Origin of the sequence: Bacillus sp. GB_SG_008 (assembly GCF_052038115.1) — a bacterium.
Lineage (GTDB): Bacteria > Bacillota > Bacilli > Bacillales > Bacillaceae_G > Bacillus_A > Bacillus_A rhizoplanae.
In genome coordinates, this window is sequence record NZ_JBPZSK010000015.1 from 1 (window position 1) to 50,307 (window position 50,307).

The 50,307-nt window shown below is 36.7% G+C and carries 51 protein-coding genes and 2 tRNA genes; 1 reads left to right on the plus strand and 52 read right to left on the minus strand.

All coding sequences use genetic code 11. The features are described 5' to 3' along the window. Positions 1-295 precede the first annotated feature (295 nt). The 43 genes from lysS to metG form a co-directional block, all read right to left on the minus strand. Positions 296-1,795 (minus strand): lysine--tRNA ligase, encoded by a 1,500-nt coding sequence (lysS, locus tag ACTDJC_RS21620; protein ID WP_440604658.1) that lies wholly within the window; start codon positions 1,793-1,795, stop codon positions 296-298. A gap of 165 nt (positions 1,796-1,960) precedes the next feature. Beyond that, positions 1,961-2,959: a tRNA dihydrouridine synthase DusB gene (gene dusB / locus ACTDJC_RS21625; RefSeq protein ID WP_440604659.1), complete on the minus strand. Its 999-nt coding sequence runs from the start codon at positions 2,957-2,959 to the stop codon at positions 1,961-1,963. A 23-nt stretch (positions 2,960-2,982) separates the two neighbouring features. Next, positions 2,983-3,186 carry a helix-turn-helix domain-containing protein gene (locus ACTDJC_RS21630; protein WP_098304942.1) on the minus strand — a complete coding sequence of 68 codons (204 nt, stop codon included), beginning with the start codon at positions 3,184-3,186 and terminating at the stop codon, positions 2,983-2,985. Continuing rightward, positions 3,138-3,653 (minus strand): 2-amino-4-hydroxy-6-hydroxymethyldihydropteridine diphosphokinase, encoded by a 516-nt coding sequence (gene folK / locus ACTDJC_RS21635; protein ID WP_440604660.1) that lies wholly within the window; start codon positions 3,651-3,653, stop codon positions 3,138-3,140. The genes ACTDJC_RS21630 and folK overlap by 49 nt, the downstream gene beginning before the upstream one ends. Further along, on the minus strand, positions 3,650-4,012 hold the full coding sequence (folB, locus tag ACTDJC_RS21640) for a dihydroneopterin aldolase (protein ID WP_098304946.1): 363 nt from the start codon (positions 4,010-4,012) through the stop codon (positions 3,650-3,652). The genes folK and folB overlap by 4 nt, the downstream gene beginning before the upstream one ends. Positions 4,013-4,017: 5 nt before the next feature. Then, positions 4,018-4,842 (minus strand): dihydropteroate synthase, encoded by an 825-nt coding sequence (gene folP, locus ACTDJC_RS21645; protein ID WP_253628348.1) that lies wholly within the window; start codon positions 4,840-4,842, stop codon positions 4,018-4,020. Position 4,843: 1 nt separating this feature from the next. Continuing rightward, positions 4,844-5,716 carry an aminodeoxychorismate lyase gene (gene pabC, locus ACTDJC_RS21650; RefSeq protein ID WP_440604661.1) on the minus strand — a complete coding sequence of 291 codons (873 nt, stop codon included), beginning with the start codon at positions 5,714-5,716 and terminating at the stop codon, positions 4,844-4,846. Beyond that, entirely contained in the window at positions 5,710-6,297 is a 588-nt protein-coding gene (gene pabA, locus ACTDJC_RS21655; protein WP_098304952.1) for an aminodeoxychorismate/anthranilate synthase component II, read from the minus strand. The genes pabC and pabA overlap by 7 nt, the downstream gene beginning before the upstream one ends. A gap of 5 nt (positions 6,298-6,302) precedes the next feature. Beyond that, the gene (trpE, locus tag ACTDJC_RS21660) at positions 6,303-7,700 is read right to left on the minus strand and encodes an anthranilate synthase component I (RefSeq protein ID WP_098305030.1); all 1,398 of its coding nucleotides are present in this window, start codon (positions 7,698-7,700) and stop codon (positions 6,303-6,305) included. A gap of 228 nt (positions 7,701-7,928) precedes the next feature. Further along, complete coding sequence (gene cysK, locus ACTDJC_RS21665; protein WP_253628345.1) at positions 7,929-8,852, minus strand: cysteine synthase A; 924 nt, start codon at positions 8,850-8,852, stop codon at positions 7,929-7,931. Positions 8,853-8,968: 116 nt separating this feature from the next. Continuing rightward, positions 8,969-9,844, minus strand: coding sequence for an Hsp33 family molecular chaperone HslO (hslO, locus tag ACTDJC_RS21670; RefSeq protein ID WP_253628344.1), 876 nt, complete (start codon positions 9,842-9,844; stop codon positions 8,969-8,971). A gap of 6 nt (positions 9,845-9,850) precedes the next feature. Next, positions 9,851-10,639 (minus strand): type III pantothenate kinase, encoded by a 789-nt coding sequence (locus ACTDJC_RS21675; protein WP_098304956.1) that lies wholly within the window; start codon positions 10,637-10,639, stop codon positions 9,851-9,853. 330 nt (positions 10,640-10,969) lie between these two features. Further along, a complete protein-coding gene (gene ftsH / locus ACTDJC_RS21680; RefSeq protein ID WP_440604662.1) occupies positions 10,970-12,889 on the minus strand; it encodes an ATP-dependent zinc metalloprotease FtsH in 1,920 nt (639 codons plus the stop codon). An 86-nt stretch (positions 12,890-12,975) separates the two neighbouring features. Continuing rightward, positions 12,976-13,518 carry a hypoxanthine phosphoribosyltransferase gene (gene hpt, locus ACTDJC_RS21685; RefSeq protein WP_098304960.1) on the minus strand — a complete coding sequence of 181 codons (543 nt, stop codon included), beginning with the start codon at positions 13,516-13,518 and terminating at the stop codon, positions 12,976-12,978. Then, complete coding sequence (tilS, locus tag ACTDJC_RS21690) at positions 13,515-14,945, minus strand: tRNA lysidine(34) synthetase TilS (protein WP_440604663.1); 1,431 nt, start codon at positions 14,943-14,945, stop codon at positions 13,515-13,517. Before tilS ends, hpt begins: the two co-directional genes overlap by 4 nt. 329 nt (positions 14,946-15,274) lie before the next feature. Then, entirely contained in the window at positions 15,275-17,752 is a 2,478-nt protein-coding gene (gene spoIIE, locus ACTDJC_RS21695; protein WP_141524937.1) for a stage II sporulation protein E, read from the minus strand. Between the two features lie 267 nt (positions 17,753-18,019). Next, positions 18,020-18,091: transfer RNA gene (locus ACTDJC_RS21700), tRNA-Glu, on the minus strand. 11 nt (positions 18,092-18,102) lie between these two features. Further along, positions 18,103-18,176 (minus strand) — tRNA-Met (locus ACTDJC_RS21705). A 166-nt stretch (positions 18,177-18,342) separates the two neighbouring features. Continuing rightward, a complete protein-coding gene (locus ACTDJC_RS21710) occupies positions 18,343-18,825 on the minus strand; it encodes a S1 domain-containing RNA-binding protein (RefSeq protein WP_098304964.1) in 483 nt (160 codons plus the stop codon). 87 nt (positions 18,826-18,912) lie between these two features. Beyond that, a complete protein-coding gene (gene divIC / locus ACTDJC_RS21715; protein WP_098304966.1) occupies positions 18,913-19,272 on the minus strand; it encodes a cell division protein DivIC in 360 nt (119 codons plus the stop codon). Next, positions 19,269-19,922, minus strand: coding sequence for a spore cortex biosynthesis protein YabQ (yabQ, locus tag ACTDJC_RS21720; protein ID WP_098304968.1), 654 nt, complete (start codon positions 19,920-19,922; stop codon positions 19,269-19,271). Before yabQ ends, divIC begins: the two co-directional genes overlap by 4 nt. Further along, positions 19,919-20,227: a sporulation protein YabP gene (gene yabP / locus ACTDJC_RS21725; RefSeq protein WP_098304970.1), complete on the minus strand. Its 309-nt coding sequence runs from the start codon at positions 20,225-20,227 to the stop codon at positions 19,919-19,921. The genes yabQ and yabP overlap by 4 nt, the downstream gene beginning before the upstream one ends. A 54-nt stretch (positions 20,228-20,281) precedes the next feature. Continuing rightward, a complete protein-coding gene (locus ACTDJC_RS21730) occupies positions 20,282-20,563 on the minus strand; it encodes an RNA-binding S4 domain-containing protein (RefSeq protein ID WP_098304972.1) in 282 nt (93 codons plus the stop codon). Between the two features lie 12 nt (positions 20,564-20,575). After that, on the minus strand, positions 20,576-22,039 hold the full coding sequence (gene mazG, locus ACTDJC_RS21735; protein ID WP_440604664.1) for a nucleoside triphosphate pyrophosphohydrolase: 1,464 nt from the start codon (positions 22,037-22,039) through the stop codon (positions 20,576-20,578). 11 nt (positions 22,040-22,050) lie between these two features. Next, entirely contained in the window at positions 22,051-23,652 is a 1,602-nt protein-coding gene (locus ACTDJC_RS21740) for a putative polysaccharide biosynthesis protein (RefSeq protein WP_098304976.1), read from the minus strand. Between the two features lie 377 nt (positions 23,653-24,029). Beyond that, positions 24,030-24,566: a stage V sporulation protein T gene (spoVT, locus tag ACTDJC_RS21745; RefSeq protein ID WP_098304978.1), complete on the minus strand. Its 537-nt coding sequence runs from the start codon at positions 24,564-24,566 to the stop codon at positions 24,030-24,032. A 135-nt stretch (positions 24,567-24,701) separates the two neighbouring features. Further along, positions 24,702-28,232 (minus strand): transcription-repair coupling factor, encoded by a 3,531-nt coding sequence (mfd, locus tag ACTDJC_RS21750; RefSeq protein WP_440604665.1) that lies wholly within the window; start codon positions 28,230-28,232, stop codon positions 24,702-24,704. 233 nt (positions 28,233-28,465) lie between these two features. Continuing rightward, the gene (locus ACTDJC_RS21755) at positions 28,466-28,690 is read right to left on the minus strand and encodes an anti-sigma-F factor Fin family protein (RefSeq protein WP_098304982.1); all 225 of its coding nucleotides are present in this window, start codon (positions 28,688-28,690) and stop codon (positions 28,466-28,468) included. 71 nt (positions 28,691-28,761) lie between these two features. Continuing rightward, on the minus strand, positions 28,762-29,322 hold the full coding sequence (gene pth, locus ACTDJC_RS21760) for an aminoacyl-tRNA hydrolase (protein ID WP_098304984.1): 561 nt from the start codon (positions 29,320-29,322) through the stop codon (positions 28,762-28,764). A 69-nt stretch (positions 29,323-29,391) separates the two neighbouring features. Next, positions 29,392-30,345: a ribose-phosphate diphosphokinase gene (locus tag ACTDJC_RS21765; protein ID WP_098304986.1), complete on the minus strand. Its 954-nt coding sequence runs from the start codon at positions 30,343-30,345 to the stop codon at positions 29,392-29,394. Positions 30,346-30,363: 18 nt separating this feature from the next. Next, positions 30,364-31,743 carry a bifunctional UDP-N-acetylglucosamine diphosphorylase/glucosamine-1-phosphate N-acetyltransferase GlmU gene (glmU, locus tag ACTDJC_RS21770; RefSeq protein WP_440604666.1) on the minus strand — a complete coding sequence of 460 codons (1,380 nt, stop codon included), beginning with the start codon at positions 31,741-31,743 and terminating at the stop codon, positions 30,364-30,366. Positions 31,744-32,066: 323 nt separating this feature from the next. Further along, positions 32,067-32,360 (minus strand): septation regulator SpoVG, encoded by a 294-nt coding sequence (gene spoVG, locus ACTDJC_RS21775; RefSeq protein WP_000454042.1) that lies wholly within the window; start codon positions 32,358-32,360, stop codon positions 32,067-32,069. Positions 32,361-32,513: 153 nt separating this feature from the next. Next, positions 32,514-32,888 carry a RidA family protein gene (locus tag ACTDJC_RS21780; RefSeq protein WP_098304990.1) on the minus strand — a complete coding sequence of 125 codons (375 nt, stop codon included), beginning with the start codon at positions 32,886-32,888 and terminating at the stop codon, positions 32,514-32,516. Positions 32,889-33,277: 389 nt separating this feature from the next. Further along, entirely contained in the window at positions 33,278-34,126 is an 849-nt protein-coding gene (purR, locus tag ACTDJC_RS21785) for a pur operon repressor (RefSeq protein ID WP_440604667.1), read from the minus strand. A gap of 54 nt (positions 34,127-34,180) precedes the next feature. Next, positions 34,181-35,050, minus strand: coding sequence for a 4-(cytidine 5'-diphospho)-2-C-methyl-D-erythritol kinase (gene ispE / locus ACTDJC_RS21790; protein ID WP_141524939.1), 870 nt, complete (start codon positions 35,048-35,050; stop codon positions 34,181-34,183). A gap of 185 nt (positions 35,051-35,235) precedes the next feature. Further along, entirely contained in the window at positions 35,236-35,415 is a 180-nt protein-coding gene (sspF, locus tag ACTDJC_RS21795) for an acid-soluble spore protein SspF (protein WP_001985066.1), read from the minus strand. Between the two features lie 95 nt (positions 35,416-35,510). After that, positions 35,511-35,786 (minus strand): biofilm formation stimulator Veg, encoded by a 276-nt coding sequence (gene veg / locus ACTDJC_RS21800; protein ID WP_098304996.1) that lies wholly within the window; start codon positions 35,784-35,786, stop codon positions 35,511-35,513. Between the two features lie 139 nt (positions 35,787-35,925). Then, positions 35,926-36,789 (minus strand): sporulation peptidase YabG, encoded by an 864-nt coding sequence (gene yabG, locus ACTDJC_RS21805; RefSeq protein ID WP_098304998.1) that lies wholly within the window; start codon positions 36,787-36,789, stop codon positions 35,926-35,928. Positions 36,790-36,898: 109 nt separating this feature from the next. After that, the gene (gene rsmA, locus ACTDJC_RS21810) at positions 36,899-37,774 is read right to left on the minus strand and encodes a 16S rRNA (adenine(1518)-N(6)/adenine(1519)-N(6))-dimethyltransferase RsmA (protein ID WP_098305000.1); all 876 of its coding nucleotides are present in this window, start codon (positions 37,772-37,774) and stop codon (positions 36,899-36,901) included. After that, on the minus strand, positions 37,771-38,328 hold the full coding sequence (rnmV, locus tag ACTDJC_RS21815; RefSeq protein WP_440604668.1) for a ribonuclease M5: 558 nt from the start codon (positions 38,326-38,328) through the stop codon (positions 37,771-37,773). Before rnmV ends, rsmA begins: the two co-directional genes overlap by 4 nt. 125 nt (positions 38,329-38,453) lie before the next feature. Continuing rightward, positions 38,454-39,650 carry a ubiquitin-like domain-containing protein gene (locus ACTDJC_RS21820; protein WP_440604669.1) on the minus strand — a complete coding sequence of 399 codons (1,197 nt, stop codon included), beginning with the start codon at positions 39,648-39,650 and terminating at the stop codon, positions 38,454-38,456. A gap of 142 nt (positions 39,651-39,792) precedes the next feature. Further along, positions 39,793-40,560 carry a TatD family hydrolase gene (locus ACTDJC_RS21825; protein ID WP_253628331.1) on the minus strand — a complete coding sequence of 256 codons (768 nt, stop codon included), beginning with the start codon at positions 40,558-40,560 and terminating at the stop codon, positions 39,793-39,795. Between the two features lie 178 nt (positions 40,561-40,738). Further along, positions 40,739-42,721: a methionine--tRNA ligase gene (gene metG / locus ACTDJC_RS21830; protein ID WP_253628330.1), complete on the minus strand. Its 1,983-nt coding sequence runs from the start codon at positions 42,719-42,721 to the stop codon at positions 40,739-40,741. 367 nt (positions 42,722-43,088) lie between these two features. On the opposite strand from metG, the gene ACTDJC_RS21835 reads away from it, so the two are divergent. Beyond that, on the plus strand, positions 43,089-43,373 hold the full coding sequence (locus ACTDJC_RS21835; RefSeq protein WP_098305010.1) for an AbrB/MazE/SpoVT family DNA-binding domain-containing protein: 285 nt from the start codon (positions 43,089-43,091) through the stop codon (positions 43,371-43,373). Positions 43,374-43,402: 29 nt separating this feature from the next. Here the strand turns inward: ACTDJC_RS21835 and rsmI are convergent, their stop codons facing one another. The 9 genes from rsmI to ACTDJC_RS21880 form a co-directional block, all read right to left on the minus strand. Continuing rightward, complete coding sequence (gene rsmI / locus ACTDJC_RS21840) at positions 43,403-44,269, minus strand: 16S rRNA (cytidine(1402)-2'-O)-methyltransferase (protein WP_098305012.1); 867 nt, start codon at positions 44,267-44,269, stop codon at positions 43,403-43,405. Further along, positions 44,238-44,528 (minus strand): GIY-YIG nuclease family protein, encoded by a 291-nt coding sequence (locus tag ACTDJC_RS21845; RefSeq protein ID WP_098305014.1) that lies wholly within the window; start codon positions 44,526-44,528, stop codon positions 44,238-44,240. The genes rsmI and ACTDJC_RS21845 overlap by 32 nt, the downstream gene beginning before the upstream one ends. Then, complete coding sequence (locus ACTDJC_RS21850; RefSeq protein WP_253628329.1) at positions 44,515-45,255, minus strand: tRNA1(Val) (adenine(37)-N6)-methyltransferase; 741 nt, start codon at positions 45,253-45,255, stop codon at positions 44,515-44,517. Before ACTDJC_RS21850 ends, ACTDJC_RS21845 begins: the two co-directional genes overlap by 14 nt. A 146-nt stretch (positions 45,256-45,401) precedes the next feature. After that, complete coding sequence (gene yabA / locus ACTDJC_RS21855; protein WP_141524940.1) at positions 45,402-45,752, minus strand: DNA replication initiation control protein YabA; 351 nt, start codon at positions 45,750-45,752, stop codon at positions 45,402-45,404. 14 nt (positions 45,753-45,766) lie between these two features. After that, entirely contained in the window at positions 45,767-46,594 is an 828-nt protein-coding gene (locus ACTDJC_RS21860; protein ID WP_098305020.1) for a PSP1 domain-containing protein, read from the minus strand. Positions 46,595-46,598: 4 nt separating this feature from the next. Next, complete coding sequence (gene holB / locus ACTDJC_RS21865) at positions 46,599-47,582, minus strand: DNA polymerase III subunit delta' (RefSeq protein WP_440604670.1); 984 nt, start codon at positions 47,580-47,582, stop codon at positions 46,599-46,601. Between the two features lie 32 nt (positions 47,583-47,614). Next, the gene (tmk, locus tag ACTDJC_RS21870) at positions 47,615-48,241 is read right to left on the minus strand and encodes a dTMP kinase (protein ID WP_253628327.1); all 627 of its coding nucleotides are present in this window, start codon (positions 48,239-48,241) and stop codon (positions 47,615-47,617) included. Positions 48,242-48,259: 18 nt separating this feature from the next. Continuing rightward, positions 48,260-49,669 carry an aminotransferase class I/II-fold pyridoxal phosphate-dependent enzyme gene (locus tag ACTDJC_RS21875; RefSeq protein WP_440604671.1) on the minus strand — a complete coding sequence of 470 codons (1,410 nt, stop codon included), beginning with the start codon at positions 49,667-49,669 and terminating at the stop codon, positions 48,260-48,262. 82 nt (positions 49,670-49,751) lie between these two features. Continuing rightward, positions 49,752-49,937, minus strand: a complete 186-nt coding sequence (locus tag ACTDJC_RS21880) for a sigma factor G inhibitor Gin (protein ID WP_098305028.1) — start codon at positions 49,935-49,937, stop codon at positions 49,752-49,754. Between the last annotated feature and the right edge of the window lie 370 nt (positions 49,938-50,307).

The following is a 50,307-nucleotide window of genomic DNA, read 5'->3' on the forward strand; positions in this document are numbered from 1 at the left end:
AAAGTGTTTGTCTAGCATCATAAATAAAAATTGACGTTTCACGTTGTTTGTTTCGTTCAGTTTTCAAAGAACTTATCTGCCGCTCGAAGCGACTTTAATAATATAACATTTCGTTTCTTTTCTGTCAACAACTTTTTTCTTTCGAAGTTGTTTTCCTCGTTGCCGTTCGTGACAACGAATATAAATATATCAGTTCACAAATTAAATTGCAATAGTTTTTTTAATAAAATTTTTCACCTTATAAAATAACATAAAAATACAATAAAAAGAAAAGCTTTGGAGAAAACTCCAAAGCTTAGTCTTGTTTATGTCTCATTGCCGGGAATAGTAATACATCACGAATAGAAGGTGAATTTGTTAATAACATAACAAGACGATCAATACCGATCCCTAACCCACCTGTAGGAGGCATACCATACTCAAGCGCTTCAATATAATCATCATCCATCATGTGCGCTTCATCATTACCTTGTTCACGCTCTTTTAACTGCGCTTCGAAGCGTTCTTTTTGATCAATTGGATCATTTAATTCTGTAAATGCATTCGCATGTTCACGAGCGACAATAAATAACTCGAAACGATCTGTAAAGCGCGGATCTTCTTCATTCTTTTTCGCAAGAGGAGAAATCTCCACTGGATGACCATAAATAAATGTAGGTTGAATTAAATGTTCTTCTACTTTTTGCTCGAAGAACTCATTAATAATATGACCAACTTCCATTGTATCCTTAATTTCTATACCATGCTCTTTCGCTAATGCACGAGCTTCTTCTACGCTCATTGGGCTCCAGAAATCTGCTCCAGAATATTGTTTGATTGCATCTACCATGTGTAGTCTTGTCCACTCTGGCTCTAAATTAATTTCATATTCACCATATTGAACTGTCGTTGTACCTAAAACTTCTTTCGCAATATGAGCAACCATGTTTTCTGTTAATTTCATGATATCCTTATAATCCGCATATGCTTCATATAATTCAATCATTGTAAATTCTGGATTATGACGAGTTGATACACCTTCGTTACGGAATACACGCCCAATTTCGTACACTTTCTCTAATCCACCCACAATTAGACGTTTTAAATGCAGCTCAATTGCAATACGCATATAGAATTCCATATCTAACGCATTGTGATGTGTAATAAACGGACGCGCAGATGCTCCGCCTGCAATAGCATGCAACATCGGTGTTTCTACTTCAAGATAACCATTGTTATCTAAATATCTTCTCATCTCACGAATAATTTTACTGCGAGTTACAAACGTTTCGCGACTTTCCATACTCGTAATTAAATCTAAATAACGTTGACGATAGCGCTGTTCAACATCTTTTAGGCCATGATATTTGTCAGGAAGCGGACGAAGAGATTTTGTTAATAATGTAAAGCTAGTCACTTTAATTGAAAGTTCTCCAACTTTTGTCTTAAATACTTTACCTTCAATCCCTACTAAGTCACCTAGATCTGCCGCATTAAATAGTTCGTACTGCTCATCACCAACCGCATCTTTACGAACGTAAATTTGAACTTGTCCATGTAAATCTTGAATATGTGCAAAACCAGCTTTTCCTTTACCGCGTTTTGTCATAATACGACCAGCTATAGAAACAGGAATTTCTTTCTCTTCTAATTCTTCTTTAGAAAGTTCTCCGTACAAGCTGAATAATTCTTTTGTTGAATGTGTACGTTCAAAACGTTTACCAAATGGGTCCATTCCTTGTTCTCGTAAGTTATGTAGCTTCTCGCGACGAACGAGCAATTGATCATTTAATTCTTCGTGGTTCATGTTATCCATGGTATTGATATCACTCCAGCTCTATTAAATTTTACAATATATATAGTATAGCATTTTCTATCCAACTAGAAAAACTGCCAGCAACGCGCTGGCAGTTCTTATTTCTTAGACGTAATTATAGGTAGTAAGAACAGGAATGTCAAACACCCCTTCTATTTCCTTCTATTATCCAACTTGAATAGATTTTTGTTTCGCTTCTACCTCTTCTACAAATGTTGTCAATAAAGAAGCAAGATCTGCACGTGTATTACAACTATTAATTTCATTACGCACTCTTGCATTACCGCGAACACTCTTTAAATACCATGCAGCATGTTTGCGCATTTCTCGAACTGCAATGTCTTCATTCTTTAGATCAATAAGACGATCTAAATGCAACATACATACATCAATCTTTTCACGCACAGATGGCTCCGGCATTAATTCACCAGTTTCTAAATATTTTACTGTACGGTAAATCATCCACGGATTACCAAGTGCTGCACGGCCAATCATTACACCATCTACGCCAACTTCATCTAACATGCGCTTTGCATCTTGCGGCGTTTCTACATCACCATTTCCGATAACCGGAATATTGACAGCTTGTTTTACTTGCTTAATGATATTCCAGTCTGCTTTCCCTTCATACATTTGAACACGAGTACGTCCGTGAACTGCAACCGCCTGACCTCCCGCACGTTCAACTGCCTGAGCATTTTCAATTGCAAAAATGTGGTCTTCGTCCCAACCGATACGCATTTTTACTGTAACTGGCTTCTCGACCGCATCTACCACCGCGGCCACCATTTCGTACACCTTGTTCGGATCAAGCAACCACTTTGCACCTGCATCACATTTTGTGATTTTCGGTACTGGGCATCCCATATTAATATCAATAATGTCTGCTGTTGTATTTTTATCTACATATTTTGCCGCTTCTACAAGCGTTTCTTTTTCCCCACCAAAAATTTGCAGACTTAATGGCTTCTCTCTCTCATCAATATATAACATGTCTAGCGTTTTTTTATTGTTAAATAAAATCGCCTTATCACTTACCATTTCCGCACATACTAATCCTGCACCAAATTCTTTTACCGTTAAACGGAATGCAGAGTTACATACTCCTGCCATTGGCGCTAGCACAACCGGATTTTTCATTTCAATGTTTGCAATCTTTAACACTCGATTACCTTCCTTCGTTATTCCTACTTCGGCATTAATTCTTCTATTGAAACTTTTAATGTCTTCGCAACTTCTATAACAAAATCGTGAGACGGAACTCGATTCCCTCTCTCCACTTCACCTAAAACAGATACAGATACCCCTAATTCTTTCGCAAACCCTTCTTGTGTATAGCCTTTTAATTTGCGAAAAGCGCGAATGCGTCTTCCCCATTTCTCTGCTTCCATACCGTTACTCCCTCTCGCCTTTTCATTTCTTCTACTTGTGAACGTGAAATGTTTCGGTTAATTTCTTGATTAATTTCCATCAACGGAACGATAACAAAAGCTCTTTCAAACATCCGCGGATGCGGAACAATAAGATTCTCTGCTTCAATATTTTCGTGATTATAGAGCAAAATGTCAAGGTCAATGGTACGAGGCCCCCATTTAATTTTCCTTTTTCTCCCTAGCTCATTCTCCACTTTTTGTGTCACCATCAATAATTCTTGAGGAAATAAATTGGTAGAAACTTTTATAACTAAGTTTAAAAATTGCTCTTGATCTGTATATCCAACTGGATCCGTTTCATAAACAGATGATACATCCTCAACCTCAATAGCCGGATGCTTACGCAACAACTCTATCGCTTGTGATAAATACGTATAGCGATCATCCATATTCGAACCCAAAGCAATATAAACTACATTATTCATGAGCGCCCTCTCTCAATCTCAACCGCCACCGCACGGTAATGTCCCGGAATTGGCGGATCTGGTTTAATAACTTTTACAATACAATTCATAATGCAATCGTACCGCCCTAATATATCCCTTGCAATATTTTCTGCGATACTTTCCAAAAGCTTATATGTTTTCTCTTCTACAACACTTCTACATAACTCGTATAATTCTCCATAATTTACAGAGTGCTCTAAGTTATCAGTTGTTCCCGCTCGCTTTAAATCTAACTCTACAGTTAAATCCACCTTAAATCGCTGCCCTAACTTATTTTCTTCAGGAAATACACCATGATAACCGTAGAACTCCATATCATGAACAAAAATTTTATCCAAATCTTTTACCCCCTTAACATAGCATCCATCATCTTCGCCATGCGGGACATCTCTTTCACATCATGCACGCGTACGATTTCACAACCTTTTTGAATACCAAGACAAACCGTCGCACCAGTCCCTTCTAAGCGTTCTTCTACCGGCAAATCTAATGCATGGCCAATAAACGATTTTCGAGAAGTTGCGAGAAGGAGCGGATACCCCAAAACTTTCAACTGTTCTAGATTTCGCATTACTTCTAAATTTTGCTCAAACGTTTTCGCAAACCCAATACCCGGATCTAAAATAATATTCTCATCGCGCACACCTGCATGTTTCGCAATTGTAATACTTTCATACAGATCAGCAATCATATCCGCCATGAGATTTCGGTAGTTTGTATTATCACGATTATGCATCAGAATAATTGGCACGTCGTAATGTGCTGCTACTTTTGCAATTTCCGGTTCTGCTTTCGCACCCCAAATATCATTAATAATATGCGCTCCGGCTTCAATAGCTTGTTTTGCAACCTCCGCTTTGTACGTATCAATAGATATAGGTATATCTACCGCTTCCGATACAGCTCGAATCATTGGTAAAACACGTCGCAATTCTTCTTCCTCTGACACTTTAGCAAAACCAGGACGAGTAGACTCTCCGCCAATATCAATAATATGCGCTCCGTCAATTACCATCTCTTTTGCATGACGGACAGCTGCTTCCACCTCATTGTAATTACCACCATCAGAGAAAGAGTCAGGCGTAACATTCAAAATCCCCATAATGAATGTCTTTTCATTTAAATTCAAGGCATATTCACCACACTGTATCTCATAACTCCATTGCATATTAGCCCTCTCCTCTTAACAATTCATTTCGACTCCATAGCTTTTCACGGCATGTTTCATATACACGTATAAGCTGATTTGTAACAAATCCTTCTTTACCTGGAAAATGCACTTCTCCGATGCAACAAAGCGGCACAATTTCCTGAATGGAATTCGTAACAAACACCTCATCAGCCGCAAACAGCTCTTCTTTTAAAAATAACCCTTCTCTCACCTCAAGCCCTAACATTTCAGCGGCTACCAATATAAAAGCACGAGTAATCCCATTTAAAATTCCAGCCTGTAATGACGGTGTATGCAATATGCCATTTTTCACGAAAAAAATGTTCGAAACAATCCCTTCCGCAACATACCCTTCTTTCGTAAGAAAAATTCCTTCTTTCGTAGTTGTATTCCCAATCTCACGTTTTCCTAAAATATTATTTAAATAATGATGTGACTTTAAACGAAACTCTCCCTCTGGCGTATTACGGGTTTGCCTTAAAACCACTCCTTCTTTTTCAATTACATCTCCAGGAGCTTGTAAAGGCTTTATAAAAATAATAATAGAAGGCTCTTCGTAAATCTCCGTCTGCAAACCGATTTCACCAACACCAGCAGACACATTCAAACGAACATACGCATTTTGCAAATGATTCCTTACCATTAACTCTTTTAAAATGCTTTTCACATCATCTTTTGTCATTTCCCATGCAATATGCAGCGACGAAAGAGCGGTAATAAGCCGCTCATAATGATCATCTAATAGGAACGGATGTCCGTTGTAAATACGAAACGTCTCAAACACACCAAGACCATATAAATATCCGTGATCATACGGAGATATTTTAGCTTCACTCGCCTCTACAAATGAACCATTCACATAAATTAGCATGTAGAGGCACTCCGGCTATAATGACGAATGAAATTTTGCAGCAATTCCTTACCATGGGAAGTCATAATGGATTCCGGATGGAACTGCACACCTTCAATTGGTAATGTTTTATGACGAAGTGCCATAATTTCTCCTTCCTCTGTCCAAGACGTTACTTCCAAGCACTCTGGTAATGTTTCTTTTTTGACAATTAGAGAATGGTAACGCGTCGCTGTAAACGGATTTGGAATATCAGTAAAAATCGTTTTCTCATTGTGATGCATCAAGGACGTTTTCCCATGCATTAAACGATCGGCACGAACAACATCTCCCCCAAATACTTGAGCAATCGATTGATGCCCTAAACAAACACCAAAAATCGGGATTTCTCCTGCGAAATGTCGAATCACATCCATACTCACCCCGGCTTCATTCGGGCTGCACGGCCCCGGAGAAATCATTAAGAAATCGGGCTGCATTTGTTCAATATCTTCAATTGTAATTTCATCATTACGCTTGACGATAAGTTCTTGTCCTAACTCTCCAAGAAATTGTACTAAATTAAACGTAAAGGAATCATAATTATCAATCATTAATATCATTTCGCTCACCTAACCGTTTCTTCGCTACTTTCTTTCGCACTCCATAAAGCTATTGCTTTCTTTAACGACTCTTTATACTCATTTTTCGGATTAGAATCAATAACAATTCCCGCACCTGCTTGTACATACGCTTGTCCATCTTTTGCAAGTAATGTGCGAATAACAATGTTTAATTCCATATCCCCCGAATAACCAATCCACCCAATCGAACCTGTATAAATACCACGGCGAACTGGTTCTAACTCTTCAATAATTTCCATCGTACGAATTTTCGGCGCCCCGGTAATCGTCCCACCTGGAAATACAGCCTTTACACCATCAAAAGCATCTTTTCCTTGCTGTAATTCTCCGCGTACATTTGAAACGATGTGCATAACATGGGAATATTTCTCAATCACCATGAATTCATCTACTTCTACCGTTCCATACTCACAAACACGCCCTAAATCATTTCGCTCTAAATCAACAAGCATAACGTGTTCTGCACGCTCTTTTTCATTTTCAATTAACTCTTTTGCAAGTTCTTGATCTTCTTGCTCATCTTTCCCACGAGAGCGCGTACCCGCAATTGGACGCGTACTCATTTCATTTCCTTGCTTTTTAATCAACAACTCTGGTGAAGCACTTACAATTTGGAAATCTCCAAGTTCTAAATACCCCATGTATGGTGATGGATTAATTTCACGAAGCTTCGTATAAACTTCCAGCGGATGCGTTTGCAATGTTTTTTCTTGTCTTGTAGACAAGTTCACTTGAAACACATCTCCCGCTCCAATATACTCTTGAATTCTTTGAACAGCTTCCATAAACTCTTTTTCTGTAAATGAAACTGCTTCTTTATTTGTTTCAGGACGAGTAAACGACATCGTCACTTCTGGCACTTCTTGTAACCAAAGCCCTTTTAATTCATTCAGATGTTGTTCAGCTTGTTTCTTATCATTTGTATAATGGGTAATAATCCATAACATTTGTTCTTTCTGATCATAAACAAACACATCATCAAACAATAAGAAAAATATATCCGGTACATTCACATCATCTTTTGCAAGAGAAGGAATTTTCTCAATATAGCGGATGCAATCATAACTAAAATAACCAATCGCACCACCTTGAAATGGCGGATACGCATCATTATGTTCCGTTTTCCATTGTTCCATATATCTTTGCATAAGGTGCAATGGATTCCCCTTTTCTATTGTTTCCTCTCCACTTTCCCATATATATAATGTGTCATCTTTCCCACGAACGATTGCTACAGGATCAAATCCAGCAATACTATAACGCCCTCCACGACCACTTTCTAAAATGATATGATGAGGTTTATTTTGTGAAAGAAATTTATATTGTTTAAAAAAGTCTAACCGATACGGAACTGAAATAGCTAAAGATTTTCGTCGCTGCATATAAACACCTCGTTTTATTTTATCCCGCATTAACAGGCAGTAAGACCCCCACCTCAAGATTCAGAGACAAGCGAAAAAGATAGGCGGGGGATAACTGTCCGTAAAAGCCCATTTAGTTTAACTAATACTTATTTTACATGAAGTTTTCTAGTCATTCACTCTTTTCCTATTTTCAAACGAAAAAAGAAAAGCATCCCTTTTTCGAGGAATGCTTTTCATACATTAAGCTTATGATTCAAATTGATAAAGCGGTGTACTTAAGTAACGCTCACCATTACTTGGAATGATAACAAGTACTTTCTTTCCTTTTCCAAGTTTTTTTGCAACTTCTGTCGCTGCATAAATAACCGCTCCAGAAGAGATACCTACTAAAATACCTTCTTCGCGAGCTACTCTTCTTGCATATTCAAATGCTTGTTCTGTTTTTACCTGAATCACTTCATCATACACATCTGTATCTAACGTTCCAGGAACAAATCCAGCACCGATACCTTGAATTTTATGAGGACCCGGTTTTCCACCTGATAGTACCGGAGAATCAGCAGGCTCTACTGCATAAATTTTGATATCTTTATACCTCTCTTTTAACACTTCACCAGCACCCGTAATCGTTCCGCCTGTACCAACTCCTGAAATGAATGCATCTAATTGATCACCCATTTGTTCAACAATTTCCGGACCTGTAGTTAAACGATGAATTTCTGGATTTGCATCGTTTTGAAACTGTTGAGGTATAAAGTAGCCATGTTCTTTTGATAACTCTGTTGCCTTGCGAATTGCACCGCCCATTCCTTCCGATCCTGGCGTTAACACTAATTCTGCTCCATAAGCACGCAATAAATTACGACGTTCAACACTCATCGTTTCCGGCATAACCAGAATTGCCTTATATCCTTTGGCCGCCGCTACCATCGCTAAACCAATCCCAGTGTTTCCACTTGTCGGTTCAATAATTGTATCGCCTTCTTTTAATAGCCCTTTTTTCTCAGCATCTTCAATCATCGCTAATGCAATTCGATCTTTTACACTGCTTCCAGGATTCATGAACTCTAGTTTTAAATAAATCTCTGCACTACCTTCTTCTACGATGCGGTTCAATTTAACAATTGGCGTTTTTCCGATTAAATCTGAAACTGATTGTGCCACTCGCATCTCCGTCACTCCCAACACCAAGTATTTTTATTGGATTTATATACATATTGTCAAAGAAAAGGTTATTTGTCAACCTATTTAGATGATTCGAAATAGACAAATAACCTTTTTCTTCCTTACAAACTTTCTATTAAGTTTGTTATGTCTTCTTTAGAGAACTTGTATCGTTCGTTACAAAAATGACAATGTACTTCTGTCTCTTCTTCCTCATCACGCACTTGCATTAATTCTGTTTTCCCTAAACTCATTAATACGCCTTCAATACGCTCACGAGAACATGTACAGTTAAATTGTACATCCATCGTCTCTAAAATCTTCACATTATCTTTCCCTAATAACTCATATAGCAACTCTTCTGGAGTTAGACCTTGTTCAACAAGTTTAGAAACAGGCGGAATTTTTTGTAGGCGCTCTTCAAGAATTGAAATTGTCTCTTCTTGCGCATCAGGCATGATTTGTAAAATAAATCCACCCGCAGCTAAAATACTATCATCACCATTAACAAGAACTCCAACACCAACAGAAGAAGGCGTTTGTTCAGAAGCAGCGAAATAGTATGTGAAATCTTCTCCTAATTCACCAGAAACAAGCGGAACTTGACCAATAAATGGTTCACGCATACCAATATCTTTAATAACTGTTAAAAAACCTTCTGTTCCTACAGCTTGGTATACACGTAGTTTCCCTTGCTCTGTCGCTTCAAAATCAACATGCGGATTCGTTACATAACCACGTACATCTCCATTTGCATGTGCGTCTACTAAAACCGGACCAAGAGGACCATTGCCTTCTACTTTAATTGTAAGTTTCTGATCACCTTTAAGCATTGCACCCATCATTGTACCTGCCGTTAAAGAACGACCGAGTGCCGCAGAAGCAGTTCTCCATGTATCGTGACGTCTTTGCGCTTCACTCACCGTATTTGTTGTGTGCACACTATAAGCACGAACTTCTCCATTAAACGCTAGCGCCTTTACTAAATAATCTTTCATTCGCATTTATTCACCTTTCTCGTGTTGTAAATTGGCATTACGCTCATATAACATATATAGACCTTTAAGCGTTAAAAATGGATCGACAATATCAATAACATTCGATTCCTCTGCAATTAATTTTGCTAATCCACCTGTCGCGATAACAGTCGGTTCTTGTTTAGCTTCCTCTTTCATTCGCTTTACAATACCTTCTACTTGTCCCACATAACCATATAAGATACCAGCTTGCATTGCACTTACTGTATTCTTTCCAATGATGCTACTTGGTCTTGTAATTTCAATACGCGGAAGTTTCGCTGCCCTATTATATAAAGCTTCAGCTGAAATCATAATACCTGGTGTAATGACACCACCCATATACTGTTTATGTTCGTCGATATAACAATATGTTGTCGCCGTTCCAAAATCGACTATAATAAGCGGGCTTCCATACATTTGAATACCAGCTACCGCATTTACAATGCGGTCAGCCCCTACTTCGCGCGGATTTTCATACTTAATATTTAAACCTGTTTTAATCCCAGGCCCCACCACAAGAGGCTTAATTTTAAAATACTTCTCACACATACGCTCTAAAGCAAACATAATAGGTGGTACAACAGAAGAAATAATAATTCCTTTTATATCATGAAAAGTAATTCCCTCGTGTTCAAGTAATTGTTTCACGAGCATTCCATATTCATCTTCTGTTTTATGACGATCTGTTTCCATACGCCAATGTTGAAGAAGTTTACCATTTTCAAACACACCAAGTACTGCATTTGTATTCCCTACATCCAATACGAAAATCATATTCTCACCACTTATCTTATTTAATGTATATTTGCGCAATATGTACAGAACTTATCCTTCTACTTTCAGGCAGTAAGATCCACACCTCAAAATTTAGAGAAAGCTAAGAGGATAGATGGGGGAACTGCCCGTAAGAGCCCGATTAGTTCCACTAACCATCAGCCAGACATGAAGAACCTTCCACTGATAGAAGTTTCACTTTATAACCTCATCATACCATATTTATACACATGTTCAGCTTTCCCATCCTCACCATTTTACAAAAATCCATTTCCCTTTTTCAATGTTTAAGTCCAGTTATATCGCAAAGAAAAAAAGGAGTGACAATTGTCACTCCTTCGGTTCTTCTTTATCCCCTGACGCTTCATCTTCTTTTTTCATTGTGATGTTTACCTTTACATCACTGTCAGAAGATGTTTTACGCTCTGGTAATGTACCGTGTTCATATAAATGGTTGATTTGCTCTGCATCTAACGTTTCCACTTCAAGTAACGTTTTTGCGATAATATCAAGCTTATCACGGTTTTCAGTAAGAATTTGTTTTGCACGAGCATAACATTCTTTCATAATGCTTTGCATTTCCGTATCAATGTCATGCGCGATTGCATCACTGTAGTTTTGTTCAGAATGGAAGTCTCTTCCTAAGAATACTTGACCACCCTGTGAGCTACCAAATTGCATTGGTCCAAGCTTATCACTCATACCGAACTCTGTTACCATGCGTCTAGCTATTCCTGTCGCACGTTGGAAGTCATTATGAGCGCCTGTACTTACTTCTCCAAATACAATTTCCTCAGCCACTCGTCCACCAAGTAGACCAGTAATTTTATCCAGCAATTCTGGTTTTGTCATGAAGTAACGATCTTCTTTCGGAAGCATTACTGCATATCCACCAGCTTGACCACGTGGCACAATTGTTACTTTATGAACGATATCTGCTTCGTCAAGTACTACACCAATTACAGTATGCCCTGCTTCATGGAATGCAACGATATTTCGTTCTTTCTCAGAGATAACACGACTTTTCTTAGCCGGACCTGCAATAACGCGGTCAGTTGCTTCATCAATGTCACTCATATCGATCTTCTTCTTATCTTGTCGTGCTGCTACAAGAGCTGCTTCATTTAATAAGTTTTCAAGATCAGCACCAGAGAAACCTGGTGTACGCGTTGCTATAGCACGTAGGTTAATATTTTCATCAAGCGGTTTGTTGCGGGCATGTACTTTAAGCACCGCTTCACGACCGTTTACATCTGGACGATCTACCGTAATTTGACGGTCAAAGCGTCCTGGACGTAATAACGCTGGGTCAAGAATATCAGGTCGGTTTGTTGCAGCAATGATAATAATACCTTCATTTGCTCCAAAACCATCCATCTCTACAAGCAATTGGTTTAATGTTTGCTCACGCTCATCGTGACCACCACCAAGACCTGCCCCACGTTGACGACCTACCGCATCAATTTCATCAATGAAAATGATACAAGGTGCGTTTTTCTTTGCATTTTCAAATAAGTCACGTACACGAGAAGCACCGACACCGACGAACATCTCTACGAAATCAGAACCACTAATAGAGAAGAATGGAACGCCAGCTTCACCTGCAACAGCACGTGCAAGCAATGTTTTACCTGTCCCTGGAGGTCCAACTAATAAAACACCCTTCGGAATACGAGCACCAACCTCCGCAAACTTACGAGGGTCTTTTAAGAACTCTACAACCTCAACAAGCTCTTGCTTCTCTTCATCCGCTCCAGCTACATCTCTAAAACGGACTTTTTTCTTATCATCATTGTATAACTTCGCCTTACTTTTACCAAAGTTCATAACACGGCTACCGCCGCCTTGCGCTTGGTTAAGTAGGAAGAAGAATAGGATGAAGATAATTACAAAAGGAATGATGGAAGTGAAGAACGTTACCCAAGCACTTGTTTCTTCTGCTGGTTGATATTTCACTTCTGTACCTGGTGCTTTGTCATTAATTTTCTTTTGTAATTCTTCAGTGTTAGGTGCATAAGTTATAAATTGTTGTTCTTGACTATCTGTACTGAATTGTCCTTTTACTTCAAATACACCATTTTTCGGTTGAAGTTGCACATTACGAACTTCACCCTTTTCAAGTTTGGTAATGAATTTATCGTAGCTAATTGGTTTCGTTTTTTGTGTTGAACCATTAAAGTAACTTACAATACCAATTACCACTAAAAATATTAGTAAATAAAAGATGGTATTACGGAAGATCCGATTCATCCCTAACCTCCTCTCACAGCATACAAACTATAATAGTAAATAGTACCATAGAAAAACTTTCCTATCCAATTGTAATGCTTATATTATTAATTTGAATATACGCTCGGTTTTAATACACCAACATAAGGAAGGTTACGATATTGTTCCTTATAGTCTAATCCATATCCCACAACAAATTCATGTGGAACAGTAAATCCAACATAATCTGCTTGAAGATCAACTTTTCGACCAGACGGCTTATCCAATAATGTTACAATCTTCACAGATTTTGCTTTACGATATTTAAACAAATCTACTAAGTAGCTTAATGTAAGACCGCTGTCGATAATATCTTCTACGATTAAAATGTCGCGTCCTTCTACAGAAGTATCTAGATCTTTTAAAATTTTCACTTCACCAGTTGAAACAGTAGAATGACCGTAGCTAGATACAGCCATAAAATCCATTTCAAGATATGTATCTGTTCGCTTTAATAAATCTGCCATAAATGGCATTGCACCTTTTAATACACCGATTGCAAGAGGTACTGTATTTTTATAATCCTCTGCAAGAATTGCACCTAATTCCCTTACCTTGTCTTGTATTTGCTCTTCAGAAATTAATACTTTTTCAATATCTTGATTCATCATTTGACTATCCTCCTGGAAGACTCCTTGCTTTTGTAATGAATAATAATATATGTATCCTTATCTACTGTTTCTTGCGAAATAGCAAATGCAGATCGTTTCAACAATGGAACCCAAATAATATTTCCGCTGGCATCACAAATAATTGGCCAGTCTGCTCTTTTTTCCTTCGGTACTTTCGCCTCGATAAAAATGGACTTTATCTTCTTCGTGCCATTCATACCTTGTATCGACATTCGATCTCCGTTTTCTCTCGAACGAACCATAAGTGGATATGCTATTTCATTATGTTTTGCAATAAACGTCATATCATTCATCATAATAGGCACACAATTGCTGATCTCCACTTCGAGCTCATCACCATTTACTAATGTTACCTTTCCCGGCACTTGTAACATACAAGGAGAAAAAGTAACTTTTTCTTCTCCAAATCGGAAACTACATTCTTCATATGTACGAACAATCTCCAATCCGCCAGGAAAATGAAGCATACCAGAAGGATGGGTTCGTTTGAAAAACTCAATCACCTTGTCAATATGTACAGAAGAAAGTGAAGATGGAATCTTATATTCATAAAGATAGTTTAATATTAGTTGAATCCCTCTCCTTTGTAAAGGTATAGGCATAGATTCAAATGCAGGAATTGATAAGACCATTCTTTTTGCGTCTTTTTCCTTAATTACTTTATTCATTTTTTCAAAAGCTAATTCCTGCAAATATGCTTCATCCTCTTGCATGGACGTACTAAAAGCTTGAAAACGCTCATGAACATTTGGATTCTCCTGCTTTAAATGAGGAAGAACGTGCTTTCGCAATCGATTCCGTGTATACGTTTCCTTTGTATTACTAGGGTCAATGCGAGGTTCAACATCTTTTCTGTTGCAATAATCAAGAATTTCTTCTTTCGTTACTGCCAGCAAAGGCCGAATCAAAAAGCCTTTATTGAAAGCGCGCTTTGCAAGAATTCCAGCATAACCTTGCGGAGTACTTCCACGTACAAGACGCATTAAAATTGTCTCAACCTGATCATCACCATGATGACCAAGAGCTAAATACTGTGCATTATACTTTCTCATTATTCTTTCCAAAAATGCATATCGACATTCTCTTGCCGCAACTTGTGCACTCATTCGATTTTGTTTTTGATATCGCGTCACATCAATTTGTGTTGTTTCACAGGTAACATTAAGATTGTCACACAACTGTTTCACAAATTGTAAATCTTCCTGTGATTCCTCGCCGCGAAACATATGATCAACGTGAGCGACTACAATTTGCAACTGCTTCTCTTCACGCTTCTCCAACAAATAGAAGAAAAGCGCTAAAGAATCTGGCCCTCCTGATACACCTACAACAACAGTAGAATGTGCCTCTAACAAATCATGCCTTTCTACAAAAGCATCTACCTTTTTAACAAATTCATCTTTCAATGCTGCAATCACCTTTCATTGAGCTAGAACGATAGCATACCTTGATATAATGGTACAACTTTTACAGACTTTCTGCAAAACAAAGATGTATAAATTTCACAATTTATCTTACATATAAATTTTTTCTTTAGACTCGGAAATAAGTAAAATTAAACATACGAATATATAACAAACAGGCCTCAGGTATATTCCTGAGCCCTGCTCCAACAAACAGTGAGACCCCCACCTCAAGATTAAGGAAGATAGGCAGGAGATCACTGCTGGCATTCGCCCGATTGGTTCAACTAACTATCAACGAGGATAAAACCCTCATTAATAGAAGTTTCACTTTATTGTGCTTGTTTACTAACAATAGGAATTGTCGCCCATTTCGGCATATTCTTTTTTATCTTCGCTACCACAATTGTCATATCATCATTAATATATCCATTGTCAGTGCGAATTACATCTTCCATAATAATATCAGCAATCTCTTGTGGATCTTCCGTTTCCAATTCTTTAATCTTCCGCTTCATCCACACTTCATGATTCTCTACATGTTTTGCACCTTCAAAAATCCCATCACTCATCATTACTAAAATATCACCGGATTTCAATTGTTCACCGACAACATCTACTTCAAAGTCTTCAATAATTCCCATCGGTAAATTACTTGCTTCTATTTTAAATACCTGATTGCCACGTTTTATAAAACTTGGAGTAGAACCAATCTTTAAAAATTTAGCATTTGCATCACGTAAATCAATCATCGCTAAGTCTAATGTTGTAAACATTTCTTCCGTCGTTCGCAATGAAAGAATAGAATTAATCGATTTAATTGCAATTTCCTCATCAATACCTGATTGCAATATCTTTTGCAGTAACTTAACCGTTTCTTTACTTTCCATATGCGCACGCTTTCCATTTCCCATTCCATCACTAATAGCAAGCGCATATTTCCCTACACTTAATTCCATCATGGCATAGGAATCACCAGATACAAACCCTCCTCCTTTAGCCGCTGTAGCAAGCCCTGTATCTACAGAAAATGTTTTCGCTGAGCCAAACGACACTGTACTGTAACCATTCGGATATGCCGATTGTTCTTCATGTTTCACAACAACTGTTTCTCGTAAAATATCAGACAACATTGGAGCAACAAGTTTTTCGCACTCCCCATGCTGATTACATGCAGCAGGGATCATCATTTCAATATCAACGCTCCCTCGATCTAAACAATAAATATCAACGTGTTCAACCTCTACTCCAAAGTCACGAAATGCTTGTAAAATTTGTTCCTCTTGTGCTTGATGATTCTCTCTTTCCTTTTGAATCTCTTTAGAAAAATCCGCCATTACTTTCGAAACACCCATAAGTTGTTCCGCAACAATTCTACGATTATCTCGCATTTGTTTCCTTAACTTTTGTCCTTCATAAAAATGCCCTAATTCACCTTCTATTAAACCTGCTACTTTTGTTCCTCTCACACAATATTTTTCAAAATCACGAAGCAGTTTACGATTATTCTGCAATGTACCTTCCTCTGTTTCATCCATAAGTTGTCTCATATAATCGTATGTTTTATCAAAATTCACAACCCAACATTGATCCTTCTTAAAGCATGTTTGGCATGTCTTGGCAGTAATTGTACTTAAAAATAAATCCGTCTCCGTATCCTTATCCTCATCTTCTACATATCCGTATACAGAAAAACTATTAGATAACGCTTCAAACACATTTGCAAACTGATTAATTTTGTTTGCCGTTACATCACGCATTCTTCGCAAATATTGCTGTTGGTCATTAGAATGCTCCTGTGTTCCCGGCATATATTTAGAAAGACGTTCAATGATGAATTTAGGCATCAATAAAAATAAAGCAATTGCTACACCCGATTCTAACAAAGTCGTCACAATACTTGCTTGTTTATCTACGTATAACGTAATTAAACTTGTGCCAATTAACAAACCTAAACTTACACCTATTCGCCTTCCTTCTTTCAATAACCCTCCTAACAGCCCAGAAAACGCCAATAAACTCAATTGATATAAGCTTGCTACATTCGCTAAGCTTAAAATTAAACCTGTTACAACACCCACTGTAGAGCCTGTTGCTGCTCCTGCTACAAAGGCAAACACTAATACTAAATATCTCGTAAAAATATGCTGAACTGATAAATCGTAAATAAACCAATCTGTTGTACCTGTTAGTACAGATGCCAGCAATATAATTAAACAAACAATTTCTTCTGTTTCTAATGATTGTTGTTTTCCTTTTCGCTCTATTAAAAGTGGAACACTTTGCAAGAAAATCATCGTTAGTACGAAGCTTAATCCTGCTTCAATTGTACTAACCAGCAAATCATACATACCAATTGCGCCTTGCGCGAAATAGACAACGATGAGATGAGCCGTTAACGCAGAAATAAATACTTGAAACGGTACAAGCCCAATCGTCTTATTTGTAAAACGACTAAAGAAGATATTATAGACGAAGAATGTAAATATAGATGCAAAGGCAAAGAATAGATTTTCTAATGAAACTGAAAATGCACCAGCCATTACTGCGAGGAATGCAAGAGCCATTTTATCGCGTTTCATCACATATACAGCAGCGAAAAACGGCAAAGCAAAAGGTAAAATGTTCGTTAAAATATATGCTCGTCCTAAAAGAAAACCAACTAACGCAACTACAAATCCCCACCGAAAGAAAATTTGTTCCAGTTTCACTTTTAATTTGCTTATCCACTTTACAGTTGTCATTTGCCCACGACCTATAGCAAGCGTACTAGAATTCGAATTGACAGTATTCCTTCCTGCTCTTGGCATATTTTGAACACCACCCGCATATTTTATTACTTGTAATTATAAAAGGAATTTTACGGAATTTTTGTCAAAATAACAGTTTGTAGTCCAATAATTGTTCGACTTTTTATACAAAATAGCACCATATATATACAGGCTTACACTTAAAGACCTTATTCGGTGATTGAATTTTCAGAAAATAATAGTTGTTTTTGTAGAAGAAACGCATAACATTCACAATTTCTCAACACAAAAAAAGATCATGCATATTTGCATGATCTTTTTCATTTATGACCCGTACGGGATTCGAACCCGTGTTACCGCCGTGAAAGGGCGGTGTCTTAACCACTTGACCAACGGGCCGTTAAAAAATATAGCGGCGGAGGGGATCGAACCCCCGACCTCACGGGTATGAACCGTACGCTCTAGCCAGCTGAGCTACACCGCCATGTCGTATTTAACGGACAATTAGTATGATATCTTAAATAGCATTTAAAGTCAACGTATTTTAAATATTTTTTTATTCTTTTTTCTACACACTGTTTTCACCATAAAAAAGCACCCTGAGTGAACACTAAGGGTGCTTCTCTTTATTTTAAAATAAACAGCAAGTTTTATCCGCGACGAGCGCCACGGCCGCCACGTTTTGACTCCGTATTACGCTTTAAAGAAGTTAAACGGTCTTCACTGTCTTTTAAAAAGCGAGCCATCTTTTGCTCAAATGTTTCTTTTTGGTTGCGGTTATCACTGCCACCACGATTATCTCTGTTAAAAGAGCGATTGCGTTGAGGACGTCCAGCGCGTTGATTATCACGTTGATTATCGCGTTGATTATCGCGTTGTTCACCTTCTGCTCTTTCACGTTCTTTCGCTTTTTTAATAGATAAACCAATTTTACCGTCTTTCTCAACGTTAATAACTTTTACTTCTACTTGATCACCTACTTTTAAGTGATCATTAATATCTTTTACATAATTATCAGCAACTTCACTAATATGAACAAGACCTGTTAAGCCTTCTGGCAGCTCTACAAAAGCCCCAAAATTCGTAATACCTGTTACTTTACCCTGTAACTTGCTGCCTACCTCGATTGACATAAAAAAAACGCTCCTCCTTAGTGGTTAAAAAGTCAAATTTTATTTCATTATATATAATCTTAAAATATAGTGTCAATACGACACCCACTACTTAGAAATAGGAAAAATTATCTCTTCAGGCTTTGAGAAGTAATAATCTCTTCTAGCAATCTCTAAAACATAGTCCTCGTCATGTAACTTTTGGACTTCATCTTTCAGCTTTTTCTCTTTCGTCGTTAACGTATCCATTTCTTTTTTTAACTCTTTTACTTTTGCTTCTTTAGCATTAATCGCACTATTTTGTTTATAAAACGTCACACTGACACTTACAATAATTACAAAAGCAAACACAAAAAATAAAGCTAATCGACGATACAAGCGCTTCTTACTGTCGTTCGATTGTATTATATGTTCTTTGGCAGAAATTGGATTCTGTTCTGATACATATCTTTGCCTTAGTTCCCTCATTTCCGAGGTCCCCCTAACTTCTTTTTTATACGTTCCCAAATTAGGAATATATGCTTCTTCATTTTCTTGACATATTTTAAAAGTCCTGCTTGTCTCTTTATAAAAATTTTAACACGGTTAGGGAGAAGTTTCCATATAACAAAAAAAACAAATCGAACAGGAATAAGAATACTTTTCCATATTAAACGTAATATTGCTATAATAAATCGCCACAATCCCATTCCAAATCCAACCAAAAGACGAAATAAAAATAAAGCAAGCGCTATAATTAAATGAATCAAAACTGTAATTGGCTTAACAATAAATAATTGGAAAACACGAACACAAAAATAAAATGTTTGAACAAAAATGTGAATCAGAAAATTTAACACTTTCATGTACAATGACTTTAACAAACTTTGATATGCAGCAAACCCACAAAGCAATGCTAGAAATACGTACATACGTAACTCTGCTTCATTTACAAGCAATAGCACATAGAATACAAAAAGAGCTTGGACAATCCAAAATAAAATATCATAAATAAATACAAGCCAACGCTTTCGCTCTCCGCGTTTCAAAAAACGATGATACGTATCTAAAGCTGCTCCAAGCGAAGCGCCCATTCCAATCATCGAAAGCATTGTATATAGTTGAATAGTTAGGCTCATTTAAACAACTTGCTAAAGAACCCTTTAGCTTTCTCCCCTTGATGCTCATCAATGTAAGCCATCTCATATATTTTTCCTTTAATGGATACAAGTCCTTTTTCAACATCAAGGTTTTTCATTTGCAGATTTTGACCACGTATTGTTAAAAATCCCATAACTGTTTCTAATAAAAATTCTTCGCTATCAAAACTTTCTACTTGCTTGACTCCTGTAATATCGAGAATGCGTCTTCCTCTCATTACGACATCATGTTCTACAGTAACATTTTGTTGATTAGAAGACGACATTGAATAGCCTTTGTTCACGTCCATCCCCCCATAACTTTATACTAGTACCAATGTATGAGGAGACAAAATTATTTAGAACAAGCTATCCTCTGCTTTTACTTCGACTTTCTCTTCACGAACAACAGTGTATAAATTTGCAGCATCTTCTTTTTTGGTTGTTTCTTTTAGTTCATTAATTTTCACAGTAACAATTTTTTGGCCAAAACGAATTGTTAATTCGTCTTCTACCTTTACAGTTGAACTAGCTTTTGCAGCTTGGCCGTTAATCATAATGCGGCCTTGATCCGCAACTTCTTTTGCTAACGTTCTTCTTTTGATAAGACGAGATACTTTTAGAAATTTATCTAAACGCATGACGACTCCCCCTTATTCGTTCTCTATTCGTTTTGCCTCTTCCCATAGTGCATCGAGCTCTTTTAAAGAAAGATCTTTCATTTCTTTCTCCATACTAGCAACCTTTGCTTCCATGTATAAAAAACGACTCATAAATTTTTCATTTGTTTTATGAAGCGCTTCTTCTGGATTGATTTTATAGTAGCGGGCAATATTTACAAATGCAAATACTAAGTCACCAAATTCCGCTAACATCTTCTCTTCATCCATAGCTGTCACTTCACGTTGAAATTCTTCCCATTCTTCTCCTACTTTTTCCATCATTGGCTCGACATCATCCCAATCAAAACCAACCTTTGCTGCTTCTTTTTGAATTTCATAAGCGCGCATTAGCTGAGGTAAACTTTTAGGAATGCCTGATAAAATAGACTCTTTTATATTTCCTTTTTCCTGTTTTTTAATTTCTTCCCAATTCACAACAACATCAGCAGCAGTCTCTACACTAACATCTCCGAACACATGAGGATGACGACGTACCATTTTTTCAGACAACGTACGAATTACATCATCAATTGAGAACCAACCTTCATCTTCGCCAATTTGTGCATGAAGCATAACTTGTAAGAGAACATCACCAAGCTCTTCAACAAGATGATCATCATCTTCCTCATCAATAGCCTCTAACACTTCATATGCTTCTTCAATTAAATATTTCTTTAACGATTGATGCGTTTGTTTTTTATCCCACGGACATCCATTTGGTCCACGCAACTCTGCAATAATATTTCGCAATACATCAAATTGTTGGTATAACGATTGGCGATTTAACACAGGCGGCACGTACACACTCGTTAAATTGTTAAGTTCTGCCTCATGATCTAATAAATAAAGCGGTACTTTTTTCACTTGTTCAAATGATGTTCCAGCTGCGGTTACAATATATACTTCATAATCATCTGGAAGCATTTCCATTAACGTTAGTTTGACTTCAGATGCTATAAACGCATCGTACACTTGGCAGAAAATCAAGTGCTGACGAAGTTCTAATTGTCCTCGCTCGAACGACGTTGCATCAATCAACTGAAACCCTTCAATCGGGTCGATTTTCAAACTTGCAAACATTGGATCTAAAAAGCTTTGTCCACCTTCGATACGCACATCAATATTCTCTTTTTCTCCTTTTTGCAGCAAAAGTTGTACAGTACGCTCTGCCACAAGCGGATGCCCTGGAACTGCATATAAAATATCAGTATCCTTAGCTTTTTCAATCAATGTGTTAGAAATTGTTTCATACACTTCATCAAATGTATCATACGTTTCGTATACGGCATCAAAAGATGTATATAATACACCTTCTTTCTCGAGTTCCATTATAACTGGATGCTCTTTTGTTCGAACGTACATATGTGCCGCTTCTTTTACTTTGCGATATACGCCCATTGTAAGCTGATCTAATTCACCAGCCCCTAATCCTAAAATCGTAATTGTTCGTTTCATAAAATCCACCTCTATCCACTCTTCTTCAACGAAGTTTGTACTTTTTCATGTTTCATAACTGATCCAAGTTCCTGCGCTGTAAATACACGGAACTTTAAAATAAGAAATACATATAGTAGGCCACCGACACCGATACCGAGCAGCGCTTGAATCATTGCGATACCTCTATGTTCATCGGTAGCTTGTAACCCCAGCCAATCAAACATATACATAAATCCAGCGAGCACTAACACCATACTTAAAGCTCCAATTGTCATACCTACAATGGACTTTCTCTGCATAAGCGACTCATTAACAACTCGAATCAGCAACATGCTATTCAGTAATGCAATGCACATCAATGCAGCCACAGTTGCAATCGCTGCACCGATTGCACCAAAATGCGGCATGAGTATACAATTGAGTAATAATTTCACACATGCACCAATTACAACAAATAAAGCTGGCTTTACCGTTTGTCCCAATCCTTGCAAAATAGATGCCGTTGTAATTGCGAGCGAACTAAACAAGATAGAGATAGATAAAACCCCTAGCACATCGGAGCCGGCGCTATTCTCAAATAGCATAATATTCGCAGGCCGAATGATACTCGCGAGTCCTAATGATGCAGCAAGTCCAATCACAAATGTAATTTTCATTGCTAGCTGTACTTTTTCGCGAATAAATACATAATCTCCTCTCTCTTTTGCCGCTGTAATCATCGGAATTAAAGAAAGGGAAAACGATGTTGTCACGACTGTCCCGAGCTGCATAAGAGGAATGCCACGATCGTATATACCTTTTAGCATTTTTGCTATTTCTACCGACTCTCCGTTCTGAACAAGTAAACTATAAAATGAAACAGAATCCGCCATTTGCATAAAAATTAAAACTAAATTACTAATACAAATAGCAATTCCTTGCCAAAACAATGTACGAATAATGACCTTTTTATTACGAATCGCTTTAAAACTTTGCAAAAAAATAGCACGAAAATCTTTTCGCAAATAAAAAAACAATACAATTACACCGATCAAGCCACCTGCTATAGAACCAAACATAGCGCCTGCTCCCACCGTATATAAATCAAATCCTTTTGTTATAAGGAATAATGATAGAAATACAATAATGGATACACGAATCGTTTGTTCTATTACTTGCGATACAGCTGTCGGCACCATATTTCCAAATCCTTGAAAATAACCACGTGCTACAGAAAGAAATGGCATTAATAAAAAAGAAAATGCAATCGTACGAATTAACTTGTCCAAATGAGCATCTCCCATTAAAGATGCAATTGTATGTGCCCCAAAAAACAATACAATAAACCCAATGCTTCCGATAGCTAATAAAAACCAAAAAGAAATACATATAATGGACTCTGCTTCTTTTCGTTCTCCTCGTTCTAAACGCTCTGCAATCATTTTTGAAATTATGATTGGGAAACCATATGTCGCTAAAATTAAACAAAACCCGTAAAACGGGTAAATTTGCTGATAAATGTAAAAGCCAATGTCACCAGCTATATTTTGATATGGAATACGGTAAAAAGCGCTTAATACTTTTGTAACAAAGCTCGCAATTGTTAATATAATCGCTCCGCGCCAAAAAGCGTGGTACTTCTTCGTCTCCATGACCATACAATCTCCCTTTTTTCTATACTCATCCTACGTATTATATCACAAAGAAAAAAGCGGTCTTCGACTTTGAATACTATCACGTAAAAAAGGTAGCAAAATGCTACCTTTACACAAATATATAATTTCATTTCAACAGGCGGTATGTTAAGGTGTATCGCAAAGCACGACCGCCTGCACGAGCCCAATTTGCGGGCTAACCATGAGTAAGAAGAACGTCACTTTATCCCGCATTAACGGGCAGTAAGACCCCACCTCAAGATTCGGAGAAAAGCAAAGAAGATAGGTAGGGGATAACTGCCCATAAAAGCCCGATTGGTTCAACTAACCATCAGTGGGGGATGAAGAAAATCCCCACTGATGGAAGTTTCACTTTATTGCTCCATCTGTTTTGCTAAGAAGCTTGCTGCTGTATCAACAGCTTTGTGTTCTACATCACTAATGATGGCTTCTTTTGAAAAAATGATAACAGCTCCAATCGGGTCACCATTTGCGATAATTGGACCAATTGTATAAGATTGTATCTTCTCCGTTACTCCATCGATAATGGAAATTTCGCTTTCATCTGTCATTACGACTGATTTGCGTTCTTCCATTGCTTTCTCAATTAGATCTCCAACACTTTTATTTAAGTATTCTTTTTTTGACACGCCAGCGACAGCAATAATTGAATCACGGTCGCAAACAAGCACGTTATGTCCTAAACTATCATATATAGCATCTGCATATTCTTTAGCAAAATCACTTAATTCGCTAATCGGAGAATATTTCTTTAAAATAACTTCTCCATCGCGATCAACAAAAATCTCTAACGGGTCGCCTTCCCGAATACGGAGAGTTCTGCGAATTTCTTTCGGGATAACAACCCTTCCTAAATCATCAATTCGACGTACAATTCCAGTTGCTTTCATTCTAATGCTGCCTCACTTTCTACTGATGATAAAAGTCGTGATTTTACCTGTTCATGTAAAAATCACCAACTATTAAGCATAGTATTTTACACATTAGTTCTTCTATACACGCCGAATTGTATTTTTTACCCTAATTTAGGCATTTATCTCTTCTTTTTTCACATCTTTTAAGCCTTTTAGTAAATTTTCGGCAATTGTGAGCCACTTCGATGTTTCTATTTCACGAACGTTCATCACAATTTTCAAACGAGAACCTTCCATACCAAGACCAATCATACGTCCAAAACTGCTGCCAAGCATAAATAATTTTCCGCCATCAATATTTTGACTAGCCTTTTCAGAAAATAACATCGTAACTTCTTGTTTCGTTTGTTTAATTAACTCAATTTTCTCTTGCATTGCTAACACTTTAATATTTGCAATTTGCAGTAAGTATCCGACTTCTTGCGGATAATCGCCGAAGCGATCAATCATCTCTTCTTGTAATTCCTCAATATCCTCAATAGTAGAAACGCCCCTAAATTGCTTATACATCATAATTTTTTGTTTACTATCGGAAATATACGCATCCGGTAAGTATGCATCTACTTCAAGGTCAATTTCAATATCAAGCGCTTGCTCTTCCATGTTCGTACCTCTACGCTGCTCGATTGCATCTTTTAACATTTGTGAATATAAATCAAAACCAACAGAATCAATAAAGCCATGCTGCTCTGCACCTAATAGATTACCAGCCCCGCGAATAGATAAATCGCGCATTGCAATTTTAAACCCAGACCCGAGCTCCGTAAATTCTTTAATGGCTTGCAAACGTTTTTCTGCAACCTCAGATAGCACTTTATCGCGTTTATAAGTGAAATATGCATAGGCAACGCGATTTGAGCGTCCTACTCGACCACGCAATTGATACAACTGCGATAAACCCATACGATCTGCATCAAATACGATTAATGTATTTACATTCGGAATATCAACACCTGTTTCAATAATCGTTGTACTTACAAGTACATCATGTTGCCCCTCTAAGAAGGAAAGCATAACAGATTCTAATTCACTTTCATTCATCTTTCCATGCGCAAAGGTTACCCGCGCATCAGGAACAAGCATTGAAATTTCATCTGCTTTTCGCTCAATATCTTCAACACGATTATATAAAAAGTATATTTGACCACCTCGTGCAAGCTCACGTTCAATTGCCTCGCGCATTAACGCCGGATTATATTCCACAACGTACGTCTGCACTGGGAAACGATTTTCTGGCGGTGTTTCAATAACAGATAAATCGCGAACACCTAACATAGACATATGAAGTGTACGTGGAATTGGCGTTGCTGTTAATGTTAGTACATCAATATTGGCTTTTAGTTGCTTAATTTTTTCTTTATGTGTCACACCAAACCGTTGTTCTTCATCAATAATAAGTAGTCCTAAGTCTTTATATATGACATCTTTCGATAAAAGGCGATGTGTGCCGATAACAATATCAACGGTACCATCTTTTAATCCTTTAATCGTTTCATTTTGCTGTTTTCTCGTACGGAAGCGACTTAATAACCCAATATTAATTGGATAATCTTGAAAACGCTCTCGAATTGTTTCATAATGTTGCTGCGCTAAAATTGTCGTTGGTACTAAAATCGCAACTTGTTTTTCATCCATAATTGCTTTAAAAGCAGCACGAATTGCCACTTCTGTTTTTCCATATCCAACGTCACCGCAAAGTAGGCGATCCATCGGACGACCGCGCTCCATATCCTTTTTAATTTCTGTAATTGAGCGTAGCTGATCTTCTGTTTCTTGATAAGGGAAAGACAATTCAAATTCCTGTTGTTCAGAAGTATCCGGAGTAAAGGCGTATCCTTTTGAAGCCTCACGCTCTGCATACAATTTAATTAAATCATCTGCAATATCTTGGACAGATTTTTCTACCTTTGTCTTAACTTTCTTCCAATCATTTCCACCAAGTTTATAGATTTTCGGATCTTTCCCTTCAGATCCTACATACTTCTGCACTTGGTCAATTTGCTCAATTGGGACGTATAATTTATCGTTTCCTTGATATTTGATATGCAAATAATCTTTATGAACACCATTAATCTCTAGCGTTTCAATCCCTAAAAATTTACCAATACCATGGTTTACGTGAACAACATAATCACCAACTTTTAGTTCAGAGTAGCTTTTAATTCTCTCTGCATTCGAAAGTTTTTGCTTACGCTGTGATTTTTTTACCTTTTTATTAAATAATTCTTTTTCAGTAATAATCGCAAGCTTTTGCATCGGCATTTCAAAACCTGCATGTAGGTCACCTACCGCAATCTGGACACGTCCCGGAAGCAATACATCCGTTCCCTCAATAATATCTGCTTCAATATCATAATCATTTAAAATATGTTGCAATTTCTTCGTTCGCTCTTCATTTGCGCCTAGTACAACCGTTGTAAAATGACTTTTCGTCCATCTATCAATTTCTGTTTTTAATAAATTCATTTGACCATGAAAGTCTTGCATTGTTTTACATGTTAAATTCATAATATTTTGCGGATGTGTATGCGGAATATGGCGTAAAAATAAATTTAAGTATAAGAAACTTCGTTTTTTATGGTGCAAAAATTGTGCAAAATTATGAGAAAAAGATAAATCTTGAACAATTGCACCTTCCCCAAGAAGCGATATATACCATTCTGCTTCTTCTGTTTCTAAATGATCCGCTGTTTCTTGAATTCGAGAAACCTCATCTAGAATAACAACACCATTTTCCGGTAAATATTCTATTAGACTAGCAGGTTCATTATAAAATAAGGATAAATATTTAAACATCTGCTCGATGGTCTGTCCATTTTTCAATAATTCTAGCTCATATGTTACTGTTTCTAATATCGTCGTTTTTAATTTCTCATCGGATACTTTTTTTAATGTATTAGCTAAGCTTGATTCTAACTTCTGCACACCAAGTACGAGTTCTTCTTTAGAAAATACAAATTCCGTGGCAGGGCCAAATGATACGCTTTCTATCTTCTCTTGCGAACGCTGCTCTTCTACAGTAAAGGAACGAATAGAATCTACTTCTGTATCAAAAAACTCAATACGAATTGGCAGTTCTTCCGTTAATGGATAGATATCTAATATCCCACCGCGAACACTAAATTCTCCAGGTGCCTCTACCATAGATTTACGTTCATATCCCATGGTCGTTAACACATGAAGCAATTCATCAAGATCAATTTCTTGCCCCATGTTTAATTCAATTTGCTGTTTCTTCCACATCTCTTTTGTTGGTAGAAAACGACGTAAACCTGCAACAGGAGCCACAATAATTCCCTTTTCCCCAGCTGCTAAGCGGTTCAATACTTCAATGCGCTGCGCCTTCAGTTCTGGACTTGCAACACCGATTTCTGATGCAATCGATTCATTGACAGGATATAACCAAACATTCTGCTCTCCAATTAATGAAACTAAATCTTCATATACTTTTTGCGCTTGATATAAATTATGTGTTATGACAAGCTGTGACTGCTGTGTTTTTTTATATAAACTAGCCATTAACAATGAACGAGAAGACGTTGCCATCCCCGAGATAAGCTGTTCTTTTAATCCTTCTTGTAACCCATCTATAATCGTTCCTATTTCTTTATTTTCGTAAAACTGCTCTAGTAAACCTATCATTTTTCAAGACTCCTCTCAACATAAAGAGCAAGCTATTATATTTTATGCAAATATTTTGGAAAAAGAAAACAGAAAAATGCTTTGGACAAGCCAAAGCGAAAACATTGCATCCCATCCTCTATAAGCAATAAGCCTTCCATCTCCATATTTAGAAAAAAGGAGGATAGAAGTTTACCTATAATCGTTCAACTAACTATCAGTGGGAAAAACATACTCTGATAGAAATTTCATTTTTATTGTAAGAACAGTTCATATTCATAGTACTCAGGATAGGATGCGAGCGTTTTTTGACACGATTCACAAATTGTTTTTATATATATATTTCCGTTTTCATCAAAATGAATCATTTCTAATCGCTCTTGCTCTGTTAGTTGACCCAATACAAAGCCATATACTTTTTCTGCTGCAATACTACCTATCTTACATCCACAATGTCTGCAGTGATAATGTCCGTCCATAAATTCCTCCTAGCCGTACAATTACTACTATTATGGATATAAGTACAAGAAAATATTCCATTTCCAAAACGTTAGTTATTAAAAGTATTCATAACTTGTAAAAATGGAGTTTTCAGCCATTCTTCACATGCACCTGCACTTTTTTCAATTGCTCGCTCTACCTCTGGCATCTCATCTACTGTAAAACGACCTAAAACATAATCGACTACCTTCATCCCATTTTTAGGACGATCGATCCCCATACGAATACGTTGAAATTCCTGTGTCCCTAAATGTGCAATTGTTGATTTTACACCATTATGACCACCAGCACTACCTTTCATACGAAGACGTAATTTCCCAACCGGAATATCTAAATCATCGTACATCACTACAAAATCTTCAATATCAATTTTATAGTAATCCATAAGTGGACGAATACTTTCTCCAGATAAATTCATATATGTAAGGGGCTTTAATAAAATAACTTTTTCTCCATTCACAAAACCCGCACCAAATAACCCTTTAAATTTCTGTTCATTTAACGGTATATTCCAACGTTTAGACAATTCATCGATAGCCATGAACCCAATGTTATGCCTTGTTAATTCATATTCTCTCCCTGGGTTACCAAGTCCTACTATTAATTTCATTGTAACACCACTTTCTTTTTTCGATACGAAAAGACGTAACCAAAATTGGTTACGTCTCATTCTATCCAATTAATTAAATAGTACACTTACAGATTCTTCTTCGTAAACACGAATAATTGCTTCTCCAATTAATGGAGCAACAGAAAGTTCTTGTACTTTATCAATTTTCTTCTCTTCTGGTAATACGATAGAGTTTGTTACAACTAACTCTTTAATGTTTGAATTTTGAATACGTTCAATTGCTGGACCAGATAAAACTGGATGTGTACAGCAAGCATATACTTCAGAAGCACCGTTCTCTACAAGAGCGTTTGCTGCTAATGTAATTGTACCAGCTGTATCAATGATGTCATCAATTAAAATTGCTGTTTTACCTTCGATATTACCTACGATATTCATTACTTCTGCTACGTTTGGACGCGGACGGCGTTTATCGATAATAGCGATTGGTGCTTTTAAACGATCTGCCATTTTTCTCGCGCGCGTTACACCACCGTGGTCAGGAGATACAATTACGATATCCTTAAGACCTTTCTTCTCAAAATAATCAGAAAGAATAGGTACACCCATTAAATGGTCGATTGGAATATCAAAGAATCCTTGAATTTGTGGAGCATGTAAATCTAGAGTAATTACACGGGTAGCACCCGCTGTTTCAAGTAAGTTTGCAACAAGCTTCGCTGTAATCGGCTCACGAGAACGCGCTTTACGATCTTGACGTGCATAGCCATAGTAAGGAATAACAATGTTAATTGTTTTCGCAGATGCACGTTTTAACGCATCAATCATAATAAGCAATTCCATAATATGCTCGTTTACTGGGAAGCTTGTAGATTGGATGATAAATACATCGCAACCACGAATACTTTCTTCAATGTTAATTTGAATTTCTCCATCACTAAAACGTGCAACAGAACATTTTCCTAATTCTACTCCAATGTGCTTTGCAATTTGCTCAGCGAGCGCCTTGTTAGAGTTTAAAGAAAACACTTTCAAATTAGAATTTAGATATTGATTCGACATCTAGATTAACCCTCCACATTATGATTTTTTCTTGTTCAGCAATTGAGAAACATAGTCTTCTTTGTTAACTTGACGTGCACGTGCAATTGATAATGCTTTTGATGGAACATGCTCTGTAATTGTAGAACCTGCCGCAACATAAGCACCATCTTCAACTGTTACAGGAGCAACAAGGTTTGAATTACAACCAATAAATACGCCATCTCCGATAACCGTTTTAAATTTATTCTTGCCATCGTAGTTCACCGTAATTGAACCACACCCAAGATTCACGTCTTCTCCAACTTGTGCATCCCCGATATAACTTAAGTGTGAAGCTTTACTTCTATTACCAAAGACAGTCTTTTTAATTTCTACGAAGTTTCCAACACGTACTTCATTACCAATAACAGATTGCGGACGGATATGAGCGAACGGCCCAATTGCAACATCAATACCAATCTTACTATCATGAACTGTAGATTGGCGAATTGTTGTATTATCTCCCACTTCACTATCACGGATTACTGTATGCGGTCCAACTTCACAATTTGACCCAATAACAGTATAACCTTCAATAATTGTCCCCGGATAAATAACCGTATCATTACCGATTTTTGCATCGACAGAAATATACGTGTTGTTCGGATCAATAATTGTAACACCATTCACCATGTGTTTACGGTTAATACGTTTTTTCATAATGTCTTCCGCTTGCGATAGAGCGACTCTGTCGTTAACTCCTAACGTTTCATCAAAATGCTCCGTTTGATAGGCAGATACAATATGACCTTCATTTTTCAAAATCTCAATTACATCTGGAAGGTAATATTCCCCTTGCACATTTTCATTAGAAACTTTAGAAAGAGAAGCAAATAGCGCTTTATTATCAAAACAATACGTACCTGTATTAATTTCTTTAATAGCTCGTTCTTCTTCGTTTGCATCTTTATGTTCGACAATTTTTTCAACGTGACCATTTTCATTACGAACAATTCGTCCATAACCAGCAGGTTCCTCAATGCAGGCTGTTAGTACCGTTGCCTTTGCACCTGCTTCTCCATGCTGTTTTAACAAAGCTTCCATTGTTTCCGCTGTAATAAGAGGCGTATCACCACAAATTACTAATGTTGTTCCTTCTTCATTACCCAGTGCATCAGCTGCTTGCATAACGGCATGTGCTGTTCCTAGCTGCTCTGTTTGTAATGCAAATTCACTTGCACTTCCTAATTGATCTTGTACCTTTTCAGCGCCGTGTCCAACAACCGTAACAAGCTTCTGTACTTCTAGCTGAGAGACTTGATCAACTACATGCTGTACCATCGGTTTCCCACATACAGGATGAAGCACTTTGTATAGACTTGACTTCATACGCGTACCTTTTCCTGCAGCAAGGATCACTGCAAATCTTTTTGACATATAGACCCTCCATCGCAACCTATTTATCCATTAAAGATATTATCTTAAATAATTATATATTTCAAGAAACACTGCATAACTATTAAATTTTACCATAACTTTTATGTAATGTTTTAGTATTTAGTATCTTTTTTTATGAAATAAGCTATACTATTTCTTTTTAAGGGGAGATTGAAGAAGAAAGTATATAAAGGGAAGCTTCCATCGTCGGGAGTCTTACTACCCGCGAATAGTGGGATAAACAAAAACAAACTCCCGTAAATACTTACAGGAGTTTGCCAAAATTATAGAGCCCTTATTATAGAGCTCTTCTTCTTCGAATTTTACGAAGCTCCAGCTTCTTCAAACTCAACTTCTTCTAACTCGCCTAAACGGTGATACTCAGTTAAAACCGCATCTTGAATTTTAGAACGAGTATTAGAATTAATTGGATGAGCAATATCACGGAACTCTCCATCTGGAGTACGTTTACTTGGCATTGCTACAAATAACCCATTATTGCCATCAATTACACGAATATCATGAACAACAAACTCATGGTCTAGTGTAATAGAAGCAATCGCTCTCATGCGGCCTTCTGTGTTTACGCGGCGTAATCTTACGTCAGTCACTTCCATCTTGTGTTCACCACCCTTTTTCTAAATAAGCGATATATTTCTATAAATTCCACAAATTTTCTATTTTTCCTTCAATTTTTTAAAAATTTTTAAGATAAAAATTTTTATTTTAATTGAATATAAAAATAAACGGACGTTGTCGCTTACAAATTCTTACTTCACAAGGGCAATGACTTCAATTTCAACCGATACATCTTTCGGTAATTTTGCTACCTGTACACAAGAACGTGCTGGTTTATGTACAGAAAAATATGTACTATATACTTCATTTACCGCATCAAAATCATTCATATCTTTTAAAAATACAGTTGTTTTTACAACTGTTTCAAACGATGCTCCAGCTTCTGTTAATACTGCCTGTAAATTTCGAAACACTTGCTCTGTTTGTTCCTTTACATCTCCAGTCAAAAGTTCACCAGCTACTGTTAAAGGAATTTGTCCAGAACTGTAAAACATATTATTTACAATCATACCTTGTGAATATGGGCCGATCGCCTGTGGTGCTTCATTTGTTTGAACTACTTTCATCGTTTTTCACCCTTTAATATTTTTTATCCCACTTTCGTAAACTACTCCCCATAGGGGAACTGCAGTTTTAGCAGGCGGTAAGCCCCCCAGAATTGGGAGCCTACCGTCTACTAAAACCCATCGATTGCAATCGATCAAGAATCCCCAGAATAAAAAAATTAGGTGAGAGCTTATTATCAATAAGAATGAACTATCCTTATTGATAATAGTTTCACTTTACAAAAAAAGATAAAGCAGTTGCTTTATCTTTTCTCTACTCTAGCGAACAACATCTTCGTTAAATCAATCTATTGAGAAGGTTGTTTCTTCCGCTACTCGCAACCCGATTGGTAAGAACTTTTCATCAGTGAGGGCTAAAAACCCTCTACTGATGAAAGTTTCACTTTATCTTACTCAGTTTCTCCAATCATGTCAGCAAACGGACTTAAAGAGTAATTTCCTTTTTCCACTTGAATCGTCTTTTCTTTCACATCTACTTCAGACAAACGAATTAACGAAACAAAGTCATCAACAAGTCTTTCCTCAATATCACTTGATTCCACTAAAACACCAATACCTACTACATTTGCATTAAATTCCTCAAGCATGCTCATCATACCTTGCACAGTTCCGCCAGCTTTCATAAAATCATCGATGATTAATACATTTGCGCCTTCTGGAAGGCTGCGCTTTGCTAATGTCATCGTTTGAATACGCTTAGAAGAACCTGATACATAATTAATACTTACTGTTGGGCCTTCTGTTACTTTATTATCTTTTCTAGCAATCACAACCGGAACATCTAAGTAATTGGCTACTGCATATGCCAAGGGAATCCCTTTCGTTGCAACTGTCATAACAGCATCAATTGGCTGTCTCGCAAATACAGAAGCAAAGAGTCGCCCTGCGCCATTAATATAGCGTGGGTTACTTAAAAGGTCCGTCATATATAAATAACCGCCTGGAAGAATACGATCAGGATTCTCAAATAATTTGCAAAGCTCATTAATAATTTGCGTTGCTTCCTCCTGGCTTATATATGGGATATATTTCACTCCTCCTGCTGCACCTGGTACCGTTTGTAATGTGCCGACTCCTTGTTGTTCAAACGTTTGTTTAATAATGACTAAATCTTCACTAATAGAAGATTTAGCAGATTGATACCGTTGAGCAAAAAAAGTGAGAGAAACTAACTGACGAGGATTCTGAAGCAAATAATAAGTCATATCGACCAACCTTGTACTTCGTCTGATTTTCACGCTCTCACCTCAAATTACGAATATTTTAAACAAATCATAACTTATTATACGTCTTTATTCAAGACTTTCTCGTTCTCCTAATAAACGTACTGCATATACTTGATCACAAAATCCTTTTAATCCGTTATAAATACGGTGCATGCGTGAATCATGACGAACTAGACCAAAAACCGTTGGCCCACTACCACTCATTAAAACTGCATCTGCACCAAAACGTTTCATCTGTGCTTTAATATGTGCAACTTCAGGATGCATTGAAAATGTTACATCTTCTAATACATTACCGACTGTATGACAAATTCCTTCGTAGTCACCATTTTGAATCACTTCCACCATACGATCTACATTTGGGTGTGTTACACGATCTAATCGTAAATTTCCATATACATCCGCTGTTGATACACCAATATGTGGCTTTGCCAAAATAACCCAGAAAGAAGGCGGTGTCTTAATATGTTCAATTTTCTCTCCACGGCCTGTTGCAATGGCAGTCCCACCATATACACAAAATGATACATCTGATCCAATTTCGGCACCTAATTCTGCAAGTTCATCAATTGTAAGTCCAAGATTCCATAATTTATTCAAACCTCGTAATGCTGCAGCCGCATCGCTGCTTCCACCTGCTAGTCCCGCTGCAACTGGAATCGTTTTTTCAATTGCAATGGATACTCCTCTTTTTACTTGAAAGCGTTCCTTTAACAGCTTTGCCGCTTGATAAGCTAAATTTCTTTGGTCGTCTGGGACATAGCGATTATGAGATACGATTTCAATCCGGTCTTCAGATAAATCTGTTAGTTCTAACCGATCTGCTAAATCAATTGTTGTCATAATCATTTTAACTTCATGATAACCGTCCGGCCTTTTTCCTAGTACATCTAACGACAAATTAATTTTTGCTGGTGCTTTAACTAGTAGCTTCAATCTATTCACCTACTCTATGTACTCAATCTTTTATCGTTTATTTTACCATAAATTTATAGTAGAACGATGACACTTCCCTAATTATAACGAAAAGCATCAAGAATGAAACTACTTATACCACTTTTTCGCGTGCAAAAAGCCGAGGAGCATCTCCTCGGCCACCGTAGCATAGAAGTATCTTACCGTTACTGGTTTTGTTTCATCAATTGCTGCTCTGCAATTTCAATTGCACGCTTGACCATGTTACCAGCATCTTTCGCACGAATTCCGCCCCATCCCTCTTTTTGCACAACATCATAAAATCCAAGTTCTTTCGCAAGCTCTTCTTTAAATTGATTTGACATGACTCCTCTTCGTCTACTCAATGCAAGCCCCCCTTTATAGCTACGGTACATTTAGTATGTGACACTGCCACTTTCTTCAATTCCGGAAAATATATGTAATCAAACAAAGACCATTTTTAAACAGACTGTTCCCCTAACATGACCTCATTATCTTGCGCATCATAAAATGTAAGCTCAACTGTTTCTGTTAATACGTCTGCATAACTGTAAGAAACACGCTGAAATGTATCTTCTTGTTGGTCAAGTTGAACTACAAAAACAGAACGGTATGTTTCTGCTAACACACCAGATCGTTCTATCGTTTTTCTTCGTCCACTATTCGCTTTTAGCATAAGCCTCTGACCAAGATGATGGTCCAGTGCACTTTTGATTTCGTCTAAACGTTTCGACATATCGTGCTACACCTCGCTGTAATTGGGATGGAAAGTATAAAAATATAAATCATATATGTATAGTCTGTACGTTCTTATACTTTTTTATCCAAATTTCCAAAAGCAAGCATATGAAAAGCAAGGCAAATGCTTACCTTGCTCACTCGTCATAATATTGAAAAGGCAATCCCGTTCGCAAAATCCCTTTCGTTTCAATTCCGCCAAGCCCCTTCTCACCAGTTACTGTATTGCGTATGACATCCCATACATTGACCCGTTCCATAAAAGAAGTAAAGCTCACTTTTGCTACAACATATACCGGATCTAACGCATGAATATTAATACGAGACGGCGAACTTGCAAAATTGGCTCCGGCTCGAATAAGGGCTTCAAAATGCGATTGACACGCCCCAGCAAAAATAACAGGATGATCTAATGAGGGGTACTTCTTTCGTACTGTACGTACAGCCTGTACAAAGTGCTTAGAATGACGATAAGCTGCTAAATCTCCCATTTCCCCTTTTGACTTTGTATAGGCATCATGCCCAGTAATTACTAAGATATCAGGACGAACATGTTCAATTAAATCTAGAACCTTCTCGTGCATCTCTGTTTCTTTACAATGAATACCCTGTACTGGCACACCGATTTTCGTATATAAATCTAAACATTTTCTTAAATATAAAGGATCCCCGTCAAGGTGAAGCACTTTTCCTGGCATTTGAAAGTAATTTACTTCATTTGTATAACCACCTGTTGATTGATATTCATTACGTTGCCTCATTAATACGTAATCCTGTTGGAATAAACGATATGTCTTTTCCATTGTTTCTCGTTCCTGCTTTACCCTTTTCGTATAATCCCGTTGATCAACAAGAACTAAATCTTCTATTGGTGCATCTGCTACGAGCCGAAATTCTTCCCCAAACAAAATTGCTATCGTATCTTTTATTTCTGTTACTCGAAAAAGAAGATCGCGCTGATAAGACTTTCTCTCCACTAAATCTCCAACGTGTACAGCCATTCTTCTACCTCCAAACTCGTAGGGACATATAACTCACTACGTTCTTTTGTAGCCTATGAACTTATAGAAAAAAGGGTGACAAAAAAGGCAGCTCAGAACGAGCTACCTTTTACATTTTATATGAAAATAAAGCGTTACTTAGCTTTGCAAACTCTTCAATTGATAATGTTTCTCCTCTTCGTTTCGGATCAATTTCAACTTCTGCTAATATACGCTCAAGTAATATTTTATCCTTTGGAAAACCATTTAAGTTATTAGATAAGTTATTCATTAATGTTTTACGTCGCTGCGCAAAGCTAGCTCTCACCACTTCAAAGAAGAATGTTTCATCCTTTACCTCTACAAGTGGCTTTGGACGTCTTAATAAACGAATAACTGCTGAATCTACATTTGGCTGTGGTACAAATACTGTACGCGGAACCGTCATCACTGTTTCAGGTTCTGTATAATATTGAATGGCAATTGATAATGAACCATAATCTTTTGTTCCTGGACGAGCTGCTAAACGATCAGCTACTTCTTTTTGCATCATGACCACAAAACCACGCACTGGTAATTGCTCTTCTAATAACTTAAATAAAATTGGCGTTGTTACATAGTATGGCAAGTTTGCTACTACCATTACATCTTGGACCTCTTCAAAACGCTCTTGAAATACTTCATTTACATCAGCTTTTAAGATGTCCTTATTGATTACCGTTACGTTATTATAAGGCGCTAATGTCTCTTCCAAAATAGGTAAAAGACGTTGATCAATTTCAAACGCTACAACTTTCTTAGCGCGTTTTGCCAATTGCTCTGTTAACGCTCCAATACCAGGCCCAATCTCAATTGCCCCACTCTCAGATCCAATTTCTGCGTAATCCACAATACGATTTAACACATTTGTATCAATTAAAAAGTTTTGCCCTAAACTCTTTTTAAATGAAAATCCATACTTTTCAACAATATCTTTCGTCCGATTTGGTGTTGCGATATCTTTCATTTCTTTTCCTCCTGTAATACTTGCTCATACGCTTTTGCAAAATCCTGCTTTGAAATCTGGAACATTTGCAAACGTTTATGTAACTGTTTTGCATTTGTATAACCGATCTTTAATAGCTTACCCATTCGTTCTCTGCGACTTTTTGCTTTTTCTCCGCCAACGAGTCCGGCTTCTACTAAGTCAATCCAATCAATTTCGCTCGTGTATGCTTCCATCTCCCCGTGTAAATTTTCTAAAGCACGTCGAATAGATTCATTAGAAGCATGCTCAATTCCCACACCCTTCTTCCGCTTCGCTAATGCTTCTTCTTTCGGTAAGAAGGCGTGTTTACACCCTGGTACTTTCTCAGAAATAATTTTACGAATACGCTCTCCTGGGTAATCGGGATCTGTAAAAATAATCACACCTCGTGTTTGCTGCGCCAATTTCACCTGTTCAATAACATGATCTCCAATCGCTGAACCGTTCGTTTCAATTGTATCTGCATCTACTGCATGCTTAACGGCAACCGTATCATCCTTACCTTCTACAACAATTATTTCTTTAATCTTCATAACTTCCTCCACACTCATTTCACATCTCTAATTAGTAAAACAAAAAAACGCCTACTTTTCCATTATTATTTTCCTATTAATACAATTTAAAAAGCAGAGGAGAAAAAATCCCTCTGCTTACAATATTATTGTAACACTTTAATTTTCACCTGTTTTCTTCCCCAAGAGTATGCTTGTGATTCCGTTGGCATAAGAACATCGATACGATTTCCTTTAATCGCTCCGCCCGTATCACCAGCAACTGCATATCCGTATCCTTCTACCCATACCCTTGTTCCGAGCGGAATAACGCTTGGATCTACTGCAATTAATTTCATATTGGGATTTGCCATATAATTATAGCCTCCTGCACTTACACCTTCGCAGCCCCCACAGTACGGAGAATATGCTGTTGCTTGTACATAAAATTCTTTGACAGCTACACCTTCTTCACCATCTGAAGTATGCTCTTCTTCTTTTTTTGTACCAACAGCTACAATACGATTTTTCACTTCTTGCACCACTTCTTCTTTCTGTAAGTCTCTTGAGACTTCATTTCCGTCCTCTTTTACAACTTCAAATATTTTCTTCCTTTTTCCTTCTATTCCCTCTTGAATCACTTTTTCAGTTCCCGTTAAGAGTGAAGAATCTTCTTGTCTTACTTCCGTAAAGGGAATTGGTTCTTCCACTGCATCGCTGACTTTTTCTACTCGAGTTACCTTGACCTTCATATTTCGTTGCATCACTTCCTGCAAAGCGGGTTCCACTTTATCTATTTCACTTAGTGACACTTGTCGTTCTTTCAAAAAGTCAGCGACAGTAGTCGAAGTTGACCATACTTGCTGCTCTTGACCGCTAACAGTTAACGTAACCGGGAATGCTTTTTGAATCATGACTTTTTTCGTACCCTCTAAATCTGTATGCAAACTAGGATATATTTTATCATGTTCATTAATTTCAATATGTTCTTCTACTAACAAATCTTTTACTGTCTTTGCTGTTGATTGTACTTGTTTCTCTTTCCCATCGACCATAATCATAAATGGCCTTGCTTTTTCTACATTCACCTTCATTTCACCCTTAATGTTTGTAGAAAGTGCTGGATATATATGATCTTTTTCTGTTACTTGAATCCCCTCGTCTTGTAACAATTCGCTTACAGTATTTGCATGCGTATAAATTTCTTGTTTCTTTCCATCTACTTCAATAATAATTTTATCCGTTGTCCCTGCATAAGCTACGGTCCCAACAGACCCTGAAATGATTAATGCACTCGTAAATTTTACTGCTAATTTTTTGCTCGCTTCTAACCTGGATAATAAATTCCTTGCATTTACAATCACAATAAAGTGCCCCCTTTGTCCCTGTCTAGATCAGAATTACTGAATCTCATTCTCCTACTATTTCAAGTAGTATTACTCATCTGAAGGTAAACATAGGTGAAGGAAGAAAAAGTGAGAGGAGGGATTCCTCCTCTACTTCTCATTATTGAATGCCGAATAGTCTTTTTGCATTTTCTGTTGTTTTTACCGCTACTTCTTCATAAGATAATCCTTTTAATTTTGCAATTTCCTCCGCAACAAGCTTTACGTAGCTCGGTTCATTTCGTTTTCCACGAAACGGATGAGGAGTTAAATACGGACAATCTGTTTCGATTAAAAGTTGTTCCATTGGAATTTCCATCGCAACTTCTTTTGGTTTCTTTGCATTTTTAAAAGTTACTGGCCCACCTAATGAAATAAGGAAATTCATATCAATACACTGTTTTGCGACTTCAACACTACCGCTAAAACAATGCATAATTCCTCCTACTTCAAATGCGTTTTCCTCTTTTAAAATATCTACGATGTCTTGCGTTGCGTCGCGATTATGTATGATGATTGGTAATTTCACCTTTCTCGCTAGTCTAATCTGTTTACGAAATACTTCCTTTTGCACATCTTCCGGAGATTTGTCCCAGTGATAATCTAAGCCCATTTCACCAAGTGCAACAACTTTTGGATGATTTGCTAACTCTTCTAACCATTTTAGGTGCTCTTCTGTCATATCAATTGCATCAACAGGATGCCAACCAACAGCTGCATAAATAAAGTCATATGTTTCTGCTAATTCGATTGCCTTTTTGATTGTCACTTCATCAAAACCAACTACAACTGTATAAGAAACACCAGCTTCTTTCATTCTTGCAATTACTTCCTGTAAATCCTCTTCAAATTGCTCTGCATTTAAATGTGAATGTGTATCAAACAACATAACAATAACTCCTTTTATTTGAAATAAATTCTATCATAGGTAAAAATTACTTTCCTAACAACGTAATAACAACCATATTACAATTTTGATACAAAAAAGGAAATTTTAGAAAGATTTTCGACAAGAAAAAAGATGTTTCACAAATGTTACACGTGAAACATCTCTCATTTTGTCGTTATTACTTAATTTTTGTACCATTTGGTAAGTTTTGATCGACTGTTGCTAACGATAATTTTCCATTTTCTTCGCCTGCCAAAATCATACCTTGTGATAATTCACCACGTAGTTTTACCGGTTTTAAGTTGGTAACACAAATGACCTTTTTCCCTTTTAATTCTTCTGGAGAATAAAATTTAGCAATTCCAGATACAACTTGTCGTTTTTCTGTGCCTAAATCAAGTTGTATCTTTAACAGCTTGTCTGCTTTTTTCACAGGTTCTGCATCTAACACTTCTGCTACACGTAGATCTACTTTAAAGAAATCGTCAATTGTAATTTCTTCTGCCTTTGGCTCCGCTTCTTTCTTCTCTTCTACTTTTGGAGCAGCGCCTTTCATTTGTTCTTTAATATACTCTACTTCTACTTCTACTTCTAAACGCGGGAATACAGGCTGCCCTTTCGCAACTTTTGTGCCAGTTGGAATGCAACCAATTGTAGAAAGGCTGTTCCAAGTTTTATATTCTTCATCTGTAATCCCAATTTGTTCAAAGATTTTTCCTGGTGTTTCTGTTAAAAATGGCATTAACATAATCGCTGTTTGTCGAAGTGCTTCTGCAAGATGCGCCATAACAGAAGCGAGTTTCTCACGATCACTTTCATCTTTTGCTAATACCCAAGGTTGTGTTTCATCTATATATTTATTTGTACGGCTAACAAATTGCCAAATTGTGCTTAGTGCTACCGAAAACTCCATGTTTTCCATTGAAGCTTCTACTTTTTGCAGTGTATCTTTTGCAAATGTTACTAAAGTTTCATCAAATTCTGTTACATTTGCTTTGTAGGCTGGAATTTCCCCACCAAAATATTTATCAATCATTGCTACTGTACGATTTAATAAATTTCCTAAATCATTCGCAAGATCGAAGTTAATACGCTCAACAAATCCCTCTGGTGTAAATACACCATCTGATCCAAATGGTACCTCACGAAGTAGGTAGTAACGAAGTGCATCTAAACCGTAACGATTAATTAATGTGACAGGATCTACTACATTTCCTTTTGATTTACTCATTTTTCCGTCTTTCATTAAAATCCAACCATGTGCAAATACTTTTTTCGGAAGTGGTAAATCAAGAGCCATTAAAATAATTGGCCAATAAATTGTATGGAAACGAACAATTTCTTTTCCTACTAAATGAACATCTGCTGGCCAATATTTTTTATACTTTTCTTCATTCGCTGTTCCGTAACCTAATGCCGTAATATAGTTAGATAATGCATCTACCCACACGTAAATAACATGCTTCGGATTACCCGGTACACGAACACCCCAGTCAAAAGAAGTACGAGAAACAGCTAAATCTTCTAATCCTGGTTTAATAAAATTATTAATCATTTCATTTTTGCGTGATTCTGGTTGAATGAAGTGTGGATTATCTTCATAGAACTTTAATAGTCGATCTACATATTTCCCCATTCTAAAGAAATATGATTCTTCACGAACAAGTTCTACTGGATGACCACTATCTGGGCTCTTTCCACCAATTACTTTTCCATTTTCCATCACTGGGTCAACAAGTTGATGCTCTGTATAGAATGTTTCATCTTGTACAGAATACCAACCTTCATATTCATCAAGATAAATATCACCTTGATCAACAAGTTGCTTAAAGATTTTTTCTACAACTTCTTTATGACGATCTTCTGTTGTACGGATAAAATCATCATAAGAAATATCCATTTTTCCCCACAACTCTTTAATTCCTGCTACAATGTTATCAACATACGCTTGTGGTGTAACATTTAATTCTTCTGCTTTCTTTTGAATCTTTTGTCCATGTTCATCAGTGCCTGTTAAATAGTAGACATCATATCCTTGCATACGTTTATAGCGTGCCATTGCATCCCCCGCTACCGTCGTATAAGCATGTCCGATGTGAAGTTTTCCACTTGGATAATAAATCGGAGTGGTAATGTAAAAGGTCTTATTTTCCTCTGTCATTGTTTTGAACCTCCCAAATGACCTCATATGTATTTATAAACAGTATATCAAAAACTTAGGTATAAAGACGAGTGAATGCTCTATATCTTTATCATCTATTACTCATATTAAGAAAAAATATACATTTTAACACTTCGGAATTATCAATAAAATTAAGATAATAAAATAAATCTCTCTATACATCTATTATTTTTTAGTATATATAATAAGTAGATGCGAAAATCTACAAAACTTTTATAAATTTTACAATTAAAGAATTGACGGAAATGTCAATGATTGGTATCATATGTGCATAGGGTATTTTGTCGAAAAATGACGAATTCAAATAGATGTACAAACTTGCAAAATATGAGGAGGAGAAACAAATATGAAATCTACTGGTATCGTTCGTAAAGTTGATGAATTAGGCCGCGTTGTAATTCCAATTGAATTACGCCGCACACTAGGTATTGCAGAAAAGGATGCTCTTGAAATCTACGTTGATGACGAGAAAATTATCTTAAAAAAATATAAGCCAAACATGACTTGCCAAGTAACTGGTGAAGTTTCTGATAGTAACCTTTCATTAGCTGAAGGTAAAATCATTTTAAGCCCAGAAGGCGCAGAGCAAATCTTAAAAGAATTACAACAATTTATCGCAGCAGCAAAATAAAGCTTCTCTAATAGAGAAGCTTTTATTTTTTAAACATGGTATGCTTGATATACATCTCGTTTCGACATATTTCGATCTTTTGCAACTATTTTAATTGCTTCTTTAGAAGAAAGACCTTTCTCCTCTATGTAGTATTCAACATGTCCCTCAACAGTTAACGTTTCCCACCACGCTTCTTCATCTACAGCTTCTTCCGTAGAACCTTCTACTAGAACACAAAACTCTCCGCGCACTTCATTTTCCTTTGCCCAATGAATGACTTCCTCTAAGGAACCACGAATAAATTCTTCAAATTTCTTCGTAAGCTCACGACACAATACAACATTTCTATTCCCTAACACATCTTTCATAGAAATTAATGTTTCTCCTAATCGATGTGGCGCTTCGTAAAACATCATTGTATTTGGAATATAGCGTAACTTCTCTAATTCTGCTTTACGCTCTTTTTTATGTCTCTGTAAAAATCCATAGAAATAAAAGTGCTTTGTCTCTAATCCAGAGGCAATTAATGCTGTAAGCGCAGCATTTGGACCAGGAAGGGGCACAACTGAATACTGCTGCTCTACTGCTTGTACAACGATGTCATAACCAGGATCCGAAATACATGGCATACCTGCATCACTGACAATTGCTACCGTTTTTCCTTGTTCTAACATATCTAAAATTTTTCGACCGCTCACTTCTTTATTATGCTCATGATAACTCATTACCGGTGTTTCAATTTCAAAATAATTACATAGTTTTTTCGTTTGCCTTGTATCCTCTGCTGCAATAAAGTCCGCTTCTTTTAATATACGAATCGCACGAAATGTCATATCTTCTAAATTTCCAATTGGAGTTGGAACTAAATATAATGTTCCTCTCTCATTCATTTGAAAGCTTTTTTGCTGCCACATAATAGTCTCCTTTTTGTATATACTCATCTTTTTGTTTCCGTTTTAACTGCTTAAAACGATATTCTGCCTGCATTGCAGTCCTTTTTTCTTCATAAGTTTCAAAGTATTTTAACCTAACAGGACGCCTTGCTCTTGTATAGCGTGCTCCTTTTCCGCTATTATGAGCTTCAATTCGCTTCTCTAAATGGTTTGTATATCCCGCATAGTAGCTCCCATCAGCACATTCAACAACATAAAAATAATGCTTATTCTGCTCCATATAAAATCGCGTTCATTTCTTTCGTATATTCGTTATTATCTTCATATACAAAAAGAGGCGGCAAAATTTTCAAATCAGCATTCCCATCTTTAATACCTTCAATTAATAACGTATTGGCTTCTTTACCTACTTTTGGATATACAAATTGGAGGCGTTTTGGTTCAATTTTATATTTTCTCATAAGCGTTACAATATCAAGTAAACGACCAGGACGATGTACAAAAGCCACTTTTCCCCCTTGCTTAACAAGTTGGCTGCTAACACGTACAACGTCTTCTAACGTACACATAATTTCGTGACGAGCAATCGCTAAATGCTCATTAAAATTTTGTTCAGAAGGTTTTGGTGTTTGAAAGTATGGTGGATTGCATGTAACAACATCAAACTGATGTCGCCCTATTTGCTCTGGCATATGCTTTAAATCACCATGAATAAGCTGTATTCTCTCTTCTAAATCATTATATTGAACACTTCTAACACCCATGTTGTAAATACGCTCTTGTATTTCAACTCCCGTAATCTTCCCTTTCGTACGGGAACTTAATAAAAGAGGAATCACTGCATTTCCTGTGCACAAATCTAATATATTCCCTTTCTGAATTGGCATCCACGCAAAGTTTGCTAATAATACTGCATCTAATGAAAAATTAAATACTGACGGACTTTGAATAATTTTCATATCTTTTGATAGTAAATAATCTAAACGTTCATCTCCATACAATTGCATATATTTCTTTCCTTCCTCATCATTCAAGCTTATTTTAACAGACGTTAAGACAATCTATGCTATGTTCATAACAGTCTAATCTGTTTTACTTATATTTTGGTTATATGTACAAAAAATTACCTTTCCAATTTATTGGAAAGGTAATTTTATTTTTTATTTAAAAAGGATAAACAGAATAAACAATCCCCTTCTTTACGTACACTTCCATAATGCAAATTACAAATATGAAAACCCTCTTGATACAGGCGTGCCAAATTATCATATCCTTCACCGATATCTATTTTAGGCTTTATCTCTTTTCGTTTATTCGACTTTTGTTTCTGCTTATTCTGAATTTCTTCAAAACGATTTCGCAAATTTTCATTTTCCATTTTAATATGTTGGTTTTCTTCAAGTAGCTCTGCGAGATGCTGCTTTAGCTCTCCCAACTGTTTATAGAGATATCCAATTTGCTCTTCCATACTGGAAACCGCTGCAAAAATATCTTTTTTCTCCACAAGCACCCACCTCATTAATCTGTGGTTTGACTCGAAACGACCCCTTTATTTATTAATTCATCTAACGTATATTCTACTATCCGTTCCTTGTCTACTAATTCCACTTGAATTAATCTTTCTAAAATATTTAACCCGATTACACGACCAAGACCATGCGGTGTTTGTATTTTTTCATCTAAATCTGGAAGCTGCTCTTTTGCTGCTTCATATTCATCATTTTCATACTTTAAACAACACATCAGTCGACCACATAACCCAGAGATTTTCGCAGGATTTAATGATAAATTTTGATCTTTTGCCATTTTAATGGATACAGGTTCAAAATCCCCTAAAAAAGTAGAACAGCACAGCATTCGGCCGCATGGACCAATACCGCCAAGCATTTTTGCTTCATCACGAACACCAATCTGTCTTAACTCGATTCTTGTCCGAAAAATAGCGGCTAAGTCTTTTACAAGCTCACGAAAATCAATACGACCATCCGCTGTAAAATAAAAAATAACCTTATTGCGATCAAATGTATATTCCACGTCAACAAGTTTCATATCAAGATCATGCTCGACTACTTTTTGCTGACAAACTTGATACGCTTCTTTTGCTGCACGTTTATTTTCCTCAACAATTGTACGATCATTTTCATCTGCGATACGAATGACTTTCTTTAATGGGAGTACAACATCATTTTCATCGACTTGTTTCTTCGTGATGACAACTTTCCCATATTCAATTCCCCGTACTGTTTCCACGATCGCAAATTCATTTTCTGAGATATCAAATTGATTTGGGTCAAAGTAATACACTTTTCCGGCCTTCTTAAAACGAACACCTACTACATCATACAAACGGTCATCCCTCCTGTAACCGCAACACTAACTGTTCGAACACAAGCTGCGCATTTACATTAGCGTTGATTCTATTTTTTGCTTCTAATATATTGAAAAGAGCCGATACAATGCGCTTTTGAGAATAGGAAAAAGATTGGAATAACCCTTTTTGGTCTTGAAAAACTAGACGATCTTCTTCTCCCAATTGAACATATAATAAATCCTTATAAATAAGGAGCAACATATCTAATCCTAACTGTAATTGTTCTTTCTCTCCAAAATGCTTCACCCACTTCTCCTGTACAAAAAAAAGAGACGTGGTATCTTTCTCTAGGGCTTCACATAATTTTATCACTAAAGTTCGTGCTTGTGCAAACCATTCATCACCACAAAACGATAACGCCTCATCAAAACTATTTGTAAGTTCAGCCGCAAGATTCCCTAAAGAAAAACTTACTTCTTCCCTTTGTAACCGATTTACCAGAGCATCTTTTGGAAGAGAGCGAAATGTAACAATTTGACATCGTGATAAAATGGTACTTAAAATTTGATGACTTTGCTCCGTTAATAAAATAGCTGTTGTATCACCGCTCGGTTCTTCTAAAAATTTAAGCAATGTATTCGCGGCGTTTGTCGTCATCTTATCTGCATGCTCAATAATATATATTTTTTTAGTTGCTTCTAGACCGGTTTTAGAAAACTCTTCTTGTAATTCGTGAATTTGCTGTTTCTTAATTGATAGCCCATCTGGTGTAACCGTATATACGTTTGGGTGATTACCCGAATGAATACGTCGGCAATTCGTACATGTATGACAAGGTTCTACTCCATTTCGCTGCAAACAAAGAAAACTTTTCGCCATTTGCATAGCTGTTTCAAGCTTCCCTGTTCCTTTTGGCCCTTCTAACAAATAAGCGTGGGATATACGCTCTTTTGCAATACTATTCATTAACATTTTTACAACAATGGGTTGTATAAGAGACAGTTGTTCCCACGTCTTCGTCATGTTTCATACCTCACTTTTTATACTTTCTTCTATTATAACAACTTTTGTTCAATAAGCTGAGTAACTTCTTCTACAACAGCTTCCATTGGTTGATCTGCATTTACAACGACGATGCGATCCGCAAATCGATCTACTAATTGTAAATATCCTTCACGAACACGTTTATGAAACTCCATACTTTCTAAATCTAAACGGTTTACTTCTCTATTATCATCTTTTCTAATACGTGCTAAGCCAACCTCTGGATCAATATCTAAATAGATTGTAATATCCGGCATACAATCTTCTGTCGCAAAACGATTAATTTCAAACACCTTGTCGACACCAAGACCTCTTGCATATCCTTGATAAGCAAGGGAGCTATCAATAAAACGATCACATATTACAATATAACTATCTTCTAAGGCTGGCATGACTTTCTCTACTAGATGTTGTCTGCGTGCTGCAGCATATAATAATGCTTCTGTACGTGCTTCCATCATTGTATGCTCTTTTTTATGTAAAATGGTACGAATTTCTTCTGAAATTGTAATACCACCTGGTTCGCGTGTTGCCATTACTTTTTGTTCCTTCTTCTCAAAGTACGGCAATAATTTTGTAATTAATGTAGATTTTCCTGATCCTTCTGGTCCTTCAATTGTTACAAACAATCCCTTCATCTATAAAAACCTCTTTCTCTATATATCATATACAGTAATATTTTTTGTATTTCCTTGAAAACGTGCACCAGTCTCTTCTAAATAAGAAATTTGATTTATATGCTCTAACGTAATTTCTTCTCCATACATAAGCAAAGGAATCCCTGGTGGATACGGTATAATCATCTCGGCCGCAATCATACCTAACGCCTCCTGTAAAGGTACAACTTTTTTCTTATACTTCTCCAACTCCTTATATGTAAACGATAAAGAAGATAAATTTTCTTTATCAGGATAATAAATACACGGCCTAGTATCTTCTACATCATATGAGCATAGTGCACCTTGTAGCCTATCAATTACTTTTATATAATCCTCATTTACTTGGAGTGGTAAGATAAGTAAAACATTATAGGGATCTGCCATTTCAACATACATACCGATCTCTTCAAATACACGTTGTAATTCATATCCAGAGAGCTTACAGCGTGTTTGCACTGTTACTTTCAATGCATCTTGTATTGGATACTCTAAAACAGCAAATTGTGGAATACGATTTAATGCTGTACGAATTTGCTGAGTAAATGTAGCAATCTCCTTACAACCTTCTTCTTTTATCTTCGCTAATGCAAAACGGGCTATATCTAATGAAGCCATTATTGGATAAGACGGACTACTAGATTGCAATATATTTAAATAAGAAGAAACCTTTTCTTCATCAACGAGAGTGCTATTTACATGTAAGTATGATCCCATTGTCATTGCTGGTAATGTTTTATGAGCTGAATGAACAACGATATCAGCTCCGTATGCAAGTGCCGATTTTGGAAAAGGCTCTCCAACACAAAAATGCGCTCCATGTGCCTCATCTACCAAAACAGGAATACGATGTGCATGTGCTAATGCAACACTCTTTTCTAAATCTACACCCATACCATAATAATTGGGATGCGTTAAAATAAGAGCTTTCGCTTGTGGATATTGTTGAATTGCAGCTTCAATCACTTCATAAGGAACACCCACTGGTACACCATACTTTTCATCAATCCATGGCTCTAGAAAGACAGGACGTGCCCCAGCTAGTTTAAGACCATTCATAATGGATTTATGAGCATTTCTTTGTACAAGAACCGTATCATGTTCATTACAGCATGCTAACAGCATAGCTAAATTCCCAACGGTTGAACCATTGATTAAAAAATAACTTTTTTGTGCTTCATATAAATCTGCTAATAATTGTTGTGCTTCTTCTATACATTCAAATGGACTATGAAGATCATCAAGTCCAGTAAGCTCTGTTACGTCAATAGAAAGTATATCATGAAAATACTCCTGTGCTTCATCTGGAAAATTCGTTCCACTTTTATGACCTGGAACATGAAAGGATAATGGCTTCTTACTTACAAAGGTCTTTAATGCTTCATATAAGGGCATTTTTCTTTGATCCATACTCACTCTTCCTTATTATTCATTCTCTCTACATTATACCGAGATTTGTACAAAAAAAATAATAGGCAAATATGCCTATTTTCTAACGCGATACTTGTATCTTTCGCAATTGCTGTAAATAAAACATATACTTCGGATTATTTGTACTTGTTTCTATCATTTCTCGCTCACATGATTCACATATAAAACTCGTATACAAATGAATTCCACTATCCTTCTTATGTTCACACACAATACAAATCTCTTCTTTTGTTGTAACGTACCCCATATATTCGCTTATTTATCGTAGTCTATCTAACCATCATTATATAAAACTAGACAAACGATAATTAAGCCTTCCTCCCCTCTATACGAAATGAAACAATACATTTATAAGCGTTAACACTTTTTTAAAATATATACGTCCTTTTACACTTTTAGTGTATGAATCATTTCTAGGCAAAGTGTCTGTCTGAGAAATAGTTGAATCAACCTGCCCTTATAGACGGTACCCCATCTATTTCTTAAGAGTGAATCCTACTACTCGAGAATACCGGGGTAAAAATAAAAAGACGAGTCCAATGACTCGTCTTTCGTTTGCCTGGCAACGTCCTACTCTCACAGGGACAAAGTCCCAACTACCATCGGCGCTAGAGAGC

Coding starts and splice junctions, on each gene's coding strand:
- lysS (WP_440604658.1), bottom strand. CDS start 1,795: ATGGATAACATGAACCACGAAGAATTAAATGATCAATTGCTCGTTCGT.
- ACTDJC_RS21630 (WP_098304942.1), bottom strand. CDS start 3,186: ATGGAAGCAGAGAAATGGGGAAGACGCATTCGCGCTTTTCGCAAATTA.
- folK (WP_440604660.1), bottom strand. CDS start 3,653: ATGAATAATGTAGTTTATATTGCTTTGGGTTCGAATATGGATGATCGC.
- folP (WP_253628348.1), bottom strand. CDS start 4,842: ATGCAATGGAGTTATGAGATACAGTGTGGTGAATATGCCTTGAATTTA.
- pabC (WP_440604661.1), bottom strand. CDS start 5,716: ATGCTAATTTATGTGAATGGTTCATTTGTAGAGGCGAGTGAAGCTAAA.
- pabA (WP_098304952.1), bottom strand. CDS start 6,297: ATGATATTAATGATTGATAATTATGATTCCTTTACGTTTAATTTAGTA.
- trpE (WP_098305030.1), bottom strand. CDS start 7,700: ATGCAGCGACGAAAATCTTTAGCTATTTCAGTTCCGTATCGGTTAGAC.
- cysK (WP_253628345.1), bottom strand. CDS start 8,852: ATGCGAGTGGCACAATCAGTTTCAGATTTAATCGGAAAAACGCCAATT.
- hslO (WP_253628344.1), bottom strand. CDS start 9,844: ATGAAAGATTATTTAGTAAAGGCGCTAGCGTTTAATGGAGAAGTTCGT.
- ACTDJC_RS21675 (WP_098304956.1), bottom strand. CDS start 10,639: ATGATTTTCGTATTGGATGTAGGGAATACAAATGCAGTACTTGGTGTG.
- ftsH (WP_440604662.1), bottom strand. CDS start 12,889: ATGAATCGGATCTTCCGTAATACCATCTTTTATTTACTAATATTTTTA.
- hpt (WP_098304960.1), bottom strand. CDS start 13,518: ATGATGAATCAAGATATTGAAAAAGTATTAATTTCTGAAGAGCAAATA.
- spoIIE (WP_141524937.1), bottom strand. CDS start 17,752: ATGCCAAGAGCAGGAAGGAATACTGTCAATTCGAATTCTAGTACGCTT.
- ACTDJC_RS21710 (WP_098304964.1), bottom strand. CDS start 18,825: ATGTCAATCGAGGTAGGCAGCAAGTTACAGGGTAAAGTAACAGGTATT.
- divIC (WP_098304966.1), bottom strand. CDS start 19,272: ATGAGGGAACTAAGGCAAAGATATGTATCAGAACAGAATCCAATTTCT.
- yabQ (WP_098304968.1), bottom strand. CDS start 19,922: ATGAGCCTAACTATTCAACTATATACAATGCTTTCGATGATTGGAATG.
- ACTDJC_RS21730 (WP_098304972.1), bottom strand. CDS start 20,563: ATGCGTTTAGATAAATTTCTAAAAGTATCTCGTCTTATCAAAAGAAGA.
- mazG (WP_440604664.1), bottom strand. CDS start 22,039: ATGAAACGAACAATTACGATTTTAGGATTAGGGGCTGGTGAATTAGAT.
- ACTDJC_RS21740 (WP_098304976.1), bottom strand. CDS start 23,652: ATGGAGACGAAGAAGTACCACGCTTTTTGGCGCGGAGCGATTATATTA.
- spoVT (WP_098304978.1), bottom strand. CDS start 24,566: ATGAAAGCAACTGGAATTGTACGTCGAATTGATGATTTAGGAAGGGTT.
- mfd (WP_440604665.1), bottom strand. CDS start 28,232: ATGATAGGTTTACTAGAGCAGTTTTACGAAAATAAAGAAATAGGAACG.
- ACTDJC_RS21755 (WP_098304982.1), bottom strand. CDS start 28,690: ATGGACGGACATTATCACTGCAGACATTGTGGATGTAAGATAGGTAGT.
- pth (WP_098304984.1), bottom strand. CDS start 29,322: ATGAAATTAATAGTAGGACTTGGTAACCCAGGGAGAGAATATGAATTA.
- ACTDJC_RS21765 (WP_098304986.1), bottom strand. CDS start 30,345: ATGTCGAATCAATATCTAAATTCTAATTTGAAAGTGTTTTCTTTAAAC.
- glmU (WP_440604666.1), bottom strand. CDS start 31,743: ATGTCAAAAAGATTTGCAGTGATCCTTGCTGCAGGAAAAGGTACGCGT.
- spoVG (WP_000454042.1), bottom strand. CDS start 32,360: ATGGAAGTGACTGACGTAAGATTACGCCGCGTAAACACAGAAGGCCGC.
- ACTDJC_RS21780 (WP_098304990.1), bottom strand. CDS start 32,888: ATGAAAGTAGTTCAAACAAATGAAGCACCACAGGCGATCGGCCCATAT.
- veg (WP_098304996.1), bottom strand. CDS start 35,786: ATGTCGAAACGTTTAGACGAAATCAAAAGTGCACTGGACCATCATCTT.
- yabG (WP_098304998.1), bottom strand. CDS start 36,789: ATGGCTGTACACGTTGGAGATTTAGTGGAGAGAAAGTCTTATCAGCGC.
- rsmA (WP_098305000.1), bottom strand. CDS start 37,774: ATGAAAGATATCGCAACACCAAATCGGACGAAAGATATTGTTGAAAAG.
- rnmV (WP_440604668.1), bottom strand. CDS start 38,328: ATGAAGATTAAAGAAATAATTGTTGTAGAAGGTAAGGATGATACGGTT.
- ACTDJC_RS21825 (WP_253628331.1), bottom strand. CDS start 40,560: ATGTTGTTTGATACACATTCACATTTAAATGCAGAGCAATTTGAAGAG.
- metG (WP_253628330.1), bottom strand. CDS start 42,721: ATGACAGAGGAAAATAAGACCTTTTACATTACCACTCCGATTTATTAT.
- ACTDJC_RS21835 (WP_098305010.1), top strand. CDS start 43,089: ATGAAATCTACTGGTATCGTTCGTAAAGTTGATGAATTAGGCCGCGTT.
- rsmI (WP_098305012.1), bottom strand. CDS start 44,269: ATGTGGCAGCAAAAAAGCTTTCAAATGAATGAGAGAGGAACATTATAT.
- ACTDJC_RS21845 (WP_098305014.1), bottom strand. CDS start 44,528: ATGGAGCAGAATAAGCATTATTTTTATGTTGTTGAATGTGCTGATGGG.
- ACTDJC_RS21850 (WP_253628329.1), bottom strand. CDS start 45,255: ATGCAATTGTATGGAGATGAACGTTTAGATTATTTACTATCAAAAGAT.
- holB (WP_440604670.1), bottom strand. CDS start 47,582: ATGACGAAGACGTGGGAACAACTGTCTCTTATACAACCCATTGTTGTA.
- tmk (WP_253628327.1), bottom strand. CDS start 48,241: ATGAAGGGATTGTTTGTAACAATTGAAGGACCAGAAGGATCAGGAAAA.
- ACTDJC_RS21875 (WP_440604671.1), bottom strand. CDS start 49,669: ATGGATCAAAGAAAAATGCCCTTATATGAAGCATTAAAGACCTTTGTA.
- ACTDJC_RS21880 (WP_098305028.1), bottom strand. CDS start 49,937: ATGGGGTACGTTACAACAAAAGAAGAGATTTGTATTGTGTGTGAACAT.